3 protein-coding genes (1 of these 3 running past the window's edge) are annotated in these 57,671 nt (G+C 68.8%); all 3 read right to left on the bottom strand.

Annotated elements, in window-relative coordinates; translation table 11 throughout:
* Positions 1-15,241, bottom strand: the 5' portion of a protein-coding gene (locus GGR62_RS16050; RefSeq protein WP_184408853.1) for a non-ribosomal peptide synthase/polyketide synthase. Its footprint begins 7,430 nt before the window's first position; only the first 15,241 of its 22,671 coding nucleotides appear in the window; the start codon lies at positions 15,239-15,241; the stop codon falls past the left edge of the window.
* 6 nt (positions 15,242-15,247) lie between these two features.
* Positions 15,248-53,578: a non-ribosomal peptide synthase/polyketide synthase gene (locus GGR62_RS16045; protein WP_184408852.1), complete on the bottom strand. Its 38,331-nt coding sequence runs from the start codon at positions 53,576-53,578 to the stop codon at positions 15,248-15,250.
* The coding region (locus GGR62_RS16040) for a non-ribosomal peptide synthetase (RefSeq protein ID WP_184408851.1) at positions 53,575-57,671 on the bottom strand (4,097 nt) is incomplete at its 5' end. The genes GGR62_RS16040 and GGR62_RS16045, both read right to left, overlap by 4 nt.

Genomic DNA, 57,671 nt, shown 5'->3' with positions numbered 1-57,671 from the left:
CCGGGCTGAGTGGTCCTGGATGGTCGGCCAGTTGCTGTCCGAGCGCTTGCAGATGGGCCGGCGTGAGTTTGACCAGGCCCAGGGGGGTGGGATCGCACAGGCGCTGGCGCAAGGCGTCCAAGGTGTCGTGCTCTGGCAGCAGTTCGACTCTGGCGCCGCATAGCAGCGGCGCCAGCAGGCTGGTGAGGGTGGCATCGAAGGCGAGCGAAGAAGACACCACCGCGCTGGGGAACGGTCGATAGGTGGCGATGGCCCATTGCAGGTAATGGGTGGCACCTGCGTGGGTGAGCAACGTGCCCTTGGGTTGTCCGGTGGAGCCGGAGGTGTAGATCACATAGGCCAGGTTGTCCGGGCACAGGCCGGGCACGCTCGGTGCGCCGGGATCTTCAGCGTGTGCGTCCTTATCCAAAGTCAGCACGCTGATGCTTTGCATGGCACTGCCGATGGAGTGGAGCCGCTCGCGCAGTTCGCCACAGGTCAGCACCACGCGCGGGCGGCTGTCGGCGAGCAGGAAGGCCAGGCGTTCGTCGGGCAGCTCCGGGTCCAGCGGCAGGTAGGCGGCGCCGGCCTTGAGCGTGGCCAGCAGCGCCACGACCTGCTCGATGCCGCGCGGCAGGTACAGGGCAACCCGGCTCTCCGGTCCAACGCCCAGTTTGTGCAGGCGATGGGCCAACCGGTTGGCGCGCGCCTCGAGCGCGGCGTAGCTGAGTTCGACGGTGTCGGCGAGCACTGCGATGGCATCGGGCGTGCGGCGCACCTGGTCTTCGAACAGGTGGTGGATGCACCTGGCCTGCGCCAGCGGAGCGGTCTCGGTGACGGTGAAGCGCTGCAGCTGGGCGCGTTCGTCGGCGGGCAGCAGATCCAGGGCGCGCAAGCTCGTGTCCGGCGCCTGCTCCAATGCCTGCACCAATCCCTGCACGGCCTGCAGCATCAACGCGATGACGCGCGCTGCGCCGATGCGTTGGTCCACCTGTGCTTCCAGCGAGAAGCCTGCGTTCGCGGCGATGTCGTCGACCGAGAGCGTCAGTGGGTAACTGGTGCGATCCTCCGACTCCAGCATTTGCGTACCGAGCCAGGCCTGCGACGTCTCGGCCGGTGTCTGCACCGCGCTGCCGCCGGCATGGCGGTAGTTGAGCAATGCGATGAACAGCGGTGCGGGCGCGGCGATGCCACTGCAGCGCTGTGCCAGGGCCAGCGGGGCATGTTCGTGATGGATCAATTGGGCGAGCCGCTGCTGGGTGTCGCGTACGCACTGAGCGACGCCGCGACCGTCGCGTCGCAGGCGGATGGGCAGGGTGTTGATGAACATGCCCAGCACCCGGTGTGCACCGCTGCCGGCGTGCATGCGTCCGAACAGGGTCGTGCCGAACACCACATCGTCCCGGCCGCTGCTTTGGGCCAACAGCAGTGCATAGGCCAGATGGAACAGGCTGGCGGGGCTGACGTCGAGACGGCGCGCTTGCAGGCGCAAGGCGGTGCAGAGCGGTTGTGGCAAGGACTGCCGGATCTGTTCGATATCCGCGCCACTGCCGCGCACTTCCCACAAGCCGAACGGCGCGGTGGGGGTGTCCAGATCACCCAACTGCTGGGTGAAGAAGGCGCGGTGCTCGTCGTCGCTCACGCCCAGGCGTGCCTGGGCGACCAGAGTGCGGAATGGCAGAGGCTCGGGCAACTGCTGCTGTCGTTCGTCCAGATGCGCATGTACTTCTTCGATCAACAATTCCAGGGTGGTGTGATCGATCATCAGGTGATGGGTCTGCAGGCCCAGCAGCCAGCGTGACTGCTGCGGATCTTCGGCGAGATGACCACGGAGCAGCGGTGCCTGGCCGACATTGATGCGGATGCTGCGTGGATCCATGTGCCGTTTCAGCGCTGCCAGTACATCGGGGGCATCGATGCTGTGTTCGTGCCGCGGCAGCGAGGCATGGCGCCAGACGATCTGCACCGGCATGGGCAGGCCTTGCCAGGCGAAGCTGGTGCGCAGGATGTCGTGGCGGGCGATGACTGCGTCCAGCGCGGCGACGAAGGCGTCCAGGTACGCGCGGCTGTCGAAGGCCAGCACGCTGAAGCTCAGGTAGGCATCGCCCACCGGGCTGGCCCGATGATGGAACAACAAGCCTTCCTGCAAGGCGGTCAGCGGGTAGATGTCCTGCACGTTGGCCGCGCCGCCTTCGACGCTGGCCACGGCCGCGTCGATCTCGGCCTGGGTCAGCTGGACCAGCGGCAACAGCTCGGGGGTGATGCGGGTGCAGTCGGGCGGGATACGGTTGGGCGGCACCTCCACCGCACCGCTGGGACGCAGCGCGGCGGCCAGGTCGGCCAGGGTGGTGGCGCCGAACAGGGCACGCACCTGCAGCTCCCAGCCATGCTGGCGCAGGCGTTCGATCAGCTTGATCGCCAGCAGCGAGTGCCCGCCCAGGGCGAAGAAGTTGGCGTGGCTGCCGACCCGTTCGACGCCAAGCAGCTCGCTCCACAGGGCGGCCAGCATGCGTTCCAGCGCGCCTTCCGGTGCGACGTAGGCCTGCGCGGCGAGCGCATCGGCATCGGGTGCCGGTAGCGCACGGCGATCGAGCTTGCCGTTGGGCGTCAGCGGCAGCACATCGAGCTGCACATAGGCGGTCGGCAGCATGACCTCGGGCAGGCGGGTGCCGAGCTGGGTACGCACGGCGTCGGCGTCGAACGTGACCTCGGCGTCGCCGACCAGATAGGCGACCAGGCGGTTGTCGCCATTGCTGTCGGCACTGGCGAGTACCACCGCCTCGCGCACGCCGTGGCACGTCCGCAGGGCGGCCTGGATCTCGCCCAGTTCGATGCGCACGCCACGGATCTTGACCTGCGCGTCGTTGCGGCCGAGGAAGTCCAGCGTGCCGTCGGCACGCCAGCGGGCCAGGTCGCCGGTGCGGTACAGGCGCGCACCCGGGTGCTCGGCGAACGGGTCGGGCACGAAGCGCTCGGCGGTCAGGTCCGCACGGCCGAGATAGCCGCGCGCCAGACCGTGGCCGGCGATATGCAGTTCGCCACTCACGCCGATCGGCGCGGGGCGGCCGCGCGGATCGAGCACGTACAGGCGCACGTTATCCAGCGGCCGGCCGATCGGCAGGTGCTCGCCGTCCTGGACCCCGTCCAGATGCAGGCTGGCGCAGACGCTGGCCTCGGTGGGGCCGTAGGCGTTGATCACCCGGGTCTGCGCCTGCCAGTCGCGGGCCAGGTCGGCGTCGGCCGCCTCGCCGGCCAGCACCAGGGTCTGCACGCTGGGGCAGCGGGCCTGCGCGGGCAGCGAGGCCAGTACCGTCGGGGTCACGGTCAGATGGGTGATGCGCTGGTCGTTGATGACCTCCAGCAGCGCCTGTCCGGCCAGCGCCTCGGCGGGCGGGACGTGCAGGCAGGCACCCGCCAGCCAGGCCATCAACAGTTCGGAAATACAGGCGTCGAAGCCGATGCTTGCCAGTTGCAAGACGCGGCTGGACGGCTGCACAGCGAAGGCGGCGATCTGGGACTGGGCCAAATTGACCAGGCCGCGATGGCTGACCATGACGCCCTTGGGCTGTCCGGTGGAGCCGGAGGTGTAGATGACGTAGGCCAGGTGGTCCTGGTGTAGGCCGTCGATGAGCGGCGCATGGTCGTGGGCCGGGTCCGCTGCGGGGAGCGGCGCATCGAGCAGCATCACGGTGGTGCGCTGCAGGGCGCGGCTGGCGGGCAGTTGCTGCTGCAGCTGGGCGTCGGTCAGCACCACGCGCACGCGCGCATCGGCGAGCATGAAGGCCAGGCGCTCGGTGGGGTGATCGGGGTCGAGCGGCACATAGGCACCGCCTGCCTTGAGCACGGCCAGCAGGGCGACCAGGCGCTCGGCGCCGCGTGGCAGGTACAGCGCCACGCGGGTGTCCGGGCGCACGCCGGCGGCGATCAGGCGATGGGCCAGGCGGTTGGCGCGCACATCGAGCTGGGCGTAGGTGAGCTGCAACTGCGCATCGGACAAGGCCGGTGCGTCGGGGCTGCGCCGGCATTGCGCGTCGAACAGCGGCTGCAGCAGGGGCGCCTCGGGCCATGGCGCGCTGCTGCGATTGAACTGCTGCAGCAATTGCGTGCGTTGGTCTGCGGGCAGCAGCGGCAGCGCGCTCACTGCGCAGTCCGTCTGTGCGGCCATGGCCTGCAACAACGCGATCCACATCCGCGTCCAGCGCTGCACGGTGGCGCGATCGAACAGCGTGCTGGCGTAGATCACCGAGCCACGCAGACCCGCATCGCTGTCGTTGATCGACCACCACAGATCGACCTGGGCGGAGACCTGTCCGACCGGCATCGAGGCGATCTGCAGTCCCGGCAGCGTCAGCTCCTCTTCCGGCGTGTTCTGCATCGCCAGGACCACCTGGTAGAGCGGTGCATGCGCCATGCTGCGGCTGGGGTTGAGCGCTTCGATGACCTGTTCGAAGGGCAGATCCTGATGCTCCTGCGCCGCCAGCGCGATGGCGCGTACCTGGGCCAGCAACTCGGCGACCGACGGATCGGCGGACAGGTCGATCCGCAGTGCCTGGGTGTTGAGAAACAGGCCGATCAGCGGTTCGAGTTCGCTGCGGCTGCGGTTGGCCACCGGGGAGCCGATGACGACCTCTTGCTGACCCGACAACCGCGCCAGCAGCACCGCCCAACCGGCCAGCAAGGCCATGAACAGGGTGGTGCCGTGGCGCTGGGCCAGGGCCTTCAGCGCGAGGCTGGTGTCCTGGTCCACCTGGAAGCTCAGCGCGTCGCCGCGATAGTCCTGCAGCGCCGGCCGTGGCCGGTCGGTGGGCAGGTCCAGCAGCTCCGGCGCGCCCTGCAGATGCTCCTGCCAGAAGCGGCGCTGGCGTTGCAGAGCCTGTTCGCCGAGCGCCCGCCGCTGCCAGGCCGCCACATCGGCGTACTGCAGCGGCAACGGCGGCAGCGGATCGGGCAAGCCGTCGATCATCGCGCCGTACAGCGCGACGAACTCGCGCACCAACACGGCGATGGACCAGCCATCGGCGACCAGATGGTGCAGGGTCAGAAACAGCACATGCGCGTGGTCGCCGAGCCGCAACAAGCGTCCGCGCGCCAGCGGGCCTTCGCTCAGGTCGAAGACACAGTTGGCCTCGTCTTGCGCGTGGGCCTGGATGTCGGTTTCGGGATCGGTGCACTGCGACAGATCGAAACGGCGCAGGGCGAAGCCGCTGTCGGGCGGGTCGATCTCCTGTACCGCTCCGCCATCGGCGGCGACGAACCGCGTGCGCAGCGTTTCATGCCGGGCCACGATCCGATCCAGCGCCTGCTGCAGGGCGTCGGCCGCGAGTGCACCGTGCAGGCGCAGGCCGACCGGGATATGGCAGGCCAGGTTGGCGCGCGCGTCCAGTTGGGCGAGGAACCACAGGCGCTGCTGGGCGAAGGACAGCGGCAGCGGCTGGCCACGGTCGGCCGGCACGATGGCGGGCAGGGCGATGGCGGCGGCGCCTTCCAGCGCATGGGCCAGATCGGCCAGGCGTGGCTGGGCGAACAGCGTGGCCAGCGGCAGTTCCCGGCCCAGCGCGCCGCGCAGACGCGAGATCAGCCGCATCGCCAGCAGGGAGTGTCCGCCGAGGGCGAAGAAGTTGTCGTGGCGACCGATCTGCTCGATGCCGAGCAATTCGCTCCACAGTGCGGCCACTTGCGTTTCCAGCTCGCCTTGCGGTGCAACGTAGGCCTGCGCAACGAGCGCGTCGGCATCGGGTGCCGGCGGCAGTGCGCGGCGATCGAGCTTGCCGTTGGCGGTCAGTGGCAGTGCATGGAGATGTACATAGGCGGCCGGCAGCATCACCTCGGGCAGGCATGCGCTGAGCTGGGCACGCAACGCCTCGGCGTCGAGCACGGCGTCGCTGTCGCCGACCAGATAGGCGATCAACCGCGTGGCGTCTGGCAACGCGTCGCGGACCACGACCACCGCTTCGCGTACGCCAGCGCAGCCGCGGAGGACGGTTTCGACTTCGCCCAGTTCGATACGTACGCCGCGCAGCTTGATCTGGTCGTCGTTGCGGCCGAGATAGTCCAGCGCGCCGTCGGCACGCCAGCGCGCCAGATCGCCGGTACGGTACATGCGCTGGCCGGGCTGCTCGGCGAACGGATCCGGGACGAAGCGTTCGGCGGTCAGATCCGGGCGGCCCAGATAGCCGCGCGCCAGCTGCACGCCGGCGATCTGCAGTTCGCCGGGCACGCCGATGGGAGCCAACTGGCGATGCGGATCGAGCACGTGCAGGCGGGCATTGGCGATCGGCCGGCCGATCGGCACGCTGTTGAGGTCGGCGTCGGTGCATTCCCAGACGCTGACATCCACCGCCGCTTCGGTCGGGCCATACAAGTTGTACAGGCGGGCGTGTGGCAGGCGCTGACGTACGGCGTGGGCAAGATCCGCAGGCAAGGCTTCGCCGCTGCAGACGATGCGTTGCAGGTTGTGGCATGCGCCTTCGGGCAAGGCTTCCAGGAACACCCGCAGCATCGACGGCACGAAGTGCACGGTGTCGATGTGTGCCTGCTCGATCAGGTCGATCAGATAGGCGGGGTCCTTGTGGCCGCCGGGTTGCGCCAGCACCAGACACGCGCCTGCGCGCAGCGGCCAGAACAACTCCCATACCGAGACATCGAAGCCAACCGGGGTTTTTTGCAACACGCGCTGTTGGGGGTGCAGCTGCAGCGCCTGCTGCATCCACTGCAGGCGGTTGTCGATGCCGGCATGGGTGTTGACCACGCCCTTGGGCGTGCCGGTGGAGCCGGAGGTGTAGAGGACGTAGGCCGGATGCTGCGGGTGCAACGCCGCAACCGTGGGAGCGTGCGCGGGAGCCGACGTCCACGCCGTGGGTTGGGCATCCAACAGCAGGGTGTGCAGGTCATCGCGTGGCGCCAGCAGCGCGGCAGTGGCGCGATGGGCGAGCAATACGCTGGGCCGCGCATCGGCGAGCATGCCGTCCAGGCGCGCGGGCGGTGCGTCGACGTCCAGCGGCAGGTAGGCGGCGCCGGCCTTGAGGACGGCGAGCAGCGCCACGACCAGATCGATACTGCGCGGCAGGCAAATGGCCACACGGTCTTCAGGCGCCACACCGAGATCGACCAGGTGATGCGCGAGCTGATTGGCGCGGGCCTCGAGCGCGGCGTAGCTCAGTTCGATCTCAGCGTCGATCAGGGCGGTGGCCTGCGGCGTGCGTTGCGCCTGTTGTTCGATCTGCCGGTGCAGGTAGCCGGAACCGGTCAGATCGACGGCAGTGGCGTTGAAGTTGCGCAGTTCCGCGCGTTGGTTCTCCGGCAGCAGATCCAGCGCGTGCAAGGCGGTCTGCGGTGCGTGCTCCAGCGCCTGGACCAGCACCTGCACGGTCTGCAGCAGCATCGCGGCGATACGTTCGGTACCGATCTGTGGCACGCACTGCAGGTCCAATGAAAATCCACCGTCGGACTGTTCGTCGTTGACCGATACCATCAATGGGTAGTGCGTGCGCTCCTGACCGGCGATCTCTTGCACCTCCTCCAGAGGCCCGAGTGGCTTGGCGTCTTGGGACCCACCCAGCACAGCGCTGCCGCCGGCATAGCGGTAGTTGAGCAAGGCGTTGAGCAGCGGTGTGGACGGATCCAAGCCGCTGCAGCGCTGGGCCAGTGCAAGCGGTGCATGTTCGTGGTGCAGCAGCTGGGCCAGGCAGAGCTGGGTGTGGCGCAGCGCGTCCAGCACGCTGCCGCACGCCGTGCCCAGGCGGATCGGCAAGGTGTTGAGGAACATGCCTAGCACGCGGTCCACGCCGGCGCTGGCATGCATGCGTCCGAACAGCAGGGTGGCGAACACCGCCTCGTCGCGGCCACTGCTACGCGCCAGCACCAAGGCATAGGCCAGATGGAACAGGCTGGCGGCACTGACGCCGTAACGGCGCGCCTGGGCGCGCACCGCTTGGGCCAGCGGCATGGGCAACGCTTGGTGGAGAAAATGCAGCGAGGCCGGATCGCGTACCGGTGCGAGCACGCCGAAAGGCGCGGTGGGTGCATCGATGTCGCCGAGCATCGCGGTGAAAAATGCGGTGTGCTCCTGCTCGGAGACCCCGGCGTGGGCATGCGCGATGAAGTCGCGGAACGGTAGCGGCGGCGGCAGCTGGTGCTGCCGTCCACCCAGGTATGCCTGCACTTCTTCGATGACCAGTTCCAGGGTGGTGTGGTCCATCACCAGGTGATGGTGTTGCAGGCCGAGCAGCCAGCGTCCGGCGTTCGGGTCCTGGGCCAGATGGGCGCGGATCAGCGGTGCCTGTTGCAGGCTGGGTGCGGCCTCGGGCGCGTGCAGCCAGGCCAGCAGCCCGGTGGCCGGGTCTGGACCATCGAAGCGATGCAGGCGACGCGCCAGCGTGGCCTTGCGCCAGACCACCTGCAGCGGCGCAGACACGCCTTGCCAGACGAACCCGGTGCGCAGGATGTCGTGGCGGGCGATGACCTGGTCGAGCGCGTCGAGGAAGGCGTCGAGCTGCGCTTTCGACGGGAAACCGAGCACGGACGAATGCAGATAGGGGTCGGCGAGCGGATCGGCCAGGTGGTGGAACAGCAGGCCTTCCTGCAACGGCGCCAGCGGATAGATGTCCTGCACGTTGGCCGCGCCGCCGTCGACGCTGGCCACGACCGCATCGATCTCCGGCTGGGTCAGCGCGACCAGCGGCAGCAACTCGGGGGTGATGCGCGTGCAGTCGGGACCAATCGGGTTGGGCGGGACGATCACGTCGGACGCCGCCGCCAACGTTGCCGCCAAGCGCGATAGGGTCGGTGTGCTGAACAGGCTGCGTACGTCCAACTGCCAACCGAGCCGGCGCAGGCGTTCGATCAGTTTGATCGCCAGCAGCGAGTGGCCGCCGAGTGCGAAGAAATCATCGTTGCGGCCGACCTGTTCGACGCCGAGCAGCTCGCTCCATAGCGTGGCCAGCACGTGTTCGAGATCGCCCTGCGGGGCGACATAGGTGTGCAGGTCGAGTGCCTGCGCGTCGGGTGCCGGCAGCGCGGCGCGATCGAGCTTGCCGTTGCGCGTCAGCGGCAGCGCGTCCAGCTGCACGTACGCGGCCGGCAGCATGTGCTCGGGCAGACGCGCGGCGAGGTCGGCACGCAGTTTGGCTGGTTCCAACGCCGACCCGTCGCCGACGAGATAGGCGACCAGGCGTTTTTCTGCGGCGTCGCCGTGCGCGATGACCACTGCTTCCTGCACGCCAGCGCGGCCGCGCAAGGCCGCTTCGATCTCGCCTGGTTCGATGCGGAAGCCACGGATCTTGACTTGATCGTCGTTGCGTCCGAGGAACTCCAGCAGCCCGTCATCGCGCCATCGCGCCAGGTCGCCGGTCTTGTACATGCGCTCGCCGGCTTGTTCGGCGAACGGATCGGGGACGAAGCGTTCGGAGGTCACGTCGGGGCGGTGCAGATAGCCCTGCGCCAGCTGCGCGCCGGCCAGATGCAGTTCGCCGGCCACACCGATCGGAACCGGCTGACCGTGGTGGTCGAGCACATAGGCACGGCTGCCCGGCAATGGCCGGCCGAGCGGGATCCGCGCCGCGTCCGCGGCCACTGTCGCGACCGGGTGGACCACGCTGAAGGTGGTGGTCTCGGTCGGGCCATAACAATGCAGCAGCTGTTGCGGTGCGGCCTGGGCGAGGATCGCGGCGACGGTGCCGGCATCGACGCTGTCGCCGCCAGTGAGCAGGCAGCGCAGCGTCGGCAGGAATGTGCGCATAGCCTGCCAGTAGCCGGGCAACAGCCCGGCGGTCAGATGCAGGATGCTGACCTCGCTGGCGCTCAGGGACTGCGCCAGTGCGCTCGGATCGAGCAGGGTCTGCTGATCGACGATGACGATGGCCGCGCCGTGCAGCAGCGTGGCCCACACTTCGAACGTGCTGGCATCGAAGGCAGGATTGGCGAGGAAGGCGACGCGGTCCTGCGGCTGCAACGGCGCATGCTGCTGGCTGAGCGCGAAGGCCAGCACGGCCGCATGCGAGACGGCCACGCCTTTCGGGGTGCCGGTGGAGCCGGAGGTGTAGACGACATAGGCGACGCTGCCGGGCGTGACGCTGATGAGCGGTGTGTCGGCTTCTCCCGCGAGGGCTGCCCAGTCCAGCTGCAGACATGGCATGGACACTGCATCGAGCGGGCTATCGGCGTTGCACAGCAGCGCGGCGGCGGCGCAGTCGTGCAGCAGTGCGCGCAGGCGCGCTTGCGGCTGCGCCGGGTCCAGGGCGACATAGGCGGCGCCGCACATCAGCACCGCCAGTTCGGCCACGACCAACAGCGCCGAGCGCGGCAGCAGCAGCGCCACGCAGGCGCCCGGCGTGACGCCGGAGGCGAGCAGCCGTTGGGCCAGCACAGTGGCCTGCGCCTGCAACTCGGCATAGCTGACCACGCGCTCGCCGTCGATCAGTGCCGGTGCCGCGGGACGTTGACGCATCTGCGCCTGCAGGCGGGTGAGCAGCGTGTCGCCGATCGCAGGCGCTGCGGCGGGGTTGGCGTTGGCGTCGTGCAGCAGCCATTCGCGCTCGCCGGGCGGAAGAATCTGCAAGGCGCACAGCGGTGTGTCCGCTGCGCCACTCAGTGCCGCGTCCAGTTGCTGCAGCGCGTGCAGCATGAAGCCGGCCACGCGCTCGGCGGAGAGGCATGGGTCGATCTGCAGATCGAGCGAGAATCCATCGCCGTCGTCGTTGACCGACAGCGACAACGGATAGGTGGTGCGTTCGCGCGCCTGTACTACGCGCACGCCTTGCCATGCATCGTGCTGCGTCCCTTCTTGTGCTGCGGCCGGCGTGTGGCCTACGTACCGGTAATTGAGCAGGGCCGAGAACAGCGGCAGCGGCGCACGGATGGCGCTGCATTTGCGCACCGCAGTCAGCGCGACGTCTTCGTGGCACAGCAGTTCGGCCATCTCTGCCTGCATCCGGCGCACGGCATCGGTCACGCTGGTGGCGTCGATCCGCACGCGCAGCGGCAGCGTATTGAGGAACATGCCCAGGGCACGGTCGGCGCCGTCGCTACCGCTCAGGCGGCCGAACAGGACGGTGCCGAACACCACGTCGGTGCGTGCGCTGATGCGTGCCAGCAACAGCGCATAGGCCAGGTGGAACAGGCTGGACGCATTCACACCGAGGCGGCGGGCATGCGCACGCAGCGAGTGCGCAGTGTCGTGTGCGACCGGCACCCGCTGCTGCGCTGGTTCGCCGCCCTGCATGTCGTTGCGAAGCAGACCGAACGGCGTGGTCGGATGATCGACATCGCCCAGCATGCGACTGAAGAAAGGCACGTGCGCGGTGTCCCCGGCGCGCTGCGCCTGGGCGACGAAATTGCGGAACGGCAGCGGCGCGGGCAGTTGCTGCTGGTTGCCCGACAGGTACGCGCCGATCTCTTCGATGATCAGGTCCAGCGTGGTGTGGTCCATGACCAGGTGGTGTGCCAGCACACCGACGAGCCAGCGCTGCTGCGCCTGGTCTTCGGCCAGATGGGCTTGCAACAACGGTGCCTTGGCGAGGTCCAGGCGGGCATGTTCGGGTCCCATCCTGGTCAACAGCTGTGCCTGCACGTCCTGGCCCTGCAGTGCGTGCCGGTGGACCTGGATGGCGGCGCTGCGCCAGACCACCTGCACCGGTGCGGGCAGGTCCTGCCAGACGATGCTGGTGCGCAGGATGTCGTGACGCCCCACCACCTGGTCGAAGGCGCTCAGGAATGCGGCCGCGTGCTGTTCGGTCTCAAAGGCCAACACCGTGGTGTTCACGTAGGGATCGGCATCTGGATCGGCCAGGTGATGGAACAGCAGGCCCTCCTGCAGCGGGGCCAGCGGATAGAGGTCCTGGACGTTCGCCGCGCCGCCGTCGACGCTGCGGACGATGGCATCGATCTCGGCTTGCGTGAGCGTCACCAGCGGCAACAACGCGGGGGTGATGTGGGTGCAGCCGGCTGCGATCCGGTTCGGTGGAATCGCGGCAGCCGCCTCGGGCTTCAGCGTGTCGGCCACCGCTGCCAGGGTCGCGTGGGTGAACAGCGCACGCACGTCCAGTTGCCAGCCGTGTTGGCGCAGGCGTTCGATCAGCTTGATTGCCAGCAGCGAGTGACCGCCTAAGGCGAAGAAGTTATCGTGACGGCCGACTTTTTCGACGCCGAGCAGTTCGCTCCACAGCGTGGCCAGCAGCAGTTCCAGCTCGCCTTCCGGCGCGACGTAGGCCTGCGTTGCGAGTGCGTCGGCGTCCGGTGCCGGCAGGGCACGGCGATCGAGCTTGCCGTTGGCGGTCAGCGGCAGCGCATCGAGCTGCACGTAAGCGGCCGGCAACATGTAGTCGGGCAGACGCGCGCCGAGCTGGGTGCGCAACGCGTCGGCGTTGAGCGTGATATCGGTGTCGCCGACCAGGTAGGCGACCAGGCGCTTGTCGCCGGTGTTGTCTTCGCGGGCGATCACCGCTGCCTGGCGCACGCCATCGCAGCCGCGCAAGGCGGCCTGGATCTCGCCCAGTTCGATGCGGAAGCCACGGATCTTGACCTGCTCGTCGTTACGGCCGAGATACTCGAGGCTGCCGTCGGTACGCCAACGCGCCACGTCGCCGCTGCGGTACATGCGTTCACCTGGCCGCTCGGCGAACGGATCGGGGACGAAGCGTTCGGCGGTCAGGCCGGGGCGGCCCAGATAGCCCCGCGCCAGCCCGGCGCCGGCCACGTGCAGTTCGCCAGCCACGCCAACCGGCAGGCACTGGCCATCGTCTGCCAGCACATAGGCGCGCAGATCGGCCAGCGGCACGCCGATCGGGCTGCGCCCGGCGCGTTGCGCATCATCCGCACTGAGCGCATGCGCGGTGACATGCACCGTGGTTTCGGTGATGCCATACATGTTGATCAGCGCGGTGCGCTGACCGTGCTGGGCGAACCACGACGCCAGGGTGGCCGGTTGCAGCGCTTCGCCGCCGAAGATCACCATCCGCAGGTTGTGCTGCAAAGAGCTCTCACGTTGCGCATCGAGCAGTGCCTGGAAGGCGCTGGGGGTCTGATTGAGCACGCTCACGCGCTGCTGGCAGAGCAGGGCATGGAACGCGACCGGGTCGCGTGCGGTGTGCTGCGGCACCACCACCAGGCGGCCGCCGTGGGCCAGCGCGCCCCAGAGTTCCCACACCGAGAAATCGAAGGCGCAGGAGTGGAACAGGGTCCAGACATCCTCGGCAGTGGGTGCGACGCAGGCGCGGGTGGCGTGCAGCAGGCGCACGACCTGGGCATGGGCCACGACCACGCCCTTGGGGGTGCCGGTGGAGCCGGAGGTGTAGATGACGTAGGCCGGGTGTTGCGGCAGCACGTCGCTACGCTGCGGCGCGTGTGTCGGCTGCTGCGCCCATACCGGGTCAGCGTCCAGCAGCACCGTGGCGATCTCGGAATCGGTTGGCAGCGTGGCTGCCAACGCCCGATGGGCCAGCAGCAGGCGCGGCTGCGCATCGTCGAGCATGAAGGCCAGCCGCTGCGCGGGGTAGGCCGGGTCCAGCGGCAGATAGGCGGCGCCTGACTTGAGCACGGCCAGGATGGCTACGACCAGGTCGATGCCGCGCTCCAGATACAACGCCACGCGATCTTCCGGCCCGATGCCCTGGGCGATCAGGTGATGGGCGAGCTGGTTGGCACGGGCGTCGAGCTCGGTATAGCTGAGCGCGAGGTCGTCGTGCACCACGGCGATGGCGTGGGGCGTCTGCGCGACCTGCTGTTCGAACAATGTATGCAGACAGGCATCGTCGGCGAACACACGCTGCGTCTGCGCCAGCGTCTGCAGCCATTGCTGGCGCTCGGGCGCGCTCAGCAGCGGCAGCCGATCGACGCGTGCGCTGTCGTCGGCGACCATGCCGCGCAGCAGCGTGACGAACTGGGTCAGGTGACGTTCGATGGTGCTGCGCTCGAACAGCGCGGTGGCGTAAGTGAGCTGGCCGGCGATGCGCCCGCCGGTATTGCGCAACGACAGTTCCAGGTCGAACTTCGCGCTGTGATGGTCGGCGCGGAAACGTTCCAGGCTCAGTCCGGGCAGCGCGAACGTCTCCGGTGCACCCTCCTGCCAACTCAGCAACACCTGGAACAGCGGATGGCGGGAGAGGTCGCGGACCGGATTGAGCGCTTCGACGAGTTGCTCGAACGGCAGATCCTGGTGTGCCTGCGCTGCTCCCGCGAGAGCACGCACCTGGGCGAGCAACGCGGCGACGGTGGGATTGCCGGAAAGATCGACGTGCAGCGCCTGGGTATTGGCGAAAAAACCGATCACCGGCTCGAACTCGGCGCGATGGCGATTGGCCACTGGGCTGCCGATCACCACGCTGTCTTGACCGGACTGCCGCGACAGCAAGATGGCCCAGCTCGCCAGCAGGGTCACGAACAGCGTCACGCCATGGCGCTTGCTCAGCGCGGCGAGTGCGCTGCCCAGATCGGCATCGAGCACGATCTCCACGCGATCGCCGGCGTGATCCTGCACCGCTGGACGTGGGCGATCGCTGGGCAGGCTGAGCAAGGTCGGTGCCTGGCGAAGATGCGCAAGCCAGAAATCGAGCTGCGGCTGCAACCCGGGACCCTCGGCCTGGCGCCGTTGCCAGGCCACGATATCGGCGTATTGCAGGGACAAGGCCGGTAACGGATCGTCCACGCCCTGCGCCAGGGCGGTGTACAGCGTGCCCAGTTCGCGGATCAGCAGCTGCATCGACCAGCCATCGGAGACGATGTGGTGCATGGTCAACAGCAGCACGTGATCGTCTGCGGCCAGACGCAGCAGACGGCCGCGGATCAGCGGACCGTGTGCCAGGTCGAACGGGGTGGAGGCCTCCTGCAACGCATGCCGATGCGCCTCGGCCTGGGCCTCCGCTGGACTGTGCCGGGAGAGGTCGACGTGGGTCAGTGCGAAGCCGCTGCCGGCCGGATCGATCAACTGTTCGGCAGCGCCGTTCACCGTCACGATGCGGGTGCGTAAGGCCGCGTGCCGAGCCACGATCCGTTCCAGCGTCCGCTGCAATGCCGTCACCTGCAACGCGCCGCGCAGGCGCACACCGGCCGGGATCAGGTAGGCCGACGCGCTGCCTGGATCCAGTTGTGCGAGCAACCACAAGCGCTGCTGGGCGAACGACAACGGTATCGGCCGATCCGGGTCGCGCTGCGGGATGCTGTCGCTGTCGGCATCGGCCGCATCGGCGTCCTCCAACAGATTCCACAGGCGCTCGATTTCATCGGCGCTCAACGCGGACAGGTCGGCAGGCAGTGCGGGGGGCGATGGCATGGTCGGTCAGGCTCCGGTTTTGGCTTTGGCGAGCAGCGTGTCGGCATCTGTCTGCGCACGCCGTTGCAGGCGGCTGGCGAGCACCTGTTGCGCGAGTTCATGCAGCTGTGGATTGGCGAAGAAGCGATCCAGCGGCATCTCGGCATGCAAGCCGGTGCGCACGCGCGAGGCCAGTTGCATGGCCAGCAGCGAATGCCCGCCGATTTCGAAGAAGTTGTCGTAACGTCCGATGCGCTCGATGCCGAGCAAGTCGCTCCACAGGGCGGCCAGGCGCTCCTCCACCGGGCCCTGCGGGGGCGCGTAGGGGCGCACGCCGAAGGCGTGTTCGTCCGGCGCCGGCAAGGCGTTGCGATCGAGCTTGCCGTTGGGCGTCAGCGGCAGCGCATCCATCGCCACGTACGCCACCGGGCGCATCGCCTCGGGAAGCTGCGCAACCGCATGCGCACGCAGCGCCTCGATCTGCGCCTGGCCGGTCACGTAGGCGATCAGGCGGATGCCGCCTTCTGGCGCCGGATGGGCGACCACGGCCGCCTCGCGCACGCTCTGCGCGTTGCGCAGCACCGCTTCGATTTCGCCCGGTTCGATGCGCACGCCGCGCACCTTGACCTGCTGGTCGTTGCGGCCCACGAAGTCCAGTGTGCGCGCGGATGTCCAGCGGACCAGATCGCCGGTCCGGTACATCCGCTGCCCGGCCTGCGCCACGAATGGATCGGGCACGAAGCGCTCGGCGGTCAATCCGGGGCGGCCCAGGTAGCCGCGGGCCAGGCTGGCGCCAGCCACATGCAGTTCGCCGACCGCACCGAGCGGAACCGGCTGGCCCCAGCAATCCAGCACATAGGCGCGCACGCCGGTGATGGGCATGCCGATGTCGGGCAGGGTGTCGCTGGTTTCGACTGGCCCCGAGGTCGCGACCACCGCGTTTTCGGTCGGGCCGTAGTTGTTGATCAGCTCGAACGGCAGCGGCTGGCGTAGCGGACCAAGCCGATCGCCGCCAGTCAACAGGGTGCGCAGGCCAGCGGGCCACTGCGCCTGTTGCAGCGCCAGTTCGGCCAGCGGCGTCGGCAGGAAGCCGATCTGCACCGTCTGCGCCTGCCACCAGGCGAGCAGCGCCGATGGGTCCGCTGACGCGTCTGCCGGTGCCAGGTGCACGCTGGCGCCATGGCATAGCGCAGGCCACAGCTCCCAGGCGGCAGCGTCGAAGGACAGGCCGGCCACGGCGCTGCAGTGCACGCCCGCTTGCAGGCCGAAGCGTTCGCCATGCCAGCGGACCAGATTGTCCAGTTGCCGGTGTTCGACCATCACGCCTTTGGGACGGCCGCTGGAGCCGGAGGTGTAGATCACATAGGCCAGCGTGGCGTCGGTGACGGTGCTGGCCGCGATCGTCGTCGGCTCGGTTGCGTCGGTCGGCTGCGAGGGGTCGATCGTGAGCACCCGTGCGCTGCGCATCGCACGGCAGCTCGGCAATTGCCCTTCCAGCGCGGCGCAGGTCACCACGGCGCGCGGCCGGCAGTCGTCGAGCATGTAGGCCAGGCGCTCGGGCGGATAGGCCGGATCCAGGGGCACGTAGGCGGCACCAGCCTTCAGCGTGGCCAGCCAGGCGACCACCATCGCGCTGCTGCGGGCCAGGTAAATCGCCACCCGCGTGTCAGGCCCGACGCCCAGTGTCTGCAGTTGCCGGGCCAGCCGCGCTGCCTGGGCGTCCAGCTGTGCGTATGTCAACGACTGCTGGCCTTGCACCAGCGCCAGCGCCAGCGGCGTGCGCTGCGCCTGGGCCTGCACTGCCGCATGCACGCAGCGGGCCGCGATGCTGGCCGGCGCAGCGCCGGCCCCGTGCAGCACGGCGTCGCGTTCGGACGCAGGCAGGATCGGCAGCGTATGCAACGGGGCCTGCGGACGCTGCTCCAGCGCCTGGATCAGGTGCGTCAGCGTGTGCTGCATCAGGTCGCACAGGCGTTCGGCGGGCACGCTCTGGTCCAGGCTCACGTCCAGCGTGAATCCCTCGCCGCCATCGTTGATCGAAAGGGTCAGTGGATAGTTGTTGACGTCGCGTTTGCCCAACGTCTGCACGCCCTCCCAGAACGCCAGCGCGTGTGGCCCGGCGTCGGCCGCCGCCTGCCGGACGGCATCGCGGCTACTGCTGTAGCGGTAGTTCATCAACGCGCAGAACAGCGGATGCGTCGCATCCAGCCCGCTGCAGCGCTGGGCCAGGGCCAGTGGCGCATGCTCGTGTCCGACCAGGGCGGCCAGGCGCGCATGGGTCTGCGCCAGCGCCTGTTCGACCGGCGTGGCGTCGCGGCGCAGCCGCAGTGGCAAGGTGTTGAGGAACATGCCCATGGCGCGGTCGGCACCTGCGCCACCGCGCATGCGGCCGAACAGCACGGTGCCGAACACCACGTCGTCCTGGCCGCTGGCGCTGGCCAGCACCAGCGCGTAGGCGAGGTGGAAGACCGCCGCAGGGCTGATGCCGATCCGCCGCGCATGCCGACGGATCGCCGTTGCCAGTTCGGCGGGGAGCGCTTGTTGCGCAGTGCGCAGCCGCGCCCCATCGCCGTGGATGTCGGTCAGGCCGAACGGCGCGGTGGTCGTGTCGACGTCGCCGAGCGTCTGTGCGAAGAAGCGTGCGTGTTCGGCTTCCGGGACGCCGTTGCTTGTCTCGAAGATGAAGTTGCGGAACGGCACGGGGGCTGGCAGCACATGCGTGCGGGCGCTCAGGTACGCGTCGATTTCCTGCATCGCGATCTGCAGCGTGGTGTGATCCATGACCAGATGGTGATGGGCCAGGTTCAACAGCCAGCACGCCTGCACGGGATCGTAGGCGAGATGCGCCTGCAGCAGCGGCGCCCGCTGCAGGTCGATCCGGTAGTGCCTGGACGACAGGATGGCCTGCAGCGCCGCCGCCACGTCGCTCGCGCCGTCCAGCGCATGCGTATGCACCTGCACCGGCGCATTCCGCCAGACCACCTGGACCGGCTGCGGCAGGCCGTTCCATGCAAAGCCGGTGCGCAGGATGTCGTGGCGCGCGATCACCCAATCCAGTGCAGCCAGGAAACGGTCCAGACGCTCGCGCGTGTCGAACGCCATCAGGCTGGTTTGCAGATACGCGTCGGCACCGGCGTTGGCCAAATGATGGAACAGCATGCCGGTCTGCAGCGGCGCCAGCGGATAGATGTCCTGGACGTTGGCCTCGCCGCCATCCACCGCAACGGTGATGCTGTCGATGTCGGCCTGGGTCAGCTGCAGCAGCGGCAGCAGGTCGGGAGAGAGCCGGGTGCAGTCGGCGGCGATGCGGTTGGGCGGGACGGTCACCTGTCCGCGATGTAGCCGGGCGGCCATGTCCAGCAGCCGCGGGTGGCCGAACAGGGTGCGCACCTCCAGCGTCAGGCCGTGCTGGCGCAGGCGCTCGATCAAGGCGATGGCCAGCAGCGAATGCCCGCCGAGGGCGAAGAAGCTGTCGTGACGGCCGACCTGCTCGACCCCGAGCAGCTCGTTCCACAGGCCGGCCAGCAGGATTTCGCGCTCGCCGTCGGGGGCAGCGTAGGGTTGCGTCGCCAGTGCGTCGGCATCCGGTGCGGGCAGGGCGTGTCGGTCGAGCTTGCCGTTCGCGCTCAGGGGCAGCGCGTCCAGGTGCACGTAGGCGCTGGGCAACATGGCGTCGGGCAGGCGCGCGGCCAGCTGCGTGCGCAGCGTCTCGGCGGCGAGCCCCTCGGCCTCGCCGACCACGTAGGCGACCAGGCGCGGTTCGTTTTGGTTGTCCTGGCGCAGCATCAGGGCCGCATCGCGCACGCCGGCGCAAGCACGCAGTGCGGCTGCGATCTCGCCGAGTTCGATGCGTACCCCGCGCAACTTGACCTGATCGTCGTTGCGGCCGAGATAGTCCAAGGCGCCATCGGCGCGCCAGCGCGCCAGATCGCCGCTGCGGTACATGCGTTGGCCGGGTTGCTCGGCGAACGGATCGGGGACGAAGCGTTCGGCGGTCAGGTCGGGACGACCGAGATAGCCGCGCGCCAGTTGCACGCCAGCGATCTGCAGTTCGCCGGCCACGCCGATCGGGGCCAGCTGGCCCTGCGCATCGAGCACGTGCAGGCGGGTATTGGCGATCGGCCGGCCGATCGGCACGCTGTGGGTGTCGGCGTCGGTGCAGTCCCAGACGCTGACATCCACCGCCGCTTCGGTCGGGCCATACAAGTTGTACAGGCGGGCGTGTGGCAGGCGCTGGCGTACGCCGTGGGCAAGATCCGCAGGCAAGGCTTCGCCGCTGCAGACGATGCGTTGCAGGTTGTGGCATGCGCCTTCGGGCAAGACATTCAGGAAGACCCGCAGCATCGAGGGCACGAAGTGCACGGTGTCGATGCCGGCCTGCTCGATCAGGTCGATCAGATAGGCCGGGTCCTTGTGGCCATCCGGTCGGGCCAGCACCAGGCGCGCGCCGACACGCAGCGGCCAGAACAGTTCCCAGACCGACACGTCGAAGCCGACCGGGGTCTTCTGCAGGACGCGCTGCTCGGGTTGCAACTGCAGGTGCTGCTGCATCCATTGCAGGCGGTTGTCGATGCCTGCATGGGTGTTGATCACGCCCTTGGGCGTGCCGGTGGAGCCGGAGGTGTAGAGGACGTAGGCCGGATGCTGCGGGTGCAACGCGGTCACGATCGGAGCGTGTGCGGGGGCCGCGGTCCACGCAGCGGGTTCGGCATCCAACAGCACGGTGTGCAGCGCGTCGCGTTGCGCCAGCAAGGCGGCAGTGAGGCGATGGGCGAGCAATGCACAGGGCTTGGCATCGGCGAGCATGCCGTCCAGGCGCGCGGGCGGTGCGTCGACGTCCAGCGGCAGGTAGGCGGCGCCGGCCTTGAGGATCGCCAACAGGGCGACGACCAGGTCGATACCGCGCGGCAGGCACACGGCGACCCTGTTTTCCGGCACCACGCCCAAGCCAATCAGATGATGGGCGAGCTGGTTGGAGCGGCTAACGAGGTCGGCATAGCTGAGGGTGCCGTGGTCGTCGGTCACGGCAATGGCGTCGGGCGAGCGCTGCGCCTGCGCTTCGATGGCGCGGTGCAGATAGCCCGTGCCGTCGATATCGGTGACGGTGGCGTTGAAGCCTCGCAACTGCGCGTGCTCGTCGGCCGGCAGCAGCGGCAGTTGCGCGACGCATGCGTGGTCGTCAGCGACCATGCCCTGCAGCAACGTCACGAACTGGGCCAGGTGGCGCTGCATGGTGCTGCGGTCGAACAGCGCGGTGGCGTAGCTCAGGCTGCCGACGATGCGGTCGTCGTGCACTTGCAGGGTGAGTTGCAGATCGAACTTGATCGAGCTCTCGGCAACGACGATCGGCTGCACCGTCAAACCCGGCAACGCGGGGGTGGGCGTCGGCGCGTTCTGCCAGGCGAACATGGCCTGGAACACCGGGTGATGGGCCAGGTCGCGCGCCGGGTTGAGCGCTTCGATGACCTGTTCAAACGGCAGGTCCTGATGCGCCTGTGCGGCCAGCGCGGTGGTGCGCACCTGGCCCAGCAGGTCGCCGAACGAGGGGTTGCCGCGCAGGTCGATCCGCAGCGCCTGGGTGTTGACGAACAGGCCGATCAACGGCTCCAGTTCGCTGCGGGTGCGGTTGGCGATCGGCGTGCCGATGACCACCTGCTCCTGGCCGGCCAGGCGCCCCAGCAGCACGCCCCAGGCGGCCAGCAGAGTCATGAACAGAGTGCTGCCGTGGCGCTGACCAAGGTCCGTCAGTGCGGCGGTGAGGCCGGGATCCAGGGCGATTTGCACATTGTCGCCGCGGTAGTCCTGCGCTGCGGTGCGCGGGCGATCGGTCGGCAGTTCCAGCACGGACGGCGCAGCGTGCAGGTGCTCGACCCAGAACCGGCGCTGGCCCTGCTGCGCCTCGCCGCTGAGCCAGCGGCGTTGCCACACGGCGATATCGGCGTACTGGATCGGCAGCGGCGGCAGCGGATCGGGCTGGTCTTGCACAAAGGCGGCATAGAGCGTGCCCAGTTCGTGCACCAGCACGCCCATCGACCAGCCGTCGGCCACCAGGTGATGCACGGTGAGCAGCAGGACGTGATCCGCATCGGCCAGACGCAGCAGGCGCCCGCGCACGAGCGCGCGATCGGCGCCATCGAACGGGATCGTCGTCTCCTGTTCGGCGTGCTGCTGGATGGCCTCGTCGTACGCGGTATGCCGCGATAGATCGATGTCGGTCAGTGCGAAGCCGATGTCGGCCGTCGCGATATGTTGCACCGCGCTGCCGTCGATCACGTCGATGCGCGTGCGCAGTGGCTCATGCCGGGCGACCAGATGATCGAGTGCGCGGCGCAAGGCCGGGACGTGCAGCGGCCCCTGCAGGCGGATGCGCAGGGGCATCAAATAGGCCAGATGCGCCTGCGGATCGAGCTGGCCGATGAACCACAGCCGTTGTTGGGCAAAGGACAGCGGCAGCGGGCGATCGCGCGGTACCGGAACGATCGCGGGCAGGGTCTGGGCCGTGGCCCCGGCGAGTGCGCTGGCCAGGGCACAAATCCGCGGATGGGCGAAGACATCGGAAAGGTCCAGTTCCACCCCCAGGCGCTCACGCAGCCGCGAGACCAAGCGGACCGCCAGCAGCGAGTGGCCACCGAGGGCGAAGAAGTCGTCGTGGCGACCGACCTGTGCGACCTTGAGCAGCTCGCGCCAGAGCGCGGCGAGCAGGGTTTCCAGTTCGCCTTCGGGCGCGGCATAGACAGTCACGGCCAGTGCGTCGGTGTCCGGCGCAGGCAAGGCGGCACGATCCAGCTTGCCGTTGGGCGTGAGCGGCAACATGTCCAACTGGACGAAGGCCGCGGGGATCATGTGCTCCGGCAGGCGCGTGGCGAGCTGGGCGCGCAGCGCGGTCGGATCTGCGGTCGCGCTGTCGCCGACCAGATAGGCGATCAGCCGTTTGTCTTCGGCGCCATCGGCGACGACCACCGTCTCGCGCACGCCGCAGGCACGCAAGGCGGCCTCGATCTCGCCGGGCTCGATGCGGAAGCCGCGCAGCTTGACCTGATCGTCGTTGCGGCCGAGGAAGTCCAGGGTGCCGTCGGCACGCCAGCAGGCCAGATCGCCGCTGCGGTACATGCGCTGGCCGGGCTGTTCTGCGAACGGATCGGGGACGAAACGCTCGGCGGTCAGGCCCGGCCGCTGCAGATAGCCCTGGGCCAGCTGCGCGCCGGCGATATGCAGCGCACCGGCCACGCCGATCGGCGTTGGTTGGCCATTGTGGTTCAGCACGTAGAGCCGGGTATTGGCCAGCGGTCGGCCAATCGGCACGCGCTGCCGTGGATCGGGTGCGCTGTCCACGGTCAATGCGGTGACGAACTGGGTACTCTCGGTGGGGCCGTAGGTCTGCAGCACGCGCACCGGGCCGTCGGTATCGAGTACCTGTGCCAGCGCATGTGGATCGGCGACATCGCCACCGGTCAACAGCAGGCGCAGGGTGCTCAATGGCGAGGCCATCGACGGTGCATAGGCACGCAGCACACCGGCGACCAGGATCAGCACCGACAGGCATTGCTGTTCCAGCAAGCCACCCAATGCGACCGGATCGCGCATCACCGCTGCCGGCACGACGACGACGGTGGCGCCGTTGAGCAGGCTGCCCCAGACCTCCAGCGTGGCCGAGTCGAAGGCCGGATTGGAGGCGAAGGCGACGCGGTCCTGGGAGTGCAACCGCGCCGGCCCGTCCTGCAGCACAAGGTTGAGGATGGCGCCATGGGACACCGCTACGCCCTTGGGCATGCCGGTGGAGCCGGAGGTGTACATGACGTAGGCCGTGGCCGCGGGCGGCACGGCGATCGCCGGTGGCGTCGCCGTGGTCGCGTCGTCGAGATCGGCCAAGGTAAGGCAAGCAACGCCTACCGGAGCGAGCGTGCCGTCGCGTTCCTGGATCAGCACCGTGGCCTGTGCATCGGCGATCAGCGCGAGCAGGCGCTCGCGCGGATGCGCGCTATCCAGCGGCACATAGGCCGCCGCGCACTTGAGCACGGCCAATTGCGCGACGATCAATTCGATCGAGCGCGGCAGGGCGATAGCTACCTGCGCGCCTGCGTGCAGACCCAGCGCGAGCAAGCGCTGCGCTAGCTGGTTGGCGCGTGCGTCGAGCGCGGCATAACTGACGCACTGCTGGTCGGCGATCACCGCGATGGCATCGGGCGTGCGCTGCGCTTGCGCTTCGAACAGCCGGTGCACCGGCTGCGCCGGCACAGCGACGGTCGGCCCCTTGCCGAACACGGCCAACAGCTGCTGGCGCTGCGGCGCATCCAGCAACGGCAAGCGGCCCACCGGCACGTGGTCGTGCGAGGGCATGGCCCGCAGCAGATGGACGAAGCTGGCGAGGAAGCGCTGCACGGTGCTGCGCTCGAACAGCGCCGTGGCATAGCCGAGCGTGCCGACGATGGCCCCGTCGCGCTCGTGCAGCGACAGCTCCAGATCGAACTTGCTGATCGCAGATGGAGCTTGCACGCTGTGCAGATGCAGATCGGGCAACTCCAGCGCGACGCTGGGGGTGTTCTGCCAGGCGAACATGACCTGGAATAGCGGGTGATGGGCCAGGTTGCGCGCCGGGTTGAGCGCTTCGATCACCTGCTCGAAGGGCACGTCCTGATGCGCCTGTGCGGCCAGTGCGGTGGCGCGCACCTGGCCCAACAGGTCGGCGAACGAGGGTTCGCCACGTAGATCGATGCGCAGCGCCTGGGTGTTGACGAACAGGCCGATCAACGGCTCCAGTTCGCTGCGCGTGCGGTTGGCAACCGGCATCCCGATGACCACCTGCTCCTTGCCGGCCAGACGCGCCAGCAGCACGCCCCAGGTCGCCAGCAGGGTCATGAACAAAGTGCTCCCATGGCGCTGGCTCAGCGCTGTCAGCGCAGCGCTGAGCTCGGCATCGAGCGCGCACGCGACGGTGTCGCCGCGCGCGTCCGGTCGCGCCGGGCGCGGGCGATCGGTGGGCAGTTCCAGCAGCGCCGGCGCGTCCTGCAGGTGGTCGCGCCAGAAGTCGAGCTGGCGCTGCAGCAGCGGCCCATCGAGCCAGCGGCGTTGCCACAGGCTGTAGTCGGCGTACTGGATCGGCAGCGGCGGCAGCGGATCGGGCTGGCCTTGGGCGAAGGCGGCGTAGAGCGTGCCCAGTTCGTGCACCAGCACGCCCATCGACCAGCCGTCGGTCACCAGGTGGTGCAAGGTGACGAGCAGGACATGTTCCTCCTCGCCCAGGCGCAGCAGCTGGCCGCGGACCAGGCTGTCGTGGGCCAGGTCGAAGGGCGTGCGCGTTTCCTGTTCGGCCAGACGCAGCAGCTCGGTCTCGGGCGCTGGATGGCCGCTGAGATCGTGTTCGCGCAAGCGCAGGCCGATCGTGGCGGGGGCGATGATCTGGACCGGGTCGTCCTGGTGCAGGGCGATGCGGGTGCGCAAGCTCTCGTGGCGGGCGACGATGCGGTCCAGTGCCTGACGCAGGGCATGGCGATCCAACGTGCCGTGCAGGCGCAGGCCGTTGGGCATCAGGTAGGCCAGGTCGGCCTGAGGATCGAGCTGCGCCAGGAACCACAGCCGTTGCTGGGCGAAGGACAGCGGCAGCGGTGCGCTGCGCTCGGCCGGCACGATGGCCGGCAAGGTGCTGGCAGCGGCGCTGTCCAGGGCCTGGGCCAGATCGGCCAGGCGCGGCTGCGCGAACAGCGTGGCCAGGGGCAGTTCCAGGCCGATCAAGGCGCGGACGCGCGAGATCAGCCGCACCGCCAGCAGCGAGTGACCGCCGAGGGCGAAGAAGCTGTCGTGGCGGCCGACCTGTGCGACGTCGAGCAGCTCGCTCCACAGTGTGGCGAGCAGGGTTTCCAGTTCGCCTTCGGGGGCGACGTAGGTCTGCGTCGCCAGCGCGTCGGTATCCGGCGCGGGCAAGGCAGCACGATCCAGCTTGCCGTTGGGGGTCAACGGCAGCGCATCCAGTTGCACATAGGCGGCCGGGATCATGTAGTCGGGCAGGCGCGCGGCCAACGCGGCACGCAGCTGCTCGGTGCTCAACGTGTCGTTGCCGACCAGATAGGCGAGCAGGCGGTTGTCGTCGCCGTGCGCGTGCACCACGACCGCCGCCTCGCGCACGCCGTCGCATCCACGCAGCACCGCTTCGATCTCGCCCGGTTCGATGCGGAAGCCGCGCAGCTTGATCTGCTGGTCGCTGCGGCCGAGGTACTCCAGATTGCCGTCGGCGCACCAGCGCGCCAGATCGCCGCTGCGGTACATGCGCTGGCCGGGTTGCTCGGCGAACGGATCGGGGACGAAGCGTTCGGCGGTCAGATCGGGCCGGCCCAGATAGCCGCGCGCCAGCTGCGGGCCGGCGATGCACAGCTCGCCGACCACGCCCAACGGCAGCAACTGCCGATGCGCGTCGAGCACCTGCATCCGGGTATTGGACAAGGGCCGCCCCAGCGGCATGACAGTGCCGGGTTCGGTGCCGAGGACCGGGTGCGCGCTGGCCCAGATGGTGGTCTCGGTGGGACCGTACAGATTCCACAGCCGGCCGCCGCCCGCTTGCAGGCGTTGGGCCAGATCCTGCGGCAAGGCTTCGCCGCCGCAGAGTAGGCGCAAGCTCGGCGCGCTCTGCCAACCGGCATTCAGCAGCATCTGCCAGAACGTCGGGGTCGCTTGCAGCACCGAAATGCGCTGTTCGGCCAGCAGCTGCATCCACTGCGCCGGTTCCTGGATCTGCGCTGCAGCGATGACGACGCAGGCGCCATGGATCAGCGGTGCGAACAGTTCCAGGGCGGCGATGTCGAAGCAGATGGTGGTGACGGCCAGCAGGCGGTCCTGCGGCGACAGTGGCAGCTGGGCGTGCAGGGCGGCGAGGAAGTTGACCAGGGCGTGATGGGAGATCACCACCCCCTTGGGTTGGCCAGTGGAACCGGAGGTGTAGATGACGTAGGCCGGGTGCTGCGGATGCCATGCGGCCACGGCGGGAGCGTGGGTGGGAGACGATGCCCACAACGCCGCGTCGGCGTCCGTCAGCACACGCTGCAGATCCTCGCGTGGTGCCAGCTGCACGGCGATCTGGCGCTGCGCGAGCAGGACCTGCGCGCGTGCGGCGACAAGCATGTCGTCCAGACGCGCGGGCGGTGCGTTGATGTCCAGCGGCAGATAGGCCGCGCCGGTCTTGAGGATCGCCAGCAAGGCCACGATCAGGTCGATGCCGCGTGGCAGGCACACGGCCACGACGCTTTCCGGCCCCACGCCCAGCGCCACCAGATGATGGGCGAGTTGGTTGGCACGGGCATCGAGTGCGGCATAGCGCACGCACTGCTGGTCGGCGACCATGGCGATGGCATCGGGCGTGCGCTGCGCCTGCGCTTCGAACAGCTGGTGCACTGGCTGCGCGGGCACCGTGGTGATCGCGCCCATGCCGACTTCAGCCAACAGCTGTTGCCGCTGCGGCGCATCCAGCCAGGACAGTTGCCAGACGTTGATGTCTTCCGAGCGTGTCAGCGCATGCAGCAGCTGATCGAAGCAGTGCCACCAGCGTTGGATGGTGGCCGCATCGAACAGGGCGGTGGCATAGCGCAGGCTGCCGACGATGCACGCGCCGTCTTCCTGCAGCGTCAGCTCCAGATCGAACTTGCTGACGGGAGATGGGCGTTGCACGCTGTGCAGGCGCAGATCGGGCAGCTCCAGCGCGACGCTGGGGGTGTTCTGCCAGCCGAACATGACCTGGAACAGCGGATGGTGGGCCAGGTTGCGCGCCGGGTTGAGCGCTTCGATCACCTGCTCGAAGGGAATGTCCTGATGCGCCTGTGCGGCCAGCGCGGTGGCGCGCACCTGGCCCAACAGGTCGGCGAACGAGGGCTGGCCCCGCAGGTCGATCCGCAGCGCCTGGGTGTTGACGAACAGGCCGATCAACGGCTCCAGTTCGCTGCGGGTGCGGTTGGCGACCGGGGTGCCGATGACCACCTGCTGCTGGCCGGCCAGACGCGCCAGCAGCACGCCCCAGGCGGCCAGCAGGGTCATGAACAAAGTGCTGCCGTGGCGCTGGCTCAGCGCTGTCAGCGCGGCGCTGAGCTCGGCGTCGAGCGCGAACGCGAGCGTGTCGCCGCCGGCGTCCTGTCGCGCCGGGCGCGGGCGGTCGGTCGGCAGTTCCAGCAGCGCCGGGGCGTCTTGCAGGTGCTCGACCCAGAAGTCGCGCTGGCGTCGCAGCACTTCGCCGCCGATCCAGCGGCGCTGCCATACGGCGATATCGGCGTACTGCAGTTGCAGCGGCGGCAGCGGATCGGGCTGGCCTTGGGCGAAGGCGGTGTAGAGGGTGCTCAGTTCACGCACCAGCACGGTCATGGACCAGCCATCGCAGACCAGGTGATGCAGGGTGATCAACAGCAGATGGTCGTCATCGGCCAGACGCAGCAAGCGGCCGCGTGCCAAGGTGGCGTGAGCCGGATCGAAGGCCGTCAGCGTTTCTTGTTCGGCGTGGCGTTGGACCTGTGCTTCCGGATCGGGAGAGCCACCGAGATCGTGTTCGGACAGCGGGAAGCCGACACTGTCGGCGTCGATGATCTGTACCGGTTCGTCGTTGTGCAGGGCGATACGGGTGCGCAAGGTCTCGTGCCGGGCGACGATGCGGTCCAAGGCCTGGCGCAGGGCCTGGCGATCGAGCGGGCCGTGCAGACGCAGGCCGTTGGGCATCAGGTAGGCCAGGTCGGCCTGGGCGTCGAGCTGGGCCAGGAACCACAGACGGTGTTGGGCGAAGGACAGCGGCAGTGGTCGGGTGCGGTCGGCCGGCACGATGGCCGGCAAGGTGCTGGCGGCGCTGCTCTCCACGGCCAGTGCCAGATCGGCCAGGCGCGGCTTCGCGAACAGCGTCGCCAATGGCAGTTCCAGTCCTAGAGCGCTGCGCAGACGCGAGATCAGCCGCACCGCCAGCAGCGAGTGACCGCCCAGGGCGAAGAAGTTGTCGTGGCGGCCGACCTGTGCGACGTCGAGCAACTCGCGCCAGAGCGCGGCGAGCAGGGTTTCCAGCGCGCCGTCGGGGGCGGCGTAGCGCTGTGCGGCGAGCGCGTTGGCGTCGGGCGCCGGCAGGGCGCCGCGGTCGAGTTTGCCGTTGGGCGTCAGCGGCAAGGTGTCGAGCCAGACATAGGCGGTCGGCAGCATCACCTCCGGCAGGCGATCGGCCAACTGGCTGCGCAGGCTGTCGGCGCTGTGCGCGTCGATGGCGCCGATCAGATAGGCGACCAGACGCGGCTCGCCCGGATTGTCTTCGCGCAGCAGCACGGCGGCGTCCACGACGCCGGCACACGCACGCAGCGCGGCGGCGATTTCTCCGAGTTCGATGCGGAAGCCGCGCAGCTTGAGCTGATCGTCGTTGCGGCCGAGATACTCGAGTGTGCCGTCGGCGCGCCAGCAAGCCATGTCGCCGCTGCGGTACATGCGCGCACCGGGCTGCTCGGCGAACGGATCGGGCACGAAGCATTCGGCGCTCAGGTCCGGGCGCCCGAGATAGCCGCGGGCCAGCTGCGGGCCGGCGATATGCAGGTGTCCGGCCACGCCGATCGGCGCCGGCTGGCCGTGGGGATCGAGGACGTAGATGCGCAGATGGGCGATCGGCCGGCCGATCGGCACGCGGCCATGCGCGGCGTGAGCGTCGCCGGCAGTGGCTTCATGCACCACGCAGCCGACCACGGTCTCGGTGGGGCCGTATTCGTTGATCAGGCGGGTATGCGGCGCCAACGTTTGCCAACGCGCCAAGGTGGCCGCGGACAGAGCTTCGCCACCGATCACCATCATCGCCGGGCTGAGCGGTTCCTGGTGCTCGGCCAACTGCTGACCGAGCACTTCCAGATGCGCCGGGGTGAGTTTGACCAGGCCCAGCGGGGTGGGATCGCACAGGCGTTGCCGCAGCGCATCGAGGGTGTCGTGTTCGGGCAGCAGTTCGACCTGGGCGCCGCATAGCAGCGGGGCGAGCAGGCTGGTCAGGGTGGCGTCGAAGGACAAGGAGGAGGACACCAGCGCGCTGGGTTGCGGCCGATAGGTCTGCACGGCCCATTGCAGGTAGTGCGTGGCACTGGCGTGCGTGAGCAAGGTGCCCTTGGGCTGGCCGCTGGAGCCGGAGGTGTAGATGACGTAGGCCAGGTTGTCCGGGCACAGGCCGGGGACTGACGCTGCAGCGGCATCGTGCAGTGCCAGTTCGGTTTCCGAGCCCGCATCGGCCTGCAGATCCAGGCGCAATACGCGGCTGTCGGGCATGCCGTGCGTGGCCTGCAAGCGCGCGCCCAGGTCGGTGCGCGTCAGCACCGCCCGCGGACGGCTGTCGGCAAGCATGAACGCGAGCCGCTCGCGGGGCAGCTCCGGATCCAGCGGCAGATAGGCGGCACCGGCCTTGAGCGTGGCCAGGACCGCGACGACCTGGTCGATGCTGCGCGGCAGGTACACGGCGACCCGGCTCTCCAGGCCGACACCCGCGCTGCGGAGCCGAAGCGCCAGCCGGTTGGCGCGTGCTTCCAGTTCGGCATAGCGCAGCGTGTAGGTGCCTTCGCGCAGGGCGATGGCCTCGGGCGTGCGGCGCACCTGCGCTTCGAACAGGTGATGGATGCACGTGGCCGCTGCGCACGGCGCGGTCTCGGTGACGGTGAAGCGCTGCAACTGCGCGCGTTCGTCGGCGGGCAGCAGCGGCAGCTGCGCGACGGGGGCCTGTGCATCGGCCGCCACCATGCCGGCGAGCAGCTGCACGAACTGCGCCCGGTGACGCTCGATGGTGCGGCGGTCGAACAGGGCGCTGGCATAGCTCAGGCTGCCGGCGATGCGGGCATCGACCTCTTTCAGGGACAGGTCCAGATCGAACTTGATGGTGGGTAAGGCCGACCCGATGCCCTCGGCGACCAGTCCAGGCAGGTCGATGCTGCGTTCGGGGGTGTTCTGCCAGGCGAACATGACCTGGAACACCGGCGGGTGGGCCAGGTTGCGCGGTGGGTTGAGCGCTTCGATGACCTGCTCGAAGGGCAGGTCCTGGTGGTGCTGTGCGGCCAGGGCGGTGGTGCGAACCTGGTCCAGCAGTTCGGTGACCGAGGGATCGGCGCGCAGGTCGACGCACAAGGCCTGGGTGTTGACGAACAGGCCGATCAGCGGCTCGACCTCGCTGCGATGACGGTTGGCCACCGGGGTGCCGATGACCACCCGCTCCTGGCCGGACAGGCGCGCGAGGAGCACGCCCCAGGCCGCGAGCAGGGTCATGAACAGCGTGGTGCCGTGCCGCTGGCTGAGGGTTTTGAGTGCCGCCGTCAGCGGCGCTTCCAGCGCGATGGCCAGCGTGTCGCCGCGGGCGTCCTGCAGCGCTGGCCGTGGCCGGTCGGTGGGCAGGTCCAGCAGGGTCGGGGCGCCCTGCAGATGCGCGACCCAGAAGTCGCGCTGGCGCTGCAGGATCTCGCCGGTGATCCATCGGCGTTGCCACACGGCGATGTCGGCGTACTGCAGCGCCAGCGGCGACAGCGGATCGGTCAGGCCGTGCGCGAAGGCGGCGTAGAGGGTGCTCAGTTCGCGCACCAGCAGTCCCATCGACCAGCCATCGCAGACCAGGTGGTGCAAGGTGACGAGCAGGACATGGTCGTCGTCGGCCAGGCGCAGTAATTGGCCGCGTGCCAGGGTGTCGTGGGCCAGGTCGAAGGGCGTTAGCGTTTCTTCTTCGACGTGGCGTTGGATCTGTGCTTCCGGATCGGGAGAGCGACTGAGATCGTGTTCGGACAGCGGGAAACCGACGCTGTCGGCGTCGATGCGTTGCACCGGTTCGTCGTGGTGCAGGACGATGCGGGTGCGCAAGGTCTCGTGGCGGGCGACGATACGATCCAGGGCCCGGCGCACGGCGTCGCGATCGAGGTGACCGCGCAGGCGCAGGGCACTGGGCATCAGGTAGGCCAGATCGGCCTGGGCGTCGAGCTGGGCCAGGAACCACAGACGGTGTTGGGCGAAGGACAGCGGCAGCGGCACGTTTCGGTCGGCCGGCACGATGGCCGGCAAGGTGCTGGCGGCGGCGTTGTTCAGAGCCGCCGCCAGTCCGGCCAGGTTTGGCTGGGCGAACAGCGCGGCCAGGGACAGTTCCAGGGCGAGGCTGCTGCGGATGCGCGAGATCAGGCGCACCGCAAGCAAGGAGTGCCCGCCGAGGGCGAAGAAGTCGTCGTGGCGACCGACGCGTTCGACGCCGAGCAGCTCGCGCCACAGATCGGCCAGCAGGGTTTCCAACTCGCCGTTGGGTGCCTCGTAGCCCTGTAAGGCGAGCGCGTCGGCGTCCGGCGCCGGCAGGGCTCGACGATCGAGCTTGCCGTTGGCGGTCAGTGGCAGGGCATCGAGCGTGACGTAAGCGGTGGGCAGCATGTACTCCGGCAGGTGCGCGGCCAGCTGGGTGCGCAGCGTTTCGGCGGCCAGATGCCCGGCTGCGCCGACCACATAAGCGACCAGACGCGGCTCGCCCGGGGTGTCCTCGCGCAGCAGCACGGTGGCGTCTTGAACGCCGGGGCAATCGCGCAGGGCGGCGGCAATCTCAGCGGGTTCAATGCGGAAGCCGCGCAGCTTGATCTGGTCGTCGTTGCGGCCGAGGAAGTCCAGGCTCCCGTCGTCACGCCAGCAGGCCAGGTCGCCGCTGCGGTACATGCGTTGGCCGGGTTGTTCTGCGAACGGATCGGGGACGAAGCGCTCGGCGGTCAGATCGGGGCGGCCCAGGTAGCCGCGCGCCAGTTGCACCCCGGCGATATGCAGATGCCCGGCGATTCCGATCGGGGCGAGCCGGTCGCGCTGGTCGAGCAGGTAAATGCGCATGTGCGCGATGGGTCGGCCGATCGGCACCCGCTCGTTGGATGCCAAGGCATCCGCAGCGGTGGTCTCATGCATCACGCACGCGATCGCCGCCTCGCTGGGGCCGTATTGGTTGACCAGACGCAGCTGCGGCATCAGCGTCTGCCAGCGCGCCAGGGTGGCCACAGGCAAGGCTTCGCCGCCGATCACCATCGTCGCGGGATTGAGCGGTTCCGCATGCCCGGCCAGTTGCTGGCCCAGCACCTCCAGATGGGCCGGGGTCAGTTTGACCAGACCCAATGGAGTGGAGTCGCAGAGGCGGCGGCGCAGCGCGTCCAGGGTGTCGCGCTCGGGCAGCAGTTCGACCCGTGCGCCGCACAGCAGCGGTGCCAGCACGCTGGTCAAGGTTGCGTCGAAGGCCAGCGAGGAAGACACCAGCGCACTGGGATGCGGACGATAGGTCTCGGCCGCCCACTGCAGGTAGTGTGCGGCCGCGCGGTGAGTGAGCAGGGTGCCCTTGGGCTGTCCGGTGGAACCGGAGGTATAGATCACATAGGCCAGGTTGTCCGGGCACAGGCCCGGGACACTCGGTGCACCGGGATCTGCTGCGCCGGGCGTAGGCAGCGCGTCCAGGCACAGCACGCCGATGTCGGGCATGGTGTGGCTGGACGGGAGTCGATCGTGCAGCTCGGCGCAGGTCAGCACCATGCATGCGCCGCTGTCATCAAGCAGGAATGCCAGGCGTGCGTCTGGCAACTCCGGGTCCAGCGGCAGATAGGCGGCGCCGGCCTTGAGCGTGGCCAGCAGCGCCACGACCTGCTCGATGCCGCGCGGCAGGTACAGGGCAACCCGGCTCTCCGGTCCAACGCCCAGTTTGTGCAGGCGATGGGCCAACCGGTTGGCCCGCGCCTCGAGCGCGGCATAACTGAGTTCGCTGCCGCCGGCGAGTAGCGCGATGGCGTGTGGGGTGCGGCGGACCTGTGCTTGGAACAGCTGATGGAGGCAGTCCGTTTGGTGCGGCGCGGCCGCGGTGGACGTGAAGCCTTCCAATCGGGCGCGTTCGTCCGGCGGCAGCAGATCCAGTCTGTGCAAGGCGGTCTGCGGCGCTTGCTCCAGGGCCTGCACCAGTGCCTGCAAGGCCTGCAGCATCATCGCCGCGACACGTTCGGCGCCGACGCGCGGGGGTACCTTCACGATCAGCGCGAACGCTTCGTTCGTCCTGATGTCGTCGACCGACAGCGTCAGCGGATAGTTGTTGCGCTCCTGCACCTCCAGCATCTCGATGCCGCGCCAGTCCGCGTGCGGCGTTTCGGTTGCCGCCGCCTGCACCGAACTGCCGCCGGCATGGCGGTAGTTGAACAATGCGGTGAACAGCGGTGCAGGTGGCGCAATGCCGCTGCAGCGTTGGGCCAGGGCCAAGGGCGCATGTTCGTGATGCAGCAACTCGGCCAGCCGCGCCTGGGTGTGGCGCACGGCGTCGGCCACGCTGCTGCCGTCGCGCCGCAGGCGGATCGGCAGGGTGTTGAGGAACATGCCTAGCGCGCGGTGCGCGCCTGCGCCGGCGTGCATGCGTCCGAACAAGGCGGTGCCGAACACCACGTCGTCCTGGCCGCTGGCCTGCGCCAGCACCAGCGCATAGGCCAGGTGGAACAGGCTGGCAGGGCTGACGTCGCACAGGCGCGCTTGCAGGCGCACGGCGGCGCAGAGCGGAGCGGGCAGGGGCAGCATGGCTTGTTCGATGTCCGCGCCAGTGCCGTGCACCTCCCGCAGCCCGAATGGTGTGGTGGGCGTATCGAGGTCGCCCAGTTGTCGGGTGAAGAAGGCACGGTGCTGGTCCTCGCTCACGCCCAGGCGCGCCTGGGCCACGAAGTCGCGGAACGGCAATGCGATGGGCAACTGCTCGGCGCGGTCGCCGAGGTGCAACTGGATTTCCTCGACGAGCAGTTCCAGGGTGGTGTGGTCGATCACCAGGTGATGGGTCTGCAGGCCGAGCAGCCAGCGGTCCTGGGCGGTGTCCTGGGCGATGTGTCCGCGCAGCAGCGGCGCCTGGGTGACATCGAGCCGGCAGCGGCTGGGATCCATGCGGGCCGTCAGCGCGGCCAGGGCATCGGAGTCGCTGGCGGTGTGTTCGTGCAGCGGCAGCGTGGCCTGGCGCCAGACGATCTGCATCGGCTCGCGCAGGCCTTGCCAGGTGAAGCCGGTACGCAGGATGTCGTGGCGGGCGATGACTGCATTGAGCGCCGCGACGAAGGCGTCCAGTCGTGGTCGGGTATCGAATGCCAGCACGCTGGTGCCGAGGTAGGCATCGCCTTGAGGGCTGGCCAGGTGATGGAACAGCAAGCCCTCCTGCAGTGGCGCCAGCGGGTAGATGTCCTGCACGTTGGCCGCGCCGCCTTCGACGCTGGCCACGGCCGCGTCGATCTCGGCCTGGGTCAGCTGGACCAGCGGCAACAACTCGGGGGTGATGCGGGTGCAGTCGGGCGGGATACGGTTGGGCGGCACCTCCACCGCACCGCTGGGACGCAGCGCGGCGGCCAGCTCGGCCAGGGTGGTGGCGCCGAACAGAGCACGCACCTGCAGCTCCCAGCCATGCTGGCGCAGGCGTTCGATCAGCTTGATCGCCAGCAGCGAGTGCCCGCCCAGGGCGAAGAAGTTGGCGTGGCGGCCGACCCGTTCGACACCGAGCAGCTCGCTCCACAGCGCAGCCAGCAGGCGTTCCAGCTCGCCTTCCGGTGCGACGTAGGCCTGCGCGGCGAGCGCATCGGCATCGGGTGCCGGTAGCGCACGGCGATCGAGCTTGCCGTTGGGCGTCAGCGGCAGCGCATCGAGCTGCACATAGGCGGTCGGCAGCATGACCTCGGGCAGGCGGGTGCCGAGCTGGGTACGTACGGCGTCGGCCTCGAACGTGACCTCGGCGTCGCCGACCAGATAGGCGACCAGGCGGTTGTCGCCATTGCTGTCGGCACTGGCGAGCACCACCGCCTCGCGCACGCCGTGGCACGTCCGCAGGGCGGCCTGGATCTCGCCCAGCTCGATGCGCACGCCACGGATCTTGACCTGCGCGTCGTTGCGGCCGAGGAAGTCCAGCGTGCCGTCGGCACGCCAGCGGGCCAGGTCGCCGGTGCGGTACAGGCGCGCACCTGGCTGCTCGGCGAACGGGTCGGGCACGAAGCGCTCGGCGGTCAGGTCCGCACGGCCGAGATAGCCGCGCGCCAGACCGTGGCCGGCGATATGCAGTTCGCCACTCACGCCGATCGGCGCGGGGCGGCCGCGCGGATCGAGCACGTACAGGCGCACGTTGGCCAGCGGCCGGCCGATCGGCAGGTGCTCGCCGTCCTGGACCCCGTCCAGATGCAGGCTGGCGCAGACGCTGGCCTCGGTGGGGCCGTAGGCGTTGATCACCCGGGTCTGTGCCTGCCAGTCGCGGGCCAGGTCGGTGTCGGCCGCCTCGCCGGCCAGCACCAGGGTCTGCACGCTGGGGCAGCGGGCCTGCGCGGGCAGCGAGGCCAGTACCGTCGGGGTCACGGTCAGATGGGTGATGCGCTGGTCGTTGATGACCTCCAGCAGCGCCTGTCCGGCCAGCGCCTCGGCGGGCGGGACGTGCAGGCAGGCACCCGCCAGCCAGGCCATCAACAGTTCGGAAATACAGGCGTCGAAGCCGATGCTTGCCAGTTGCAATACGCGGCTGGACGGCTGCACAGCGAAGGCGGCGATCTGGGCCTGGGCCAAATTGACCAGGCCGCGATGGCTGACCATGACGCCCTTGGGCTGTCCGGTGGAGCCGGAGGTGTAGATGACGTAGGCCAGGTGGTCCGGGTGCAGGCCGTCGATGAGCGGCGCGTGGTCGTGGGCCGGGTCCGCTGCGGGGAGCGGCGCATCGAGCAGCATCACGGTGGTGCGCTGCAGGGCGCGGCTGGCGGGCAGTTGCTGCTGCAGCTGGGCGTCGGTGAGCACCACGCGCACGCGCGCATCGGCGAGCATGAAGGCCAGGCGCTCGGTGGGGTGATCGGGGTCGAGCGGGACATAGGCACCGCCTGCCTTGAGCACGGCCAGCAGGGCGACCAGGCGCTCGGCGCCGCGTGGCAGGTACAGCGCCACGCGGGTATCCGGACGCACGCCGGCGGCGATCAGGCGATGGGCCAGGCGGTTGGCGCGCACATCGAGCTGGGCGTAGGTGAGCTGCAACTGCGCATCGGACAAGGCCGGTGCGTTGGGATTGCGCTGGCATTGCGCGTCGAACAGCGGCTGCAGCAGGGGCGCCTCGGGCCATGGCGCGCTGCTGCGATTGAACTGCTGCAGCAATTGCGTGCGTTGGTCTGCGGGCAGCAGTTCCAGTGCGTGCAGCGGGGCATCCGGCGCCTGCTCCAGCGCCTGGACCAGGGCGTGCACGATCTGCAGCATCATCGCCGTGATGCGCTCGGCGCCGCTCCGGGCCACGCACTGCACGTCCAGGGAGAAGCCGCCCTCTTCGACGTGGTCGTTGACCGACACTGCCAGCGGATAGTGGGTGCGCTCCTGGCCACCGATTTCCTGCACCTCGCGCAAGGGATCGTGCTTCGGAAGAGCGTCAGGCGCCAGCACATTGCTGCCGCCGGCAAAGCGGTAGTTGAGCAGGGCAGACAGCAGCGGCAGCGCCGGGTCCACGTTGCTGCAGCGCTGTGCCAGCGCGAGCGGGGCACGTTCGTGCTGCAGCAGCCGGGCCAGGCAGACCTGGGTATGGCGTACGGCATCCAGGACGGTGTGGTGTGCGCCACCCAGGCGGATCGGCAAGGTGTTGAGGAACATCCCCAGCACGCGGTCCACGCCGGCGCTGGCGTGCATGCGCCCGGACAGCATGGTGGCGAACACCGCCTCGTCGCTCCCGCTGGTACGGGCCAGCAGCACCGCGTAGGCCAGGTGGAACAGGCTGGCGACATTGACGCCCCAGCGGCGTGCCTGGGTGCGCAGCGCCTGGGCCAGCGCTGCGGGCAACGGCCGGTGAATCTGCTGCAGGGTCTCCGGGTCGTGTACCGGTGCGAGCACGCCGAACGGGGCGGTGGGCGCATCGATGTCGGCAAGCATCGTGGTGAAGAAGGCCTGGTGGTCCTGCTCGGACATTCCAGTGCGCGCGTTGGCGATGAAATCGCGGAACGGCAGTGGCACCGGCAGATGCCGCAGCTGCCCGCCCAGGTAGGCGCGCACCTCCTCGATGACCAGTTCCAGGCTGGTGTGGTCCATCACCAGATGATGCTGTTGCAGGCCGAGCAACCAGCGTCCGGCGTTCGGGTCGTGGGCCAGATGGGCACGGATCAGCGGTGCTTGCTGCAGGCTGAGCGCGGCGGCCGGCGCATGCATCCAAGCCTGCAACTGAGCCGCAGGCTCGGGTCCGTCGAAGACATGCAGGCGACGCGCCAGCGTGGCCTGGCGCCAGACCACCTGCAGCGGTGCAGGCAGGCCTTGCCAGACGAATCCGGTGCGCAGGATGTCGTGGCGGGCGATGACCTGATCGAGCGCGTCGAGGAACGCATCAAGTTGGTCGCGGCACGGAAAGCTGAGCAGGAACGAATGCAGATAAGGATCGGCGAGCGGATCGGCCAGGTGGTGGAACAGCAGGCCTTCCTGCAACGGCGCCAGCGGATAGATGTCCTGCACGTTGGCCGCGCCGCCGTCGACGCTGGCCATGACCGTATCGATCTCCGGCTGGGTCAGCGCGACCAGCGGCAGCAACTCGGGGGTGATGCGCGTGCAGTCGGGACCAATCGGGTTGGGCGGGACGATCACGTCGGACGCCGCCGCCAACGTTGCCGCCAAGCGCGACAGGGTCGGTGTGCTGAACAGACTGCGTACGTCCAACTGCCAGCCAAGCCGGCGCAGGCGTTCGATCAGTTTGATCGCCAGCAGCGAGTGACCGCCGAGTGCGAAGAAATCGTCGTTGCGGCCGACCTGTTCGACGCCGAGCAGCTCGCTCCATAGCGTGGCCAGCACCTGTTCGAGATCGCCCTGCGGGGCGACATAGGCATGCAGGTCGAGTGCCTGAGCGTCGGGCGCCGGCAGCGCGGCGCGATCGAGCTTGCCGTTGCGCGTCAGCGGCAGCGCGTCCAGCTGCACATAGGCGGCCGGCAGCATGTGCTCGGGCAGACGCGCTGCGAGGTCGGCACGCAGTTTGGCTGGTTCCAACGCTGACCCGTCGCCGACGAGATAGGCGACTAGGCGTTTTTCTGCGGCGTCGCCGTGCGCGACGACAACGGTTTCCTGCACGCCAGCGCAGCCGCGCAAGGCCGCTTCGATCTCGCCCGGTTCGATGCGGAAGCCGCGGATCTTGACTTGATCGTCGTTGCGTCCGAGGAACTCCAGCAACCCGTCATCGCGCCAGCGCGCCAGGTCGCCGGTGCGGTACATGCGCTCGCCGGCTTGTGCGGCGAACGGATCGGGGACGAAGCGTTCGGCGGTCACGTCGGGGCGGTGCAGATAGCCCTGCGCGAGCTGCGCGCCGGCGAGATGCAGTTCGCCGGCCACGCCGATCGGAACCGGCTGACCGTGGTGGTCGAGCACATAGGCACGGCTGCCCGGCAATGGCCGGCCGAGCGGAATCCGCGCCGCGTCCGCGGCCACTGTCGCGACCGGGTGGACCACGCTGAAGGTGGTGGTCTCGGTCGGGCCATAACAATGCAGCAGCCGTTGCGGTGCGGCCTGGGCGAGGATCGCGGCGACGGTGCCGGCATCGACGCTGTCGCCGCCGGTGAGCAGGCAACGCAGCGTCGGCAGGACTGTGCGCATGGCCTGCCAGTAGCCGGGCAACAGCCCGGCGGTCAGATGCAGGATGCTGACCTCGCTGGCGCTCAGGGACTGCGCCAGTGCGCTCGGATCGAGCAGGGTCTGCTGATCGACGATGACGATGGCCGCGCCGTGCAGCAGCGTGGCCCACACTTCGAACGTGCTGGCATCGAAGGCAGGATTGGCGAGGAAGGCGACGCGGTCCTGCGGCTGCAACGGCGCATGCTGCTGGCTGAGCGCGAAGGCCAGCACGGCCGCATGCGAGACGGCCACGCCTTTCGGGGTGCCGGTGGAGCCGGAGGTGTAGACGACATAGGCAATGCTGCTGGGCGTGACGTTGACGGGCCGTGCGTCGGCCTCGTCAGCGAGCCCGGCCCAGTCCAGTTCCAGACGTGGCATGGACAGTGCATCGAGCGAGCTGTCGGCGTTGCACAGCAGCGCGGCGGCGGCGCAGTCGTGCAGCAGTGCGCGCAGGCGCGCTTGCGGCTGCGCCGGGTCCAGGGCGACATAGGCGGCGCCGCACATCAGCACCGCCAGTTCGGCCACGACCAACAGCGCCGAGCGCGGCAGCAGCAGCGCCACGCAGGCACCGGGCGTGACGCCCGAGGCGATCAGTCGTTGGGCCAGAACGATGGCTCGCGCCTGCAGTTCGGCGTAGCTCACGACCAGGTCGCCGTCGATCAGTGCGGGTGCCTGCGGGGTGCGCTGGACCTGTGCGTACAGTGCCTGGGTCAGGGTCGCGGGCGCGGGCTGGATGGTCTCGTTGGCGTTGAAGACATGTAGCAGCTGGTCGCGTTGTTCTGCGGGCAACCAGGGCAACTGGGCCACACGGACGCTGTCTTGCGTGCTCATGGCCCGAAGCAGTTGGAGGAAGCAGGCGAGGAAGCGCTGCACGGTGCTACGTTCGAACAATGCGCTGGCATAGCCGATGGCGCCGAAGATGCCTGTGTGCCGCTCTTCGAGCGTCAGTTCCAGATCGAACTTGCGCACTGCCAGCGTCTGCTGCACCGGCTGCAGCGCCAGTCCAGGCAGGGCGATGTCTGTGCCGGGCGTGTTCTGCCAGGCGAACATGACCTGGAACACCGGATGGTGGGACAGGCTACGCGCCGGGTTGAGCGCTTCGATGACCTGTTCGAAGGGCAGATCCTGGTGCGCTTGCGCGTTCAGGGCAGTGGCGCGGACCTGGGCCAGCAGTTCGGCGACCGATGGATTGGCGCGCAGGTCGATGCGCAGCGCCAGGGTGTTGGCGAACAGACCGATCAGCGGTTCGAATTCGCTGCGGTGACGGTTGGCCATCGGCGTGCCGACGACGACCTGGTCCTGGCCGGACAGGCGCGCCAGCAGCACGCCCCAGGCGGCGAGCAGGCTCATGAACACTGTGGTTCCATGGCGCTGGCTCAAGGTTTTCAAAGCCGCGCTCAGTTCCGCATCCACGGCAAATTCCAGCGTATCGCCGCAGTGGTCCGGCAGTGCCGGACGGGGGTGATCGGTCGGCAGTTCCAGCAGTGCCGGGGCGTCGTGCAAGTGCTCGATCCAGAAGTCGCGCTGGCGTTGCAACACCTCGCCGCTGATCCAGCGGCGCTGCCACACGGCGATATCGGCGTACTGCAGTTGCAGCGGCGGCAAGGGATCGGGCAGGCCTTGCGCGAAGGCGGTGTAGAGGGTGCTGAGTTCGCGCACCAGCAACCCCATGGACCAGCCATCGGCGATCAGGTGATGCAGGGTGATCAACAGCAGATGGTCGTCGTCGGCCAGACGCAGCAAGCTGCCGCGTGCCAAGGTGTCGTTGGCCGGATCGAAGGCAGTCAGCGTTTCTTCTTGGGCGTGGCGTTGGGCCTGTGCTTCTGGGTCGGGATGAGCGCTGAAGTCGTATTCGGACAGCCGGAAGCCGGCGCTGTCGGCATCGATGATCTGCACTGGTTCGTCGTTGTGCAGGGCGATACGGGTGCGCAAGGTCTCGTGACGGGCGACGATACGATCCAGCGCCTGGCGCAGTGCCTGGCGATCGAGCGGGCCGTGCAGGCGCAGGCCGTTGGGCATCAGGTAGGCCAGGTCGGCCTGGGCGTCGAGCTGGGCCAGGAACCACAGGCGGTGTTGGGCGAAGGACAGCGGCAGTGATGCGCTGCGGTCTGCCGGCACGATCGCCGGCAGCGTGCTGGTCGCGGCGTGTGCCAGTGCCTGGGCCAGATCGGCCAGGCGCGGTTGGGCGAACAGTGCGGCCAACGGCAGTTCCAGTCCCAGCGTGCTGCGGATGCGCGAGATCAGTTGCACGCCGAGCAGCGAGTGACCGCCAAGTGCGAAGAAGCTGTCGTGACGGCCGACTTTTTCGACGCCGAGCAGTTCGCTCCACAGCGCGGCCAGCAGCAGTTCCAGCTCGCCTTCCGGTGCAACGTAGGCCTGCACGGCAAGCGCGTCGGCATCGGGTGCCGGCAGGGCACGGCGATCGAGCTTGCCGTTGGCGGTCAGCGGCAGCGCATCGAGCTGCACATAGGCGGCCGGCAACATGTAGTCCGGCAGACGGGCGCCGAGCTGGGTGCGTAACGTGTCGGCGTTGAGCGTGATATCGGTGTCGCCGACCAGGTAGGCGACCAGGCGCTTGTCGCCGGTGTTGTCTTCGCGCACGACGACCGCGGCCTGGCGCACGCCGTCGCAGCCGCGCAAGGCGGCCTGGATTTCGCCTAGTTCGATGCGGAAGCCGCGCAGCTTGACCTGCTCGTCGTTACGGCCGAGATAGTCCAGCGCGCCGTTCGCGCGCCAGCATGCAAGGTCGCCCGTGCGATACATGCGCTGGCCGGGCTGTTCTGCGAACGGATCGGGGACGAAGCGTTCGGCGGTCAGGTCGGGTCGGCCCAGATAGCCGCGTGCCAGCTGCACGCCGGCAATCTGCAGTTCGCCGGCCACGCCGATGGGGGCCAGTGTGCGATGGGCATCGAGCACGTGCAGGCGGGTATTGGCGATGGGTCGGCCGATGGGCACGCTGCTGCGATCAGCATCGGTGCATTCCCAGATGCTGACATCCACCGCCGCTTCGGTTGGGCCGTAGAGGTTGTACAGGCGGACCTGTGGCAGGCGCTCGCGGACTGCCAGGGCCAGATCCGCAGGCAAGGCTTCGCCGCTGCAGATGATGCGTTTCAGAGTGAGGCACGCTCCGTGCGGCAAGGCGTCCATAAACACCCGCAGCATCGAGGGTACAAAGTGCACGGTGTCGATCCCGGCCTGCTCGATCAGGTTGATCAGATAGGTCGGGTCTTTGTGGCCACCAGGCTGAGCCAGGACCAGACGTGCGCCCACGCGCAGCGGCCAGAACAGTTCCCACACCGAGACGTCGAAGCCGACCGGGGTTTTCTGCAACACGGTCTGCTCGGGCAGCAGTTGCAATGCCTGCTGCATCCACTGCAGGCGGTTGTCGATGCCAGCATGGGTATTGATTACGCCCTTGGGCGTGCCGGTGGAGCCGGAGGTATAGATGACGTAAGCCGGGTGCTGCGGGTGCAACGCCGTGACCTTTGGAGCATGGGTGGGAGCTGAGGTCCACGCAACCGGTTCGGCGTCCAACAGCACGGTGTGCAGATCATCGCGTTTGGCCAGCACTGCGGCGGTCTCGCGATGGGCAATCAGCAACCCGGGACGTGCATCGGCGAGCATGCCGTCCAGGCGCGCCGCTGGCACATCGCTATCCAGCGGCAGGTATGCAGCGCCGGCCTTGAGCACAGCGAGCAGGGCCACGACCAGATCGATCCCACGCGGCAGACACACCGCCACACGGTCCTCGGGTGTCACACCCAGATCGATCAAGTGATGCGCAAGCTGGTTGGCGCGCATATCCAGCTCGGCGTAACTGAGCGCGATGTTTTCTTCGACCAAGGCAATGGCCTGCGGCGTGCGCCGGGCCTGCGCTTCGATGGCGCGATGCAGATAGCCGCTGCCATCCAGCTCGGCATCGGTGGTGTTGAACGTTTGCAGCTGCGCGCGTTCGCTAGCCGGCAATAGCGGCAGTGCGCCGACACGGATGCTCTGTTCGGCGACCATGCCGTGCAGCAGCGTCACGAACTGGGCCAGCTGGCGTTCGATGGTGCTGCGCTCGAACAAAGCAGTGGCATACGTGAGCTGACCGACGATGCGCGCGTCCTGTGTTTGCAGCGTCAGTTGCAGATCGAATTTTGCGCTGGCGTCGCCTAGCTCCAGCGAGCGAACCTGCAGCTCCGGCAGATCCAGCGCTGCATCCAGTTGCTCCTGCCAGGCCAGCATCGCCTGGAACACGGGGTGATACGCCAGGCTGCGCTGCGGGTTGAGGGCTTCGATGACGTGTTCGAACGGCAGGTCCTGATGGTCCTGGGCCGCCAGGGCGGTGCTGCGTACCTGCGCCAGCAACTCGGCGACCGAGGGGTTGCCGCACAGGTCGATGCGCAGCGCCTGGGTGTTGACGAACAGGCCGATCAGCGGCTCCAACTCGCTGCGGCTGCGGTTGGCGATCGGGCTACCGATGACGACCTGATCCTGATTGGACAGGCGCGCCAGCACGATGCCCCACGCGGCCAATACCGTCATAAACAAGGTGGTGCGGTGACGTGCGCTCAGTGTCTTCAGCGCAGCGGTCAGGTCCGCGTCGATCACGACAGGGATCGATGCGCCACGGTAGTCATGGATGGCCGGCCGTTGTCGATCGGTTGGCAAGGCCAGTTGTGTCGGCGCGCCCTCCAGGTGCGCCTGCCAGAAGGCGCGTTGTCGCTGCAGGGTGTCGGTGTCGATCCATTGCCGTTGCCAGGCAGCGACATCGGCGTAGTGGAGCGCGAGCGGCGCCAACGGGTCGGGACGGCCTTGGGCGAACGCGGTGTACAGGGCGCCCAATTCTTCGACCAGGATGCGCATGGACCAACCGTCGGCGACGAGATGGTGCAGGGTCAGCAACAAGACGTGTTCGTGTTCGGCCAGGCGCAGCAGCCGGCCGCGGATCAGCGATTCGCCTGCCAGATCGAAGGCCCGCGATGCTTCCAGCTGCGCATGTTCGCGCAACGCAGCGTCGGGATCGGGCTGTTGCGATAGATCGTGGTAGTCCAGCACTACGTCGCAGGCGGGCAGAATGTGTTGCACCGGCGTGCCATCGCCGCTGCTGAAACGCGTGCGCAGCGCCTCGTGGCGGGCGACGATGCGGTCCAGCGCCCGTTGCAGCGCATCCGGCCGCAACCTGCCGTGCAGGCGCAGGCCCACATCGATGAGGTAGGCCAGACCGGCAGCGGGGTCGAGCTGGCTCAGGAACCACAGGCGTTGCTGGGCGAAGGACAAGGGCAGTGGCTGGGTACGCGGGACCGGCACGATCGGCGGCAGCGCGCTGGGTTGTGCGCGCGCCACGCGCGCAGCCAGTGCGGCTAGCTGCGGCTGCGCGAACAGGTCGGCCAGGACGACCTCCACGCCGAGTTGCTTGCGAATCCGCGAGCACAGCCGCACCGCCAGCAACGAGTGACCGCCCAAGGCGAAGAAACTGTCGTGGCGGCCGATTCGTTCGACCCCGAGCAGCTCGCTCCACAGCGTAGCCAATTGCGTTTCCAACTCGCCCTCCGGGGCGACGTAGGCCTGCACGGCAAGCGCGTCGGCATCGGGTGCGGGCAGGGCACGGCGATCGAGCTTGCCGTTGGCGGTCAGCGGCAGCGCATCGAGCTGCATATACGCGGCCGGCAACATGTAGTCGGGCAGACGCGCGCCGAGCTGGGTGCGCAACGCGTCGGCGTTGAGCGTGATATCGGTGTCGCCGACCAGGTAGGCGACCAGGCGCTTGTCGCCGGTGTTGTCTTCGCGCACGACGACCACGGCCTGGCGCACGCCGTCGCAGCTACGCAAGGCGGCCTGGATTTCGCCCAGTTCAATGCGGAAGCCGCGCAGCTTGACCTGCTCGTCGTTACGGCCGAGATACTCGAGGCTGCCGTCGGCATGCCAACGCGCCAGGTCGCCGGTGCGGTACATGCGCTCGCCGGCTTGTTCGGCGAACGGATCGGGCACGAAGCGTTCGGCGGTCAGGCCGGGACGGCCGAGATAGCCACGTGCCAGCCCGGCGCCGGCCACGTGCAGTTCGCCAGCCACGCCAACCGGCAGGCACTGGCCATCGCTTGCCAGCACATAGGCGCGCAGATCGGCCAGCGGCACGCCGATCGGGCTGCGACCTGGGCGTTGCGCATCCTGCGCAGTCAGCGCATGGGCGGTGACATGCACCGTGGTCTCGGTGATGCCATACATGTTGAGCAGGGCAGTGCGCTGGCCGTGCTGGGCAAACCAAGGCGCCAGGATCGCCGGTTGCAGCGCTTCGCCGCCGAAGATCACCAGGCGCAGGCTGTGCTGAAGGGGGCTCTCACGTTGCGCATCGAGCAGCGCCTGGAAGGCACTTGGGGTCTGATTGAGCACGCTGACGCGCTGCTGGCAGAGCAGGGCATGGAACGCGGCGGGATCGCGTGCGGTGTGCTGCGGCACCACCACCAGGCGGCCGCCGTGGGCCAGCGCGCCCCAGAGTTCCCACACCGAGAAATCGAAGGCGCAGGAGTGGAACAGGGTCCAGACATCCTCGGCAGTGGGTGCGACGCAGGCGCGGGTGGCGTGCAGCAGGCGCACGACCTGGGCATGGGCCACGACCACGCCCTTGGGGGTGCCGGTGGAGCCGGAGGTGTAGATGACGTAAGCCGGATGCTGGGCCAGCACGTCGCTGCGCTGCGGCGCGCGTGTCGGCTGTTGTGCCCAGCTTTCGGCATCGGCGTCGAGCAACACGGTGGCAATGCAGGAATCGCCAGGCAGGTTGGCCGCCAACGAACGATGCGCAAGCAGCAGGCGCGGCTGCGCGTCGTCGAGCATGAAGGCCAGCCGCTGCGCGGGGTAGGCGGGGTCCATCGGCAGGTAGGCGGCACCAGCCTTGAGCACGGCCAGGATGGCTACGACCAGGTCGATGCCGCGCTCCAGGTACAACGCCACACGATCTTCCGGACCGATGCCTTGGACGATCAGGTGATGGGCGAGCTGGTTGGCACGGGCGTCGAGCTCGGCATAGCTGAGCGCGAAGTCGTCGTGCACGACGGCGATGGCCTGCGGCGCCTGCGCGACCTGCCGTTCAAACAGGCTGTGCAGACAGGCATCGTCGGCGAACACGCGCTGCGTCTGTGCCAGCGTCTGCAGCCATTGCTGGCGCTCGGGCGCGCTCAGCAGCGGCAGCCGATCAACGCGTGCGCTGTCGTCGGCGACCATGCCGTGCAGCAACGTGACGAACTGGGCCAGGTGGCGTTCGATGGTGCTGTGGTCGAACAGCGCGGTGGCGTAAGTGAGCTGACCGACGATGCGGTCGTCCTGCGCTTGCAAGGTCAATTGCAGATCGAACTTGGCAGTGGAGCTGCCTTGCTCCAGCGAGCGAATACGCACGCCGGGCAGATCCAGCGCGGTCTCGGCGGCGTCTTGCCAGTCCAGCACGGCCTGGAAGACGGGGTGATGGCTGAGACTGCGCGCCGGATTGAGCGCTTCGATGACCTGCTCGAACGGCAGGTCCTGATGGTCCTGCGCGGCCAGGGCGGTGCGGCGCACCTGCGCCAGCAGCTCGGCGACCGAGGGGGCGGCGCGCAGGTCGATGCGCAGTGCCTGGGTGTTGACGAAGAAGCCGATCAGCGTTTCCAGTTCGCTGCGGGTACGGTTGGCCACCGGCGCGCCGATCACGACTTCATCCTGGCCAGACAGGCGTGACAGCAGCACCGACCAGGCCGCCAGCACGGTCATAAAGACGGTGCTGCCGTGACGCTGGCTCAAGGCGCGCAAGGCGCTGGTGAGTTCCGCATCGAGGGCGATCTGGACGCTGTCGCCGCGGTAATCCTGCAGCGCAGGACGCGGGCGGTCAGTGGGCAGTTCCAGCAGCGCCGGGGCGCCGTGCAGATGCGCGCGCCAGAAGCTGAGCTGACGCTGCAGCAGCGGGCCTTCGAGCCAGCGACGCTGCCACAGCGCGTAGTCGGCGTATTGAATCGGCAGCGGCGGCAGCGGGTCGGACTGGTTCTGCACGAAGGCGGCGTAAAGGGCGCCGAGCTCCCGCAGCAACAGGCCGATCGACCAGCCATCGGTGACGATGTGGTGCATGGTCACGAGCAGGCGATGTGCGTGCTCGCCGAGGCGCAACAGGCGACCACGGATCAGCGGGCCGTGTTCCAGATCGAAGGCGGTGCTGGCCTCCTGTTCGGCATGGCGTTGGGCATCGGCGTACGGATCTGCTGACTGACGCAGATCGATGCAGTGCAGCGCAAAGCCGATGTCCGGCAGTGCGATGAGCTGCGTAGCGCCGTCGTCGCTGGAGGCGAAGCTGGTGCGTAGCGCTTCGTGACGGGCGACGATGCGATCCAGCGCCCGTTGCAGCGCGGGCAGATCCAGTTCGCCGTGCAGGTCCACCCCGCCGGCCAGCAGATAGGCCAGATCGGCGCGGGCGTCGAGCTGGGCCAGGAACCACAGCCGTTGCTGGGCAAAGGACAGCGGTAGCGCTGCGGGACGCGGCAGCGCCACGATAGCCGGCAGGGTGCTGGCGGCGGCGCTGGCCAGGGCCTGGGCCATCTCGGCCAGGCGTGACTTGGCGAACAGCGCGGCCAGGGTCATTTCCAGCCCCAGCGTGCTGCGGATGCGCGAGACCAGGCGCACGGCCAGCAACGAATGCCCGCCCAGGGCGAAGAAACTGTCGTGGCGGCCGACGCGTTCAATGCCGAGCAACTCGCACCACAGCGCGGCCAGCGTTTGCTCGAGCGGACCATCGGGTGCCTCGTACGGCCGCTGTCCGAGGTCTTCGCCTTGCGGTGCCGGCAATGCACGGTGGTCCAGCTTGCCGCTGGGTGTCAGCGGCAGGGCATCCAGGCGCACGTAGGCAGCCGGCAGCATGTAGTCCGGCAGGCGCGCACGCAGGTGGTCGCGCACTGCCTCGGTGTCGATCCGTTCGGCCACGACGTAGGCCACCAGGCGCGGTTCGCCCGGCTGATCCTCGCGCGCCAGCACCAGCGCATCGTCGATGCCTCCGCAGGCCAGCAACGCCGCTTCGATCTCGCCCGGTTCGATGCGGAAGCCGCGCAGTTTGAGTTGACGGTCGCTGCGGCCGAGGAAGTCCAAGCTGCCGTCGGCGCGCCAGCAGGCCAGATCGCCGGTCTTGTACATGCGCTGGCCGGGCTGGTCGGCGAACGGGTCCGGGACGAAGCGTTCGGCGGTCAGGTCGGGGCGGCCCAGGTAGCCGCGTGCCAGCGCTGCGCCGGCCAGATGCAGTTCGCCGCGCGCGCCGATCGGCAGCGGCTGAGCGTGGCGATCCAACACATGCGCCTGGGTGCCTGCGAGCGGACGGCCGATGCCGCTCGACGTGTCGGCAGCGACGGATTGGGTGGTTGCCACCACGATGGCTTCGGTCGGGCCGTAGGTATCCAGCAGCGGTGTGCGTGCGCCCTGCAGCCAGCGTTGCCGCATGGCCGGCGTCAGCGCTTCACCGCCGATGATGACCTGGCGCACGCCGTCGGGGATCTGCAGCGACTGCGCGCACAGCTGCGCCCAGAAGCGTGTCGGCAGATCGACGACGCTGATGCCGGCCTGCGCACACTTCGGCCAGAACTGCTCGGTGTCGAGCCAGGTGTCGTCGCGCAGCACCAGGCTGGCGCCGCTGCACAGGGCGCCGAAGAGTTCCTCGACCGAGGCGTCGAAGGCCAGCGTGGCGAATTGCAGCACGCGGTCCTGCGGGCCCAGCCCATAGGTGGCGATCAAGGCCTGCAGGCGCGTGACCAGTCCCTGGTGCGAGACCATCACGCCCTTGGGCCGGCCGCTGGAGCCGGAGGTGTAGATCACATAGGCCAGCTGTTGCGGATGCAGCGGCGGCAGGACCGGCGGGTGGTCCGGCCAGGCCGCGGCGGCGGCCTGCTCGGCGGCGATGGCCAGCACCGGTATCGCCGGATCCACTGCCCAGCCAGCGCTGTCGGCGTCGTGGACGATCAGCAGGGACGGGCGAGCATCGGCCAGCACCACGGCCAGGTGCTCGACCGGTTGGCTGGACTCCAGCGGCAGATACGCGGCGCCGGCCTTGAGCACGGCCAGCACGGCGACCAGCTGCGCGATGCCGCGTGGCAGGCACAGCGCCACGCAGCTGTCGGGGCGCGCGCCCTGCGCGATCAGCCGGTGCGCCAGCTGGTTGGCTTGCCGGTCGAGCTGGCGGTAACTGAGTTCGGTATCGCCGCAGACCAGGGCGATGGCGTCCGGTGTCGCCGCCGCTTGCTGGGCGAACCAGTGCTGCAGGCAGCGGTGGTCGGTCGCGGCGGTGTCGCCGGGATTGAACGTCTGCAACTGCTGGCGCTGGGCGTGCGGCAGCAATGCCAGCCCGGCCACGCGTGCCTGGTCGTCGCGGGCCATGTCCGCCAGCAGCACGGCCAGGCTGTCGAACTGACGTTGGATGGTGGCCGGGTCGAACAGCGCGGCGGCGAAGCGCAGGCTGCCGACGATGCACCCGTCTTCCAGGCGCAGATCCAGGTCCAGATCGTACTTGGCATCGTGGGCCGGCCCGAGCGTGACCTGGCTGTCCAGCCCGGCCAGCGCGAGATCCATCCGGGGCGTGTTCTGCCAGGTGAACATGACTTGGAACACGGGGGAATGAGCCAGGCTGCGCACGGGGTGCAGTGCTTCGATGAGCTGCTCGAAGGGCAGATCCTGATGCTCCTGTGCGGCCAGCGCGGTGGCGCGGACCTGGGCCAGCAATGCAGCGACCGAGAGATGGCCACGCAGGTCGATATGCAGGGCCTGGGTGTTGACGAACAGGCCGATCAGCGCCTCGGTCTCGGCGCGGGTGCGGTGGGCGATCGGAGTGCCGATCACCACGTGATCCTGGCCGGCCAGACGCGCCAGCAGCACGCCCCAGGCGGCGAGCACGGCCATGAACAGCGTGGTGCCGTGGCGCTGGCTCAGGGCGATCAGCGCCTGGGTCAGTTCTGCATCCAAGCGCACCGGCAGCGCGTCGCCGACGTAGTCCTGTTCGGCTGGACGCGGGCGGTCGCTGGGCAGTTCCAGCAGCGCGGGCACCCCCCGCAGATGCTCGCACCAGAAGGCCAACTGGCGTTGCAGCAGCGGGCCATCGAGCCAGCGGCGTTGCCACAGGGCGTAGTCGGGGTAGTGGAGCGGCAGCGGCGGCAGCGGATCGGGTTGGCCCTGCACGAAGGCGGTGTAGAGCGCGCCGAGTTCCTGCAGCAGCACGCCGATCGACCAGCCGTCGGCGACCAGATGGTGCAGGGTGACCAGCAGGCGGTGTTTGTGCTCGGCCAGGCGCAGCAGGCGGCCGCGGATCAGCGGGCCATGTGCCAGATCGAAGGCGGTGCCGGCCTCGCGTTCTGCATGGTGGCGGGCCTCTGCCTCAGGATCGGCGGCCTGGCGCAGATCGATGCAGTCCAGCGCAAAGCCGATCTCGGGCGGTGCGATGACCTGCGTGGCGCCGTCGTCGCCGGCAACGAAGGTGGTGCGCAGTGCTTCATGGCGCGCGACGATGCGATCCAGCGCCTGGCGTAGTGCGGTCAGGTGCAGTTCGCCGTGCAGATCGACCCCGCCGGGCATCAGGTACGCCAGGGCGGCACGGCTGTCGAACTGGGCCAGGAACCACAGCCGCTGCTGGGCGAAGGACAGCGGCAGCTTGCCTGTGCGCGGCACCGGCACGATGGCCGGCAGGGCGCTGGTCGCGGCGCTGTCCAGCGCCTGAGCCAAATCGGCCAGGCGCGGGTGGGCGAACAGCGCAGCCAGGGGCAGTTCCAGGCCCAGCACGCTGCGGAGGCGCGAGACCAGTTGCACGCCGAGCAGCGAATGGCCGCCCAGCGCGAAGAAGCTGTCGTGGCGGCCGACCCGCTCGATACCGAGCAGTTCGCTCCACAACGCAGCCAGCAGGATTTCGCGTTCGCCTTCCGGCTGTTGGTAGGCCTGCGCGTCGAACGCTTGCACGTCCGGTACGGGCAGGGCGCGGCGATCGAGTTTGCCATTGGCGGTGAGCGGCAGCGCAGCGAGCGGCACATAGGCCGACGGCAGCATGTAGTCGGGTAGACGGGCGCCGAGCTGGGTGCGCAATGCGTCGGCATGAAAGGCGGCATCGGTGTCGCCGACCACGTAGGCGGCCAGGCGCTTGTCGCCGGGGCTATCCTCGCGCATGACCACCGCCGCCTGGCGCACGCCATCGCAGGCGCGCAAGGCCGCTTCGATCTCGCCCAGTTCGATGCGGAAGCCGCGGATCTTGACCTGCGCGTCGTTGCGGCCGAGATACTCCAGCACGCCGTCGGCACGCCAGCGCGCCAGGTCGCCGGTCTTGTACATGCGCTCGCCCGGCCGCTCGGCGAACGGATCGGGGACGAAGCGTTCGGCGGTCAGGTCCGGGCGGGCGAGATAGCCACGCGCCAGTTGCGGACCGGCGATATACAGCTCGCCGGCCACGCCCAGCGGGACCAACTGGTGAGAGGTGTCGAGCACCCACAGCTGGGTATTGGCCAGCGGCCGGCCCAGCGGCACGACGCTGCCGGTGTCGTCGCCAAGCACCGGGTGCAGGCTGGCCCAGATGGTGGCCTCGGTCGGTCCGTACAGGTTGCACAACTGGCCGCCGCCGGCACGCAGGCGCTGCGCGAGTTCCTGGCTCAAGGCTTCCCCGCCGCAGAGCAGGCGCAGGCCCGGACGGCTCTGCCAGCCGGCGTCCAGCAGCATCTGCCAGAACGCCGGGGTGGCCTGCAGTACGGAGATGGCGTGCCGGTCCAGCAATTGCGACCAGTAGGCCGGATCCTGGATCGCCTGGTCGCCGGCGATGACCACGCGCGCGCCGTGGACCAACGGGGCGAACAGTTCCAGGCCGGCGATATCGAAGCAGACGGTGGTGACCGCCAACAGACGGTCCTCGGGCGAGAGCGGTACCTGGGTGTGCAGCGCGGCCAGGAACTGGCTCAGCGCGTGATGCGAAATCATCACGCCCTTGGGGTGTCCGGTGGAGCCGGAGGTGTAGATGACATACGCCAGGTGCTGCGGGCTGACGTCCTGCGTCGCCGGAGTGTGCGCGGGGTGCATCGTCCAACTGGCGGTATCGTCCATGCAGACGCGCACAAGCTGATTGCCCGGCAGCAGATCGGTCAGCGCGGTGTGGGTGAGCAGGCAGCGCGGCGCGCTGTCCTGGAGCATGAAGTCCAGACGTGCGGGCGGATAGACCGGGTCCAGCGGCACATAGGCGCCGCCGGCCTTGAGCACGGCCAGCAAGGCGACGACCAGATCGACGCCGCGCGGCAGGCAGACCGCGACACGCACGTCCGGACCCACGCCCAGGGCGATCAGGTGATGGGCGAGCTGGTTGGCACGCGCGTCGAGATCTGCGTAGGTCAGTTCAACCGCATCGTCGACCAGGGCGATGGCCTGCGGCGTGCGTTGCGCCTGCGCCTGGATCCGGTGGTGCACACAGGCGCTGTCGCCCAGGTCGATCCTGGTCGCGTTGAAGCCTTGCAGCTGGGCGGATTGGTCCGCAGACAGCAGCGGCAGTTGGCTCAGCGGCACGTGCGGCGCTTCCAGCAAGGCCAGCAGCATGTGCCGAAACGCGGCCAGGATGCGTTCGGCCAGCGGCAACGGCACGCGCTGCGGGTCGATGTTGAACAGGATGGTGGTGGGACAGGCGGCGTTGTAGCGCCAGACCACGATGCCCAGCGCAGCGTCTTCGTAGTCGCCGTGCAGCGGCATCATGGTGCGCATGCCGCCCTCGATCTGGACGTCGCAGAAGGCGGTGAAGTCTTCGACCGAGACGCTGATGTCGAAAGGCCGTGGTGCCTGCTGTCCGGCCTCGCCCAGCTCGCGCAGCGCATGTTGCAGGGGCAGGCGTGCATGGCGCATGGCCGGGCGCAGCGCGCTGGCCACGCCACGCATGGCTGCGGCGATATCCGCGTGCGGCGGTACCGCAAGGTAGAGCGGCAGTTGCGTGGACAGCATGCCGAACATGGCGCGTTCGGCGGCGTTGTGGCGATTGTGGACGGTCAGGCCGAGGGCAAGCGGCGCCTGGTGGTTGTTCAGGCGCGCCAGGCAGCTGGCCACACAGGCGACGATCAGTGTGGTGAACGAGCCATCCAGACGCTCGGCCAGCGCATTCAAGGCCGGGAAGAGGTCCGGCTGCAACGTACAACTGCGTTGCACGATCGGCTGGCGACCGAGTGCGGCGTTCGGGCTGGGATATAGCGGCTCCGGCCGCGCACGCAGTGCCTGGCGCCAGTAGTCCAGGTCGCGTTGGTAACGCTTTGAGTCGATATACGCCAGATCGGCGTCGAGCGCTTGCAGGTAGGAGGGGGCAGGCGGTTGGTCGGGCTCGCCGCGCAGGCGCTGGTTGTAGCAATCGACCACCTGCTGGGACAGCATTCCCAGCGAGACGCCATCGAGGACGATGTGGTGGCACAGATACAGGCAATAGCCGCGGGTGGCGGTGGCCTGCAGCCACTGGATCTCCCACAACGGTTGGCCATAGTGCGCGAACGAGCGTGTCAGCGCCTGCTGGATGTGCTCGCGCACGCGCTGCTCGCCATCGGCGTCGGCCGAATAATCGTGCCAGGGCAGCGCGAAGGGCAGCTGCTCCAGCACCCGTTGGCTCGGCAAGGGCGAGCCTTCGACCAGCACCATGCGCAGCGCGTCGTGGCGAGCGATCACAGCCGCGACTGCCTGCTCCCAGACAGCGCGATGCACAGTGCCATCGAAGGTCATTACGCAGCCGATGGTGTAGCTGGGCTGGTCCGGTGCGAGCAGCTGCCCGAGCCAGATGTCCTGCTGGGCCGAACTGAGGGGCTGCACGGCGTCGATGACCGGCGGGGCGAGGTCGAAAGGGGTCATGCAATCACCGTCGTGCCCGGCGGGAGGGGCGCATGGGGGGCAGATGGACGTGCGTTGTCGCGCACGCTGGAGGTCCACCACTGCGCCAGGATCTGGCTATGCGGTTTGGCGAGCACGCTCATGTGGTTGCCGGGCCCGTGCCAGGGATGCAGGTCGGCGGCGTGGGCGGCCCAGGCCTGGCGCAGCCGCAGGCGCTCGGTGGCCTGTTGCTCCGGGTCCAGCCGGGTATCGGCGACCAGCACCAGATGCAAGGTGCCGGGGTAGGGCCTGGCAGGAATGTAGGCGGTACGGCAGCAATGCGCGAAGGTGGCCAGACTGCCGCGCAGCGAATCGGGCCGCGAGCGTGGCGGCATCAGGCGGTGCTTGACCATGAGTTGGTGCAGCGCCTGGAGCAGCGCATCCTGGCCGAGTCGGTGCAGGGTCTGCCGGTCGATCTCCAAGGGGGTGTGCAGGCGCAGCTGCAAGGCATCGAGGAAGTAGTCCACGATGGTGTCGCGGCTGGCGTCGTGCGGCACGCGGGCCTGGTTCGGGGGCCGGGTATCGATCAGGGTCAGGCTGGCGGCCGGGCGGCCAAGGGCATGCAGACGCAGCGCCATCTCGTACACGACCCAGCCGCCGAACGAATGGCCGATCAGATGCAGTTGCGAGCCCCCGGCCGTGATCGCGGGCAAGGCATCGAGATAGCGCTGCGCGGCCAGTTCGACCGAGCCGAATGGCAGCTGGCAGCCATCGGTGCCGCGCGGTTGCATGCCGATGACGTTGCAGGCCTCGCCGAGGGCGCTGCTCAGATCGACGAAGCTGGTCACGCTATCGCCCGCACCGGGGACGCAGACGACGACCGGGGCATGCGAATGCGCCGATTGCAGCGCGAAGGCCGGTTCGTCGCGGTGTCTGGAGGCTTCGGGACCGCGCCAGGCCATGGCCGTCGAAACGATCTGGCCAAGGCGTGGCAGATGTTCTGCTTCGATCAACGAGACATGATTGCCGGGCACCGCAATCGTTCGCACCTGGCCCGCCGGCAAGACGCGTGTCCAGCCCAGCGTCACCTCGTCGGGCAACGGCTCGGAGGCATGCAACACGGTGAGTGGGCACTGCGGCGCAAGCGCCTGCACCCAATAGGTGGGCCACATGCGTGCGAACGCCGCGGTCATGCGGGCCGTGGCGATCACCTCGGCCAGGCTGGTCTGTTCCTGCGCGGCCAGCGCGTTCAGGACCGCATCCTCGGCCGCATGTTCGGCCAGTTCCTGCAGCGATGCCTGCTCCGCTTTCGCGAGCAGATCGCGGCAGGCGGCATGGATGGCGTCATCGCGATAAGCGCCATGTTCCAGCATGGTCTCGACGCGATCGAGCAGACGCTGTTTGGTCGCCTCCTCCAATGGCAAAGGATCCGGTGCGCGGTCGGGGCAGTCGCAATCGAGCAGGCCCAGGAAGGCGATGGGCTGGTCGTGCAGGCCGAAGTGCTGGGCGATGGCGTAGGCGAGCAGTCCGCCGGAGGAGTAGCCGAGCAGGTGATAGGGGCCCTGCGGCTGCACCGCCTGGATCAGCTCGACCATCTGCGCGGCCAGTGCCTCCAATGTGGCCGGTAACGGATCGGGCCAGGGCAGTGCATAGACCGGGATGTCCGCATCGAGATGGGCCGCCAGTTCGAACGCATATGCGATATCGCCGACGCCGGTGGGTACCACGAACAACGGTGGCCGTGTGCCTTGGCGGCGCGCGGCCAGGGCGCGGGTGCCCCAGCGATGCGCGCCGCCGAGCAGGCTGTCGGCCTGCATGCGCAAGGTGGGATGCGCGTACACCAGATTCAGCGTCAGTGGCAGGCCGAGGCGATTGGCCGCAGTCATCAAGCGCAGGGCCGACAGCGAGTGACCGCCCAGTTCGAAGAAGTGATCGTCGCGACCGATGCGCTGCGGCCCCAGCACGCTGGCCCACAGCTTGGCCAGGCTGCGCTCGATTGCATTGGCCGGCGGCAGATACTGACCGCAGATCATTGCCGTTGCGTCCGGCGCCGGCAGTGCGCGGCGATCGAGCTTGCCGTTGGTGCTCAGCGGCAGTGCATCCAGCCGCACATAGGCGGTCGGCAGCATCACCTCGGACAATCCTGCGGCAAGCGTGTCGCGCAGTGCCAGCGGATCGGCGTGTTCGGGCTGGTCGGTGACCAGGTAGGCGACCAGGCGCGGCTCGCCGGCGGTGTCCTGGCGTAGCAGCACGGTCGCCTCGCGCACGCCGGCGCAGCCGCGCAGGGCGGTTTCGATTTCGCCCAGCTCGATACGCACGCCGCGCAGCTTGATCTGATCGTCATTGCGGCCGAGGTAGTCCAGCGCGCCGTCGGCGCGCCAGCGGGCCAGATCGCCGGTGCGGTACATGCGCTGGCCGGGCTGGTCGGCGAACGGGTCGGGCACGAAGCGTTCGGCGGTCAGGTCGGGATGGCCCAGATAGCCGCGCGCCAGTTGCACGCCAGCGATCTGCAGTTCGCCGGTTACGCCGATCGGGGCCAGCCGGCGATGCGCATCGAGCACGTGCAGGCGGGTGTTGGCGATCGGTCGGCCGATCGGCACGCTGCTGACATCGGCGTCGGTGCATTCCCAGACGCTGACCTCCACCGAGGCTTCGGTCGGGCCGTAGAGGTTGTACAGGCGGGCCTGTGGCAGACGTTCGCGGACGGTGCGGACCAGGTCCGCCGGCAAGGCTTCGCCGCTGCAGACGATGCGCTGCAGGCTGGCGCAAGCGCCTTCCGGCAAGGCCTCCAGGAACACCCGCAGCATCGACGGGACGAAGTGCACGGTGTCGATGCTTGCCTGCTCGATCAGTCCGATCAGATAGACCGGGTCCTTGTGGCCATCGGGCTGGGCCAGCACCAGGCGCGCGCCGACGCGCAACGGCCAGAACAGTTCCCAGACCGACACGTCGAAGCCGATCGGGGTTTTCTGCAGCACGGTCTGCGTGGGTTGCAGGTCCAGCGCCCGTTGTCCCCATGCCAGGCGGTTGTCGATGCCAGCATGGGGGATGACCACGCCCTTCGGCTGTCCGGTGGAACCGGAGGTGTAGAGGACGTAGGCCGGATGCTGCGGATGCAACGCCGACACGATGGGGGCGTGCGTGGGCCGGTCATTCCAGGAAGCCTGGTCGGCATCCAACAACAGGCTATGCAGATCGTCGCGTAGGGCCAGCGGCGCGGCGGTGTCGCGACGGGCGAGCAACACAGCGGGGTGCGCGTCGGCGAGCATGCCGTCCAGGCGGGCGGGTGGCGCATCCGGATCCAGCGGCAAAAACGCGGCGCCCGCCTTGAGAACCGCCAGCAGGACGACGACCAGGTCGATACCGCGCGGCAGACAGACGGCCACGCACTGTTCGGGCGCCACGCCCAGCGCGATCAGGTGATGGGCGAGCTGGTTGGCGCATGCGTCGAGCGCGGCGTAGCTCAGTTCACCCTCGCCGTCGACCAGGGCGATGGCCTTCGGCGTGCGTTGCGCCTGCTGTTCGATCTGGTGGTGCAGGTAGCCGCTAGCGGCGAGATCGACGGCGGTGGCGTTGAAGTGCTGCAGCTGCATGCGTTCGTTTTCCGGCAGCAGATCCAGCGCGTGCAAGGCGGTCTGTGGTGCTTGCTCCAGCGCCTGGACCAGCATGTGCACGGTCTGCAGCAGCATCGCCGCGATGCGCTCGGCGCCGATTTGCTGCACGCACTGCAGGTCCAGTGAAAATCCGCCGCTGGCCTGTTCGTCGTTGACCGACACGACCAGCGGATAGTGGGTGCGCTCCTGGCCACCCAACTGCTGCACCTCTTGCAGCAGATCGTGGTGTGGCAGGTCCTCCTCCAGCACAGCGCTGCCGCCGGCATAGCGGTAGTTGAGCAAGGCGTTGAGCAGCGGTGTGGACGGGTCCAGCGGGCTGCAGCGCTGGGCCAGCGCGAGCGGGGCATGTTCGTGGTGCAGCAACTGGGCCAGGCTGAGCTGGGTGTGACGCAGCGCGTCCAGCACGCTGCCGCGCGCAGTGTCCAAGCGGATCGGCAAGGTGTTGAGGAACATGCCGAGCACGCGGTCCACGCCGGCGCTGGCATGCATGCGTCCGAACAGCAGGGTGGCGAACACCGCCT

Origin of the sequence: Xanthomonas sp. 3075 (assembly GCF_014197275.1) — a bacterium.
Lineage (GTDB): Bacteria > Pseudomonadota > Gammaproteobacteria > Xanthomonadales > Xanthomonadaceae > Xanthomonas > Xanthomonas campestris_B.
The sequence above is the reverse complement of the archived record's forward strand: the minus strand, read 5'-3'. Positions and strand labels throughout refer to the sequence as shown.

Excerpts from the sequence above, each read along its gene's own strand:
- GGR62_RS16045 (WP_184408852.1), bottom strand. The coding sequence starts at position 53,578 with ATGACCCCTTTCGACCTCGCCCCGCCGGTCATCGACGCCGTGCAGCCC.